The sequence below is a fragment of the Streptomyces sp. NPDC102259 genome (genome assembly GCF_044766465.1).
GTDB lineage: Bacteria > Actinomycetota > Actinomycetes > Streptomycetales > Streptomycetaceae > Streptomyces.
The window spans coordinates 114,725-170,710 of sequence record NZ_JBIWMA010000005.1 but is presented as its reverse complement, the minus strand read 5'-3'; the positions used below and the strand labels follow the sequence as shown (position 1 = coordinate 170,710).

The window sequence follows — 55,986 nt, the reverse complement described above, 5'->3', positions numbered from 1 at the left end:
TCCGCCGGGCCAAGGACGCCGGGTACGAGATGCGCTCCATGCTGCTCTCCGCCAAGTGGGTCGACGTCATGCGCGACGTCATCGACGAACTCCCGGCGCCGGTCTACGCCGTCAGCCCGGAGCTCGCGGAACGGGTCACCGGCTATCACGTCCACCGCGGCGCGCTGGCCTCCATGCAGCGCAAGCCCATGCCGGACGCCGCCGAACTCCTCGTGTCCGCCCGCCGGGGTGTCGTCACCGGTGATCGGCGGGACGGCGCGGGCGAGCGCGTCGCGATCTTCGAGGGATTCGTCGATCACGCGAACCTCGGGGCGGCCTTCCGAAGTGCCGCCGCGCTCGGCATCAAGGCGATCCTGCTGTCGCCGGACTGCGCGGACCCCCTCTACCGGCGGGCGATCAAGGTGTCGATGGGCGCCGTCTTCTCCGTCCCCTACGCACGCTTCGACGCCTGGCCGGCCGGCCTCGACGTCGTGCGCGACGCCGGGTACGCCATCCTGGCCATGACCCCGGACGAGAAGGCGACCCCCCTCGACGAGCTGAACCCGGAACGCTTCGAGAAGAGCGCCATCATGCTGGGCTCGGAGGGGCACGGTCTCTCCACGTACGCCCTGCGCGCGGCGGACGAGTGGGTGCGCATCCCCATGTCCGCGGGCGTCGACTCCCTCAACGTGGCGGCCGCCTCCGCCGTCGCGTTCTACGCGACCCGGCCGAGGCCCGCCTGACAGCCGGACGGCGCGCGCGACGAGGGCCGGAGGACGAATTGCGTCCGGCCCTCATGCCGCGCGTTGCCGCGGTCAGCGGTGGTGGCACTCCCAGTGCCCCTTGACCCACTGGTGGTCCCAGTGGCCGGGGACATAGACCCACTTGTAGGTGTAGTGGTCCTCCCAGTGGCCGTGGTGCCAGGTCCTGTGGTTGACCCGCTTCTTCTCCCAGTGGCCCTTCACCCACTTCTTCTCCCAGTGGCCCTTCACCCAGTGGCAGTTACCGTCGTGGTCGGTGGTCACCACGGTCGGGGCGGAAGTGGGAGCGGGGGCCGCGGTCGCCGCGCCGGACATGCCGAGCACGGCCCCTCCGGCCAGTAGGCCCGTCGCGGCGGCTCCGGCCACCAGGCGGCGGGCTCGCAGGAAAGCGGTCATCGGACACATCTCCCTAGAACGTTCAGCGAAGAGCACGTCGACGGGGCCGGGCCGTTCTCGCGCCACCCGCCGTGCCGGTGGCGTGGGGTGGATCCGTGAGGAACGCCGTTCCCGTCCTGCTGTGCCGGACGCGGGGGATTCGGACCCGAAAGCCGGACGGATGATGGCAAAGCGGAAAAATGTAGCGGCAGAGTAAAGGCCAGGGGCGTCCGGCCGGCGGGCGTCCACGCGGGATCCGTGGATCCGCGAGCTCGCCCGGCCGGGTGAGAACCTGCGGCTTTCGTGTACAACACGGCGGCATCCGCGTGCTGTGCGGCTACGAATCCCCTGCGAACAAAAGCCGTCCCCGACGAGTCGTTCCAGGGGAGCCCCCCATGTCCATGACCACGTCACCGCCGACGACACCGCCCACGACGGTGTGTTGCGCCGTCGCCCTGCCGCACTCCAGGCGGGCCCCGGCCCTGGCTCGTCGGGTCAGTGAGAGATGGCTGAAGGCGACCGACCCGGTCGACCGCGTGCCGGACGCGGTCCTCGTCGTCTCCGAACTGGTGACCAACGCGGTCCGCCACACCTGCGGTCCCTGCACGCTCACGCTGACGGTACGCGACGGCCGGCTGGACATCGCCGTCGCCGACGACAGCGAGGAGCTTCCCGAGCTCCGCAGCCGGTCGGAGGCCGACGAGCGCGGCGGCCTCGGCATGGGGGTCATCCGCGGGCTGGGCGGACAGATCAGGCTGGTCCCCGCCCTCGGCGGCAAGACCGTACACGTCCTGCTCGACCTGAGATCCGCGCGCGGCCCGTCCCCGGAGCGGTGAGGAGCTTCCCGGTGCAGGTCCCCTCCCTCCGCACACGCCGCGGGCGGGCCGTCCGAACCCAGCACGAGGCACGAGGGGAGCAGGGCTTTGCCGCACAGCTTCGATCCGGACACCCGAGTGGAGGACCTGCTGGCCCGGGTGGCGGGTGGTGACCAGGACGCGTTCACCGGCGTCTACGACGCGCTGTCCGGCAGCGTCATGGGACTGGCCTGCCGGATCCTGCGGGACGTCGCTCAGGCCGAGGAGGTGACCCAGGAGGTCATGATCGAGGTCTGGCGCACCGCGGACCGCTACAGCCCCGAGCGGGGAACGGCGAAGGCCTGGGTGCTCACCGTGGCCCACCGCCGGGCGGTGGACCGGGTACGGTCCGCGCAGGCCGGCGCGGACCGCGAACAGCGCACGGGCATCCTCGCGCCGGAGCGCCCCTTCGACGAAGTGGCCGAGATCGTCCAGGACCATGACGAACATCGACGGCTCCACCGCTGTCTCACCGCGCTGGCCCGCCAGGAGCGAGTGCCGCTGATGCTCGCCTACTACCAGGGCCTGACCTACCTCGAGGTCGCCGACGCCCTCTCCACCCCCGAAGGAACGGTGAAGTCCCGAATGCGCGCGGGGCTCCGGCGACTGCGCGCCTGTCTGGAGGCGGACGCATGACACCTGAGGAGGATCGCCACCTGGCCATCGGCGCATACGTGCTGTACGCCCTGCCGCCCGCCGAGGAAACCGCGTTCGAGAACCATATCGCCGGCTGCGAACAGTGCCAGCGGGAGGCCGTCGGTCTCCTGGAGACCACCGCCCGGCTCGGCGCCTCGGTACCGAGCGTGCCGGTGACTCCGCAGGCACGCGCCCGCACGCTGCACGCCGTCACCCACACCCGCCAGGACCGCGTCCCGCACCGCCCGCGGGCCCCCGGCCACCGGGTGCTGCGCCTCGCGCTCGCCGCGAGCGTCGCGGCGGCTGCCGTGCTCGGCGGAATCGCCGTCCGGCAGCACGTCGAGGCGGACGACGCGCGTACCCGGGCGGTGCGGGCCGAGCAGCAGGCCCGCACCGCGGGCGCCGCGATCACCGAGGTCCTCACCGCACCCGACGCCACCGTCCACACCGGCCACCTGACCGGCGGGACCACCGCCGCCGTCGTGGTCTCCCGCGACCAGGCGCGGGCGGTCTTCGCCGCATACGACCTTCCCGCCCTGACCGGGGGCAAGGTCTACGAGCTCTGGTACGCGGCCGAGGCGGGCGACGTCCGCTCGGCGGGCCTGGTGACCGGCAGCGCGCCGAACGGCTCCCACGTCCTGAAGGGCTCGCCCGCCGGCGCCGTCGCCGTCGGGATCACCGTCGAACCGGCCGGCGGCTCACCGCAGCCCACCACCGAGCCCCTCGGCGTCATCCCCATCGCCACCTGACGCGGTCCGGCCCGGCTTCCCGGCCGCCCACGGGCCCCGGCCCGGTCAGTCTCCGAGCGGACCGCCCGGCTGCGGCCTCAGGTGCTGCTGCTCCTGCCGTACGACGCCGTCGCCGCCGCCGAGCCCGCGCGCCGGACCCTGGCAGCCCTGGACGACCGCGATGCCGAGCGCGACCAGCAGGGTCACCACGACGAACACGAACAGCCGCTGGCGCAGCAGCCGCGGATTGGCGGGCCGCCGCCCGGTTCCCGTGGTTCTCGGCCCCGGGCGCCGGACCCCGCCGCGGGATGCCGGCCGGTTGCCGCTGCCGGGGCGGGTGTTGCGCGAGGGGGCCGGCCGGGCTCCCGACCGCGACGACGAGGCGGTGCCGCCCCGTGCGGCGTTGCCCCCGCGAGCCGGCGCTCCGCCCCGCGAAGGAACCGCACCGCGCGAGGGCGCCCCGTTCCGCGGCGGCGTACCGGGCCCGGCCGGCTGGCGCAGCGTGCGCTCCGGGTAACCGGGTTCGGAGAGCCGCCCCGTGGGCCGGTCCGCCTCGGCCGCCCTGGGCGACGGAGGACGCGCGTCCGCCAGACCCTGGGCCTCCCGGGTCGCGATCTCCTTCAGGCGCAGCGAGAGATCGAGGGTGCTGGGCCGCTCCTCGGGGTCCTTCGCCAGACAGGCCCGCACCAACGGGGCCAGCGCGTCCGGTACGCCGTGCAGATGCGGCTCCTCGTGCACCACGCGGTACAGCATCACCTCGGAACTGCCGTGCCCGAAGGGAGAGTCGGCCGTCGAGGCGTAGGCGAGCGTGGCGCCGAGCGAGAACACGTCGGTGGCCGGGGTGACCAGCGCCCCGCGCACCTGCTCCGGCGCGAGGAAGCCGGGGGAGCCGACCGCCGTGCCGACATGCGTCAGCGTGGACGCGCCCGTCGCCCAGGCGATGCCGAAGTCGATGATCCGCGGGCCCTTGGGGGAGAGCAGGATGTTGGAGGGCTTCAGGTCCCGGTGCACGACCCCGGCCTCATGGACGGCGACGAGGCCCTCCGACAGAGCGGCTCCGATCGAGGCCAGCTCGGCGGCCCCGAGCGGCCCCTCGTCGTTGACCTTGTCGTGGAGGGAGGGCCCGGGCACGTACTGGGTGGCGAACCACGGCCGGTCGGCGTCCAGGTCCGCCGCGACCAGCCGCGCGGTGCAGCCGCCCCGGATCCGGCGAGCGGCCGAGACCTCGCGCGCGAACCGCGACCGGAACTCCTGGTCCTCCGCCAGATCGGGCCGGATCACCTTCAGCGCGACCCGCTGCCCCTTCTTGTCGGAACCCAGATAGACGACGCCCATCCCGCCCGCGCCGAGCCGTCGGTGAAGCCTGAACGAGCCGACGACGCGCGGGTCCTCGCGCCTCAGGCGCATCATCGCCATGTTCATCCCCGCTGCCCGGTCCGTGTGACGTGGCACAGCTTACGTTTCCACGGCCGTTCGCGCGCAGAGGCCGCGCCCTCTCGTACCGATCGATTGTCAGTGCCTGGTGAGGGACTTGAAGGGTGATCAGCAACCCTGCGAACAGGCAGGCTTTGGCCGTCCGGCGACCCCAACCGCCTTTCGGGCAAGGCGGATTGAACCCCTGGCAGGTGACCGTGCGCGGACCGGCGCCGACACCGGCGACGGGAGGCGGACCCGGGGGGTGACGGCCCGCCGGGCGGCCCGGCGAGGGGTGGCGGCGGGGCGGCAGGGGGCGGCTGAAGTGAGCGATGTCACGGCAGGGCGTCCTGCCCACGTCCTGAGGCGGTACGGGAATCCGCCCGGGACCGGAGAGCCCCTCCGGGAAGACCCCGAGACCTAGGACCTTTTCTCCACCCAGGGGAGTACTCCGCAGGTCATGGCTCATCCTCCGGGAGGCCCGGCAATCGGTACGAGGGCATGACGCCCGGCGGCCGCCCCACGCCTAGATTTGAGGTCAAGCGGCGGGTGCAGCACTCGTCCCCCGAGGTCAGACACCCGCCGCTGCCAACGACAACTGATCAGGTCAGGAGAGGGACCATGGCCCTTACGGCACCGCGGACGATGATCCGCACACAGGGACGCGGTACGCGTCCTCGTCGCACGGGCCGCCGCCACCCCCTGGTGGCGACGCTGATGGCCCTTCCCCTGGCGGTCCTGCTCCTCGTCGTCTTCGACGGCTGGGAGACAGTGGCCACACAGGCGTCGTCCGTGGGAGTGATGCTGGGGCGCTGAGCGGCGACCCCAGGCCCGAAAGAGCGGTTCGGGCGGGGACATCCACCCATGAAACCCCGTGGGGACGGGGGTGCGGCGGACGGCAAAAAATGCAGGCGCAGCTGGGGAGCTGCGCCTGCATTGTTTTTCCCGCCGACCCGCGACTGCGCCGACCCGCGACTGCGCCGACCCGCGACTGCGCCGGCCCGCGACGCGTTCCCCGGCCCCCGCGACTGCGCCGGCCCCGCGACTCCCGTGACCCCGCCGACTCCGGTGGCCCCGCCTGCGTACCCTCACGGGAAGACCCGCAGACCCGCAGACCCGCAGACCCGCACGCCGCCGCCCAGGGAGCCCCGTGACCGCGCACCCCCTGCTCACCGAGCTCGCCCGCCGAGCCGGAGCCAAGGCGCACGAGGTCACGCCGGCCTGTCCCTGCGGCGAGGCCACCCTCGCGGACCGCCCCGACGCCACCGTCGTCCGGCATGCCGACACCGTCGCGAAGGCGCACGCCCCCGACACCGATCCGGCCGGGCTCACCCCGCGTCTCGTCCTGGCGGCCCGCATCCCCGACCTCCTCCTGCCGCCGCTCACACCGGCTCCGGCCGCCCTGCACGGCCGTCTCGTGACCTTCTGGCCGTACGGCACTCCGGTGGACCCGGACGATCCCGACCTGGCCCCCTGGGAGGCCGCGGGCGCCCTGCTCGCCCGTCTGCACCGCACCCCGGCGCCGCCCGCGCTCCCGCAGATGCGCGGTCCCGCCAAGGCCGCCCACGCCGTGGCCCGCCTGCGCGCGGCCGGACCGCACCCCGCGGTCGCCCCCGTCCTGAGCGCCTGGCGCGCGCTTCCCGCCTGGGCCCGGGCCGAGGCCCCCATGCCCGACACCGCCACCCTCTGCCACGGCGACCTCCACCTCGGCCAGCTCGTACGCCATCCGGCGCCCGACGGGCCCTGGCGCCTGATCGACGTCGACGATCTCGGCGTCGGTGTCCCTGCCTGGGACCTCGCCCGCCCGGCCGCCTGGTACGCCTGCGGGCTGCTCCCGCCCGAGGAGTGGGCCCGCTTCCTCGCCGCCTACCGTGCCGAGGGCGGCCCCGCCGTCCCGGAGGACGGGGACCCCTGGACCGCCCTCGACGTCCCCGCCCGCGCACTCACCGTACAGACCGCGGCACGCTCCGTCACGAAGTCCCTCGCGGAGGGCCGGGCGTTGGACGAGGTCGAGCAGTGCCTGGTCGACGCCTGTGCCCGAATGGGTTCCGTCCCCCCGCAGTTGACGGCGAGCCGCGCGAAGTAAGGTGCAACCGACCGCAGCCGGACAGTGTCTGTCCAGGCGGTACGCGAAACAGCACCGACCGGCGAGGAGTTGAGCCGAACCATGCAGTGCCCGAAGTGTCACGCTCAGATGCACACGTACAACCGCAACGGCGTCCAGATCGAACAGTGCAGCAACTGCCGCGGGATCTTCCTCGACTACGGCGAGCTGGAGGCGCTCACCCGCGTCGAGTCCCAGTGGTCCCAGCCGGCACCGCCGCCCCCGGGCGCCCCGCAGGCGTACCCCGCCGCCCCGGCCGCTCCCGCCTGGGGAGCCCAGCACGGCGGCGGTCACCACGGGGGCCACTACGGCGGTCACCACCGTCAGAAGGGCTTCGGCCACATGCTGTTCTCCAGCTGAGTCGACGCAGACAAGAAGCCCCCGACCGCGAAGGCGGCCGGGGGCTCTCGGTGTGTGGACGATACTGGGATTGAACCAGTGACCTCTTCCGTGTCAGGGAAGCGCTCTCCCGCTGAGCTAATCGTCCTCGGGATCACGACGCGAAGGCCGTGTGCACTGCGTGCGCGATACTGGGATTGAACCAGTGACCTCTTCCGTGTCAGGGAAGCGCTCTCCCGCTGAGCTAATCGCGCGGGTTCGGATCTTCGAACAGATCCAGTGGACGATACTGGGATTGAACCAGTGACCTCTTCCGTGTCAGGGAAGCGCTCTCCCGCTGAGCTAATCGTCCTTGGAGGTGGAGACGGGATTTGAACCCGTGTAGACGGCTTTGCAGGCCGTTGCCTCGCCTCTCGGCCACTCCACCAGGAGTGCAGGGGACCCGGAGGACCCCTTATTCCTTCGAGCGGACGACGAGGCTCGAACTCGCGACCTCAACCTTGGCAAGGTTGCGCTCTACCAACTGAGCTACGTCCGCCTGTCGGTTCGGTCGGCTCTCGCGTCCCGGCGACGTGTTGAACTCTAGCGGATTCCCGGGCCAGCACAAAAACGCGTTTGTGCAGCGTGCTGCGCTGTGCCTGCTCGCGGACCTGGTCAGGGCCCCCGGCCGGGGCGTGCGGGACATGCCCGGACCACCACTCGAGCGACCCGCCATACACTCGACCACGTGCTCGACCTCCCTCCTCTCGCCCGTTTCGGCACCCGTGTAGCCACCGGCCTCCTCGACGTGACCAGCGATCCGGCGGCCCTCGACGGCGCCGGTTTCTGGGCCGTCTGCGTCGACTTCGAGGGCCGTCCGGTCTGCGCGCGCTTCGCCGACGTACGCGAGGAACCGGTGCCCGCTCCGGTGCCCGGTGCGTGGCGCGGGCCCGCGGCGGGCGACTGGACGTCCTCGCTCGACCGCGCCGCGTACACGGCGGGCGTGCGCCGCATCCGGGAGCACATCGCGGCCGGCCAGGTGTACCAGGCCAACCTCTGCCGAGTCCTGACCGCGCCGGTCGCGTCCGACGCCGACGTGGACGCACTGACCGCCCTGCTGGCCCGGGGCAACCCCGCGCCGTACGCAGGAACGATTCGTCTCCCGGCGCACGGCATAGAGACGGCCACCGCGTCGCCCGAGCTCTTCCTGCGCCGTGCCGGCCGGGTCGTCGAGTCCGGGCCCATCAAGGGCACCGGGCGCACCGAGGCGGACCTCCTGGAGAAGGACTACGCCGAGAACGTGATGATCGTCGACCTCGTCCGCAACGACCTGGGTCAGGTCTGCGCCACCGGCAGCGTGACCGTCCCCGACCTGTGCGCCGTCGAGAAGCACCCAGGTCTGGTCCACCTCGTGTCCACGGTCCGCGGCGAACTGCGCGACGGCGCCGGCTGGCCGGAGCTGCTCGACGCCGCCTTCCCGCCCGGCTCGGTCACCGGCGCCCCCAAGTCCAGCGCCCTGCGGATCATCGACGCGCTGGAGACGGCACCGCGCGGCCCCTACTGCGGCGGCATCGGCTGGGTCGACGCAGACCGGGGGACCGGCGAGCTGGCCGTCGGCATCCGCACCTTCTGGATCGATCGCGCCATCGATCGCGCCCCCGGGGGTCCGGCCGTGCTGCGCTTCGGCACCGGCGCGGGCATCACCTGGGGCTCGGACCCCGAGGCCGAGTGGGCGGAGACCGAGCTGAAGGCCTCCCGACTGCTCGCGATAGCGTCGGGAACGTACGAGGCCAAGGGAGAGGTACTGACGTGAAGATCTGGCTCGACGGCGGGCTGCAGGACGCCGACTCCGCCCGTGTCTCCGTCTTCGACCACGGACTGACCGTGGGCGACGGCATCTTCGAGACGGTGAAGGCGGTCGACGGCGTGGCGTTCGCGCTGACCCGCCATCTCGACCGGCTGACCCGCTCCGCGCGCGGTCTCGGCCTGCCGGACCCCGACCACGACGAGGTCCGCCGCGCCTGCGCCGCCGTCCTCGAGGCCGACCCGATGCCGCTCGGTCGGCTGCGCATCACCTACACCGGCGGTTATGGCCCCCTCGGCTCCGACCGCGGCGAACACGGCCCCACCCTCGTCGTCGCCCTCGGGGAGACCACCCGGCGCGCCGACTCCACGACCGTCGTCACGGTCCCCTGGACCCGCAACGAACGCGGCGCGCTCACCGGCCTGAAGACGACCTCGTACGCCGAGAACGTCGTCGCCCTGGCCCGCGCCCACCAACACGGTGCCACCGAGGCGCTGTTCGCCAACACGGTCGGCCAGCTCTGCGAGGGCACCGGGTCCAACGTGTTCGTCGTCCTGGACGGCGAGATCCACACCCCGCCGCTCGCCTCCGGCTGCCTCGCGGGCATCACACGCGAGCTGACCGTCGAGTGGACCGGCGCCAAGGAGACCGACCTGCCGCTGGACGTGCTGGAACGGGCCGAGGAGGTCTTCCTCACCTCCACCCTGCGGGACGTCCAGGCCGTTCACCGCGTCGACGAGCGCGAACTGCCGGGCACGCCGGGGCCGGTGACCGCCAAGGCGATGCGGATCTTCGCCGAGCGCGCCGCCGACGACCTCGACCCGTAAAGTCCCGGACCGGGCCCGGAAGGACCCGGGAAATCAGGCTGACGGCGCGCGCCGCGGTGGGTAGAAAAGCCCTGATGACCACGACCCTGCGGCCGACCGAGCCGCTTCAGCGCACCGCCGACGGGGCGCTCTCGCGCCACTATCAGGTCTGTGTGAACAGCCGTCCCGTCGGAGCGGTCCACCTCTCGACCTCTACGGCCTACGGCGCCGGCGTGGCCCAGATCGCCGACCTGCGCATCGAGGAACCGGACCGCGGGCGCGGCCGGGGCACGGTGGCCGCGCTGGCCGCCGAGGAGGTGGCCCGCGGCTGGGGCTGCAGGCGGATCGAGATCAGGGTGCCCGCCGACGCGGACACCGCCCTGCGGCTGGCGGTGGCGCTCGGCTACGTCCACCGCAATCGCGGCATGGAGAAGCCCCTGGGCGCCACCGCTCCCCGACTGCCCGAGGGCAGCCGGGGCAGGCCCATGACGGAGGCCGAGTACCTGCCCTGGCTCGAACACGGCGTCGCGGCCTACGCCCAGGACTGGGCGGATCGCGGGGTGCCCGAGGACGAGGCGTGGGCCAGGTCGCGGCGGGACCACGAACGCCTGCTGCCGCAGGGCCGGGCGACGGAGAACATGCTGTTCAGCGTCCTGGAGCAGGACGGCGCACGGGTCGGCACGCTCTGGGTCGCGATCATCGGCGACAAGGCGTTCGTGTACGACGTCGAGACCGACGAGGCCTTCCGCGGCCGAGGCCACGGACGTTCCCTGATGCTGCTGGCCGAGGCCGGGGCGATCGCGGCCGGCAAGCGCGTTCTCGGCCTCAACGTCTTCGCCGGCAACACCCCGGCCGAGCGGCTCTACGAGTCGCTCGGCTATCTGCCCGTGGACTACTCGATGTACAAGAACCTGCTCTGAACCGGCCCGCGCGGAGCCCGCCTCACGCCTGCTCGGCCAGCAGTCGGTCGGCGATAACCTCGACGCGCTCGCGCAGCCCCTCCTGGCTCTTGCCGCCGTCGAGTCGTTCGCCGCCGATGACGTACGTCGGGGTGCCGGTGACGCCGATCGCCTTGCCCTCGGCCTGGTCGGCGTCCACGATCAGGATGTGCCGTCCGTCGATCAGGGCGGTGTCGAACTCCTCGGCGTCAAGCCCGAGTTCACCGGCGACCTCGACCAGGAAGGATTCTCCCGCCCGGGCCAGCTCCTCGACCCGGCCCAGCACGGCCTCGATGTACGGCCATCCCCGGCCCTGCTCGAAGGCCTCCTCGGCGGCCTGCGCGGCGGCGAAGGCGTGCCGGTGCTTCTCCAGCGGGAAGTGCCGCAGCCGCAGCTCGAGCCGGTCGCCGTACCGCTCGCGCAGGGCGCGCAGGTCGTCGAGAGCGCCGCGGCAGTCCGGGCACTGGAGCTCGCACCAGACGTCGAGGACGACGGCGGGACGGGCGGCCGCAGTGCCGGGCGCGGCGGCGGAGGTCGGGGGCGAGTCGTTCATGAAGCCAGTCTTCCAGCCCGGACCCCGGCGCCCCAATCCGGACCACCGGCCGCCCGGGCACGGCGCTCCCGGCCGGGCCGGAGGGACGCCGCGGGCGGCACCTGCGGAGGAGCCGACCCGGAGATGTCCCTGATGTCCGGCCGGAGCATGGCCCGCGAGCGGTGCGCAGGTGCAGGATGGAAGGGACGAGGCGCGGGCCGGTCGGCCGCGGTGCCGAGTCGACGTGATCTCTGCCCGAGTGACCCCACGCCTGGAGGACCGGATGATTGCCGAGACCGTCTGTTCCGCCGCCGCCGTGGCCGGCCTGGGCATCGCGGTGGTCACCGCCTACCGCAAGCGCTTCCTGGCGGCGGCCCGCATCGCCGCCTACGCCCTGGTGCCGCTGGGCCTCGTGATGACCGGCGTCGTCGAATGGGTCGCCGACACCGCCTTCAGCCCGACGGCGTGGGCGGGCTTCGCCGTGCTCGGCGGGGCCTGGGCCTTGTTCGCCACCACCCGCGTCGTGGAGCGCCGCCGCGGCGGCACCCGCAAGGAGCGCAGAGCGGCGGCCCGCGCCGCGCGGGCCGAGACGGTGGCCCCCGCGGCCTCCGCGCCCTCCCTGGGCCAGGCCTCCCGCCCGGCGCCCCGCCCCACGGCCGCGCCCCGCGCGACCGGCGGCTCCGAGGACTTCAGCGACATCGAAGCCATCCTGAAGAAGCACGGCATCTGAACCAGGTCTCTTCACCTGCGCCCATGGGGTGGCCCGGCGATTGAAACGACACAGTCGGCCTGCCCGTGCGCGGAAGTGATCACGGCCCGACAGCGACGTCGCGCAATGCGGCATACTCCCGCTCAATCCGGGCGCGTGATCGCGCGAGGGGCGTCACCTGCGTCATCATCGCCCGCGAGATGCTGGACACGACACAGAGCGACGCCGCGCCGAAGCAGGACGAGCCGCGCGGGTGCCTCTTCGCCCTTTCCCAGCCACCGCTGATGATCTTTCTGGCGGTGATCGGGTGTCTGCTGCTCATGGCTTCGCTGCATGACCTGCTGCTGCTCTGAGCCGTACCCGCGGTCCCCGGCGTCACCCGCCGGGGCCGCGTCGGCATCGACGGACGTCAAGGGACGTCATGGGACGTCGGACGTCATGGTCCGCAAGGAACTCCGAGAGGGAACTCCTCGCGGCGCAGCCGGCCTCAGCCCGCCGCCTCCTTGCGGCGCGCCCGGTAGGCGGCCACGTGCAGACGGTTGCCGCAGGTGCGGCTGTCGCAGTACCGACGGGACCGGTTGCGGGAGAGGTCGACGAAGGCACGTCGGCAGTCCGGAGCCTCGCAGCGCCGAAGCCGCTCCTGCTCCCCGGCCACCACGAAGAACGCCAGTGCCATCCCGCAGTCGGCCGCCAGATGGTCGGCGACCGAGGCGCCCGGCGCGAAGTAGTGCACATGCCAGTCGTAGCCGTCGTGATCCGTGAGGCGTGGCGTGGTGCCCGCGGCGGCGACCAGCTCGTTGATCAGTCCGGCGGCGGCCCGCGGGTCCGACGCCGCGAAGATCCCGGCGAACCGTCCACGGATCTTGCGCACCGCGGACAGGTCGAACTCGGACAGCACGCCGACGTCACTGATCTCGTGCTTTCGTACGAAATCCGCGAGTGCGGAGACATCCGGCAGCGCGTCCGGAGTCGTGTCGTCCTCCGGTGCGGTGTTCACCAGTTCCACCACGGCATCGAGCGCACACCGGGTGTCGTGGGTGATCAGCACATTTCGCTCCCTGGCCTGGGGTCGGGCGAGCGCCCGCCGATGCTGGCCGATGGTAGCCGCACCGGGCGGTCGGGCAACGGCCACTCGTGGACCGGATCCCCGGGCGTCCGACGCCGGGAGGCCGGGGGAGTGCCGCCCGCGCCTGCCGCGCGCACGCCGACGCCGTCCCACGGGAAACCCGTGGCACGGCGTCGGCGCATGCCCTATTCGGTTGTCCTGGCCCGAGCCGTCTCCCCGAGTGGACGGCGCCGGGCAGCTCGGTGTGAGCCTCGCCCTAGCTCTCCGCCAGGATGTGCGAGAGCTCCTGATCGAGATCGAAGTGCCGGTGTTCCGTGCCAGGGGGCACGGCGGCGTCCGTCCGCTTCAGGAAGGACTCCAGGGCCCGCGCAGGGGCCTCGAGCAGGGCTTCGCCCTCGGGAGAGCTCAGGGCGATGCAGACGACGCCCTGACCGTGACTGCGCGACGGCCAGACACGGACGTCGCCGGTGCCCGTGGGCCGGTGCAGGCCCTCGGCGAGCAGGTCGCGGGCGAACACCCACTCGACGGTCTCCTCAGCACCGGTGTGGAAGGTGGCGTGCACGGCGTAGGGGTCGGCCGTGTCGTACCGCAGGCCTGCGGGGACAGGCAGGGACGACTCGCTCGACACAACGAGGCGCAGGTGCAGCTCGCAGCTGACCGTGGTGTTCATAAGCGCCAGGGCCTTTCGCTCAGTGTGCGCTCGGGGATTCGCACGTCGGCGAAATCGACATGCCACCTACGGTGCCGTTGTAAACCCCTCTGAGTGTTTTGCGTGCCTTTACGTAACTCTTCCGGCCGACAGTGCGTTCGCCCAGTACCACCATTCCGGTGACCGGATTCTCTCGGGTAGGGTCAGGCTGTATGAACACGGGGAGTGACGAGTCGGGCGAGGCGGTCATGGCGGCGGAGAGGTCGAAGCCGGGCGGAGCGTCGGAGGAGCAGCAGGACCAGGGGCTCGGCTCCAGGGCGCCCGAATTCGTCAAGGCGCGCCGCATGCTGCACCTGAGCTGGCAGGTCGGGGTCTTCGTGATCGGCCTCGCCGTGGTGGCCGCCGGCATCGTCATGCTGCCGCTGCCCGGTCCCGGCTGGGTGGTGATCTTCGGCGGCATGGCGATCTGGGCGACCGAGTTCGTCTGGGCGCAGCTGGTGCTCCGCTGGACCAAGCGCAAGGTCACCGAGGCGGCCCAGCGCGCGCTCGACCCGAAGGTGCGCCGCCGCAACATCACCCTGACCGCGATCGGCCTCGTGATCATCGCCGTCCTGACGGGCGTCTACCTGTGGAAGTTCGGCTTCGAGATGCCCTGGAAGATCAAGGACCAGTGATCCGCCGCGGAGGCGCGGGGGCGGGTCGGCCGTGGTCAGGGCCACCCGCTGACATGGGGTAATGTTCTTCCTGCGTCCGGGCGATTAGCTCAGTGGGAGAGCGCTTCGTTCACACCGAAGAGGTCACTGGTTCGAACCCAGTATCGCCCACCCGGAACGTCGGCCCGTCTGCGAGAACGCAGACGGGCCGACGTCGTTGGTACGGCGGTCGGCACAAGAACGACGCCCGCGCCCACGGAGACCTCCGGGCCCGTGGAGCCCGCCCGCGCCGCCTCTCCGGCCCGCGCCGCGCCTCTCCGGCCCGTGGGGCCCGCCCGCGCCGCTTCTCCCGCCCGCGCCGTCCCTCCCGTCCGTCGAGTCCCGCCGCGTCGCATCCTCGGTTCGGGGAGTCCGGCCGTGCCCCCTCTCCGGGCCCGTCGAGACCCCCGCGTCGTCTATTCGGTCCGTCGAGCCCGGCCCGCGTCGCCTCTCGGTCCGTCGAGCCCGGCCCGCGTCGCCTCTCGGTCCGTCGGGCCCGGCCCGCGTCGCCTCTCGGCCCGTCGGGCCCGGCCGTGCCGCCTCTCGGCCCGTCGGGCCCGGCCATGCCGCCTCCTCGGTCACCCGTTGTCGACGCGCACCCGCCCTCGTGTTCCTGTGCCATCACACGCCCGCTCACCACGCCCGCTCCTCCCGCCGGAGGGCCGCCCCCCTCGACGGAGGACCGCCCCCCGCCGGAGGGCCGCCCCCCGGCCGGAAGACCGCTCCTTCCGCCGGCCCGCGCCGCATCTCCCGAGCGGCCGAGTCGCCGCATGTCGCCACTCGTCTCTCTCGTCCCGGCAAGCTCACACTCCTCGGTCGACTCCCTTACCCGTAGGCGGATTTCAGCCCCTCGACATGATCTTCCGATGGCCAGCCAGGGGTTCGGGGTACCGAACAGACGCCCGCCACCTGCAAGTTCGTCCCCGTCACGCGACCACGTGACCCAGGCGAACGCGGTTCACCGGAGAGCGGGCGCACAAGAAATTCCTGTCCGAATCATTGACGCTCTCTCAACCCCCTCGTACCTTGTGCCAGCAAGCGCTTTCTTGAAACGATTCATGCAAGCGGCAACGACGCTGCGGGGAGGGCCCGACTGTGGGAACCAGCAGGAATGTTGAGAGGCGAACGATCCTGAAGGCCGCGGGGGCGACGGCGGCCACACTGGGCCTGGCCGCGACCACGGGGTGCGGGGGAGACGACGGCGCGTCGGCGGACGGGACGGTCACGATCCGTTACGCGTGGTGGGGTGGCGAGCCGCGCACCATCGCCATCAAGAAGACGATCGCGCTCTTCGAGAAGAAGTACCCGAAGATCAAGATCAAGCCCGAATTCACCGACTACGAGGCGTTCTGGGAGAAGTTCCAGACCCAGGCCTCCGGCGGGAATCCGCCGGACGTTTTCCAGAATGCCGTCGGCTTTCTGCGCAAGTACGACAAGCGCGGTGTTCTGATGGATCTCAAGGCGCAGGCGGACGCGGGGAACCTGAGCCTGGAGAACTTCCGCAACGGGGTTCTGGCGAACGGTCAGGTCGACGGCAAGCAGATCGGCATACCCGTCGGGGCCAACACCATGTCGCTCGTCGTCGACCTCAAGGCCTTCAAGAAGGCCGGCGTCGAGCCGAAGTTCGGCTGGACCTGGGACGAGTACTTCGCCGCGCTGCAGACGATCCAGGACAAGCTGAAGATCGCCGGTGACACCGGCTACTTCAACATCATGTACCTCTACGACCTGTACCTGCGTCAGAACGGCAAGGCCTTCTTCACCGACAGCGATCTCGGCTTCACCGAGGACGATGTGACGCAGTGGTGGGCGGACGGCTACAAGCGCGTGAAGTCCGGGCTGGTCGCCGACCCGAAGAAGATCGAGCAGGTCAAGCCGAAGTCCGGACTCTCGGCGGGCCTCGCCGCGTCCGAGTTCACCTGGGACAACTTCTCCATCCGCTACCAGGGCGAGGGCGAGTCGGACTACGGGCTCGCGCCGATCCCCACCACGGACGGCAAGGACACCGGCCAGTACCTCGGTTCGCTGATGCTGAGCGCCTTCTCCGGGACGAAGCACCCGAAGGAAGTGGCCCAGTTCATCGACTTCATGGTCCACGACCCCGAGGTCGGCAAGATCATGGGCTACGACCGAGGCATCCTCGCCACCACCGAGCAGTACGACGCCTTCAAGCCGACCGACCCCAACAACAAGGGCGTCTCGGCCTACGAGGACGAGGTCGCCAAGGCCGGCGTCCTCGGGAAGATCACCCCGCACCCGTCCGGCGCGGACGTCATCGAGGCGGCCTTCCTGCGGATCGGCGGTGAGGTCGCCCAGGGCAAGACCAAGCCCGCCGACGCGGCGAAGGCGCTGTTCAGCGAGGCCAAGGCCGCGTTCGCGGGCTGAGGGGACGTACCACCATGACGCTCGTCAAGGAAGCGCCCGCGCGCCCGGCGAAGAAGCGGTCCGCCGCTCCTGTCGCCGGGCGGCGCGGGCGGCGCCGCGAGAACCTCGCCGGCTATCTCTTCATGTCGCCGTGGATCGCGGGTTTCCTGCTGCTCACGGCGGGGCCGATGATCGCGTCGCTCTACTACGCGTTCACCAGCTACAACCTGTTCACGCCGCCCCGGTGGGTGGGGCTGGACAACTTCACGACGATGTTCCAGGATCCGCGCTGGCAGAAGTCGGTTCAGGTCACGCTGAAGTACGTCGTCGTGGCCACGCCGCTGAAGCTGCTCCTCGCGCTGGGAGTGGCGCTGCTGCTCGCCCAGAAGCGGCGCGGACAGGCCCTGTACCGGGCCGCCTTCTACATGCCGTCGCTGATCGGCGCCAGCGTCTCCGTGGGCTTCGTGTGGCGGGCGCTGTTCTCCGACGACGCCGCCGTGGACCGTACGCAGAAGATCTTCGGCCTCGACGTCGGGGGCTGGATCGGCAACCCGGACTACGTCCTGTACTCCCTGGTGGCGCTGAGCATCTGGCAGTTCGGCGCGCCCATGGTCATCTTCCTGGCGGGGCTCAAACAGGTGCCGCAGGAGCTGTACGAGGCCGCCGAGATGGACGGAGCCGGCCCCTTGCGGCGGTTCTGGAACATCACGCTGCCGATGATTTCCCCGGTGCTCTTCTTCAACGTGCTGCTGGAGTCCATCCACGCGTTCCAGGTGTTCGGCTCGGCGTACGTCGTCTCCGACACCCGGTGCGGACCGGCCGACGCCACCCTCGTCTACACCTGTTACCTGTATCAGAAGGGCTTCAAGGAGGCTCAGATGGGCTTCGCCTCCGCGATGGCCTGGACGCTCGTGGTCGCGGTGGCGCTCGTCACGGCGGTCCTGTTCTGGTCGCAGAAGAAGTGGGTGCACTACGAGGAGGCCGCCAAGTGACCAGTGCCACCGGCCCCGCCGTGCGCCCCGCGAACGAGCGGCGGCGCATCGGATCCCTCGCCTGGCACGTGGGCGCGATCCTCGTGCTCGCGGTCGTCCTCTACCCGGTGATCTGGGTGCTCGGCGCGTCGTTCAAGCCGAGCAAGGACATCATCGCCAGCCTCGACCTGCTGCCCACCGAGCCGGTCTGGGCCAACTTCTCCGGGCTCGCCGACGGCATCTCCGGCATCTCCATCACCAGCTTCTTCAGCAACTCGCTGATGTACGCGGGTCTGGCCGTGGTCGGGGTGGTGCTCTCCAGCTCGCTGACGGCGTACGCCTTCGCCAAGATCCGGTTCGCCGGGCGGAACCTGCTGTTCACCCTGATGATCGGCACCCTGCTGCTGCCGTACCACGTGCTGCTCATCCCGCAGTACGTGCTGTTCCGCAACCTCGGGTACATCGACACGCTCGTGCCGCTCGTCGCGGGCAAGTTCCTGGCCACGGAGGCGTTCTTCGTCTTCCTGATGGTGCAGTTCATGCGCGGGCTGCCGCGCGAGCTGGACGAGGCCGCCAAGCTCGACGGCTGCGGGCACCTGAGGACCTACTGGTCCATCGTGCTGCCGCTGAGCCGCCCGGCCCTCATCACCAGCGCCATCTTCACGTTCATCAACGCGTGGAACGACTTCATGGGGCCGTTGATCTATCTCAACACCCCTTCCAAGTACACCGTCTCGCTCGGCCTGATGATGTTCCGTGACCAGGAGGGCATCTCCAACTACGGCAGCATGATCGCGATGTCGCTGGTGGCGCTGGTGCCGGTCATCGCCTTCTTCATGGCCTTCCAGCGCTATCTCATCGACGGCATGGCGACCTCCGGACTGAAGGGCTGAGGCGGTCACCATGGCGCATGCTGGCGTGAAGGCCCGCTCCCGGCGCAGGGAGTCCGTGTTCGGCGAGCGTTTCGCGGTGTTCGCCGAGTGTCTGCTCACCGGAGTGTGGATCGCCGTGGCCTGTCTCGGGGTCGTCACCTACCCCGCGGCCTTCGCCGCCGGCGCACGGCATCTGCGCCGTCGGACGACTCACGAGGACGGTGGCCTGCGGGAGTTCGTCGCGGACTTCCGGGCGGCCGTACGCGGCGGGTGGCTCGTCGGGCTGGCCGGGTGGGCGGCGGCCGTCGCGGTCTGGGTGGACGTCCTGGCCGCGCGGGCCGGGATTCCCGGTGGCCCGTTCGTCGGGGCCGTCGGCGTCCTCGCGCTGATCGGGCTTGCCGTGGCCCTGCTGCGGGCGGCGGCCGTCTGGACTCCGGGCCGTGCCTGGCGGGCGCTGCTCGCGGATGCCGGGCGGCGGACCGTGCTCGATCCCGCCGGGTCCTTCCTGGTCGTCTGCGGGCTGGCCGTCGTCACCCTGTCCGCCTGGTTCGTCGCGCCGCTGGCGGTCCCCGTCCTCGGGGCCGTCGCGGCGGCGGCCGTCGCCGTCGAGGAGCGGTACCGGCACCGCTGACGGCCGCTCCCCCGTACAAGGTCGGCGCCCCGTGCGCCGCGCCTCTCTCTGTCATGCCCCTGACCACACCTGCACCCGCACGGAAAGGAAAGGCTGCATCTCATGTCTCCCATCCCCCGTAGGTCCCTCCTCAAGGCGGCCGCCGTCGCCGGCGCCGCCGCGCAGTTCAGCTGGGCCCTGGGCGCCAAGGACGCGCAGGCCGAGCCCAGAGCCGCCGCGGCCGACGCCGATCCGGTGACCCTGGACTGGCTGGAGGACGGCGGCCTCGGCGCCGCCCCCGGCTCCACGCTCGGCGTGCCCTGGCCCGTGGGCACGTACCAGGAGGACCAGACCTTCGCGCTGACGGACGCCGACGGCAAGGACGTCCCCGTACAGTCCTGGCCGCTCGCCTACTGGCCGGACGGGTCGCTGAAGTGGACGGCGCACGCCGTCGGTTCGGGCTCCGGCAAGCTCACCCTCACCGCCGGCACCCCGGCCGAGCCCGCGAAGAAGGTGACCGTCGACAAGCGCGGCGGCACCATCGACGTGTCGACGGGCGTCATCACCGCGAAGATCGGCACGTCGGGCGCGACCCTCATCAAATCCGTCACCCGCGGCTCCACCGAGATCGCCAAGAACGGCCGACTGGTGCTGATCCGGCAGCCCGAGATCGAGGACGAGGACCAGGGCGCCGTCAAGACCGAACGCTTCGAGGGCGCCATCGACGGCGTCACCGTCGAGCAGAGCGGCCCGGTCCGCGCGGTCGTCCGCATCGACGGCAAGCACCGCAAGGGCAGCCGCAGTTGGCTGCCGTTCTCCATCCGCCTCTACTTCTACGCGGGCGCCGACTCCTTCCGCATGGTGCACACCATCACCTACGACGGGAAGCAGGAGCCGGGCAAGGCGAGCGGCGACTTCATCCGCGGGCTGGGCGTGCGCTTCACCGTCCCGATGCGCGACGAGTCCTACGACCGCCACATCCGTATCGGCGGCGAGGGCACCGGTCTGCTGCGCGAGGCGGTCAAGGGCATCACCGGTCTGCGCCGTGACCCCGGCGCGGCGGTGCAGGCGGCCCAGTACGCGGGCCAGAAGCTCCCCGACCCCGCCACCTGGGACCAGCGGGTCACCACCCGCCTCCAGTACATCCCCGAGTGGGGCGACTACACCCTCTCCCAGCTGTCGGCGGACGGCTTCACGCTCCGCAAGCGCACCAAGAAGGGCTACGGCTGGATCGGCGCCGGCGGCGGCAAGCGGGCCTCCGGCTTCGGATACGTCGGCGGGGCGAGCGGCGGCTTCTCCTTCGGCCTCAGGGACTTCTGGGAGAAGCACCCCGCCCAGCTGGACGTCCGTGACGCGCACACCGACGAGGCCGAGGTCACCCTCTGGCTCTGGTCACCCGAGGCCCAGCCCATGGACCTGCGCTTCTACCACGACGGCATGGGCCAGGACACCTTCCCCGAACAGCTCGAAGGCCTCAACATCACCTACGAGGACTACGAGCCCGGCTTCGGCACCCCCTACGGCATCGCCCGTACGTCCGAACTCCTCTTCTGGGCCAACGAGTCGACGCCCGCCCCCGAGAAGCTCGCCGAACAGGTCGAGGCCGTACGGGTGCTGCCCCAGCTCGCCGCCCCGCCCCGGCAGCTCATCAAGGCCAAGGTGTTCGGGCCGGGCCTCTACGCCGAGCCGGACCGCTCCACCCCCGCCAAGGCGAAGATCGAGGACCATCTCGACTTCCTCTTCACCTACTACAAGGACCAGGTGGAGCAGCGCCGCTGGTACGGCTTCTGGGACTACGGCGACATCATGCACACCTATGACACCGTCAGGCACCAGTGGCGGTACGACATCGGCGGCTACGCCTGGGACAACTCCGAGCTCTCGCCCGACCTCTGGCTCTGGTTCACCTATCTGCGCAGCGGCCGCGCGGACATCTTCCGCTTCGCGGAGGCGATGACCCGGCACACCGGCGAGGTCGACGTCTACCACCTCGGCCAGTGGGCGGGGCTGGGCACCCGGCACGGCGTGCAGCACTACGCCGACAGCGCCAAGCAGCAGCGCATCGCCAACACCACCTACCGCCGGTACTACTACTTCCTCACCGCGGACGAACGCGTCGGCGACCTCATGCACGCCAACGTCGACTCCGACGAGACGTTCCTCGCCCTGGACCCGCTGCGCAAGATCCGCACCGAGCCGTACACCCCCGACCGGCACGCCCTGTCGATCGGCTTCGGCACCGACTGGAGCGGCCTGGTTTCGGCGTGGCTTACCGAGTGGGAACGCAGGGGCCCGAAGTGGGAGAAGGCGAAGGCCCGCGTCCTGTCCACCATGGAGACCATCGGAGCCCAGCCCAACGGCTTCGTGCAGGGCAGTGGCCTGTACGACCTCGACACCGGCAGGTTCGCGGTGGCCACGACCCCGGTCGTCGGCGTCTCGCACCTGTCGGCCGTCTTCGGCCTCAACGAACTGTGCGCCGAGCTCATCCACCTGGTCGACATCCCGAAGTTCAAGGAGGCGTACCTCGACTACTGCCGCTACTTCAACGCCACCAAGGCGGAACAGGCGGCGCGCTACGGCAGCAACTTCGGCACCCTGCTGCTCTTCCAGGGCCACTCACGTCTCGACGCGTACGCCGCCGTCCAGACCGGGGACGAGACGCTCGCCAAGCGGGCCTGGTCGAAGTTCTACAGCTCCGACGGCTACACCGAGTCTTCGCCGTGGAAGACGGAGCCGGTGAGCGGCCCCGCCGCCCTGGTCGCGGGCAGCGAGGCCGCCTGGGTGGCCACCAACGACACCGCCCTCTACGGTCTCGCCGCCATCGAGAACCTGGCACTGCTCGGCGACAAGATGCCGTAGCGGGCGGCTAGTTCATCCGCCCCAGGACCTCCCGCACCCGCCGGACATCGCGCAGCCGCCGCTCGTACGTCGCACCGAGTGCGAGCAGCAGCAGCCCGGCGAGGGCGGGAGGTACCCAGCGGGGGAGCGCGTCGGTCACCTGGACGAGATACGGGGCCAGCTCGTGCAGCGTGACCAGGGCGAGCACCGAGCCGCCCAGCACGAGCGGGGCCCGCAGCCGGTGCCGGGCGCCGAGCAGGGTCAGCAGCAGCCCGGCCGCGCCCAGCAGCAGCGGCCGTGTCCACTCGGGGTCGCTCCAGGCCATGGTGAGGCTCGGCAGCAGCGTGACGGTGAGACCGGGACCGTACGCCGTCCAGGACGACGCGGCCGGGTCGCGGCGCCTGCGCAGGACTCCGGCGAGCAGCGCGGGGACCGTGACCGGCAGCGTGTACGCCTCCGGGAGCCCCACCCGCCAGGCCGCCAGCCGGACCCAGGTGGCCAGCACGAAGAGGGCGACGGCCGCGTAGCCGACGTCACGGCGGTCCGGGCGTACGGCCGTGCCCGCCGCGATCACCCCGCACAGGGACAGCACCAGGGCGAGCAGGGGCGGGTCGGCCACCGCGAGGCCGATGGCGACGAGCCCGGCGACGGCCCCCGTCACCTCGACCGCCACCGTCGTCACGGGGTCGGCGAGCCGTGCCGCGAGCAGGGCCGCGGCCACCGGGACGACGAGCACCAGCAGCGCGACGTGCTCCGGCCGCCAGTCGGCGGACGCGCCCACGGCGCAGGCCAGGGCCGTGGCCCAGCCCAGGGAGGCGGCCGCGGACACCGGCGCCTGCCGACCGCGCCACGCGGCTGCCGCGAACACCACGGTCAGCGACGCGAGTACGGCGAGGGTGGCCGGCTCGGTGGCCAGGGACAGGAAGGCCAGGCCGAGGGCGGTCAGCGGGGCGAGCCCGGCGGCCGTCCGTGCCGCCGACCCCTGAAGCACCGGTGCCAGGAGCGCCGGCACCATGAGCCCCTGGATCAACAGAGCGGCGAGATAGGGGAGTTCCAGCGCCGAGGGCGTGACGAGCACCGCGGCCCAGGTCAGCGTCAGCGCGGCGGTCAGCGCCCGCGGGCGCCACTTCTCGCCGCGGACCGCCGTGGCCAGGACCGCGGCGACCGCGACGAGGATCAGCGGCACCGTGACGGCGTACGGCGGCCAGAAGGCGTCGACCGTCACCGCGGCACGGGCGTCGGCCGGAGCCCCGGACCAGACGTGGCCCAGCCACGCCGTCGGTCCCAGCAGCGTGACGGCCACGGCCGGCACCGCCCACAGCACCGCGCCCGCCTGGACAATGCCGGACGCCAGAGCGACACCCCGGCGCACCGCCACCGGGCCCCGCGCGGCGGCCGGCAGCGCGATCCCGCAGGCCAGGACGGCCGGCACCACCCAGTCACCGGGCACCGACACCCGTAGGACACCGCCCAGGCCGGCCACCACGCACAGGGCGCCGGTCGCCGCCATGCCCGTGGCGAGCCCTGTCCGCGGCGCGAACCGGGCCACGCCCAGGGCGATCACCGCCGCCAGGAAGAGGAGCGCCGCCGCACGGGCGGCGGCGCTCGGACCGGCCGCTCCCAGGCAGAGCACACCGGCCGCCAGGACGCCCCAGCCGCCCGTGCCGAACGCGCACACCAGGGCGACGAGACGCACCGGCCGCTCGGCCGCCCGGAGCGCGACCAGCGCGTCGAACGCCGTCGTCAGCAGCACCGCGGCCGTGACCGTGAGCGGCCCGCCGCCGAGCGCGATCGTCCAGAGCGCCAGGGGGAGTTGCGCGGCCGCGAGGGCGGCGGGGTGGGGCAGGCGCAGCGCGGACGAGCCCGGCAGTGCGGCGAGCGCCGTGCCGTAGGCCGCCCACAGAGCCGCCACCGCCGTCGAAGCGGTCGCCGCGTACGTCGTCGCGTCCGCCGCCGTGAACACCACCTCGTGCAGGGCGTAGGCGTCCAGCACCGTCAGCGCGAGGCCGAGGCCCGCCACCGACTCGGCGGTCGAGCGCAGCCCCCGCCGCAGCAGCGCCACGGGCGCGCCGAGCACCGCCAGCGTGACCGCGCCCAGCACCAGGGAGCGGCCGGCGATCCCCAGATGCCCCCAGCTGACCAGCGTGAACACCATCGCAGCGATGGTGAGCAGGATGCCGCCGAGCAGGAGGAGGACGTTCTGCACGCCCGGGGCGGTCGCCTCGGGTCGGTCGGCAGGGCCGGACCGCGCCGGGGGGCTCGGCCACACCGGCGGGGCCGGCTGCGCCACCTGCTGAAGCGTCGTGATCAACCAGGCGCGGCGGGCCAGCAACTGGGCCCGACGGGCGTCCAGTCGCCGGAGCTCGCTGTCGAGGAAGCGCAGCTCCTCGGCCGGGGGCGGAAAATACGTCATGTCCCGGAGTGTGGTCCGCGTCACGCCCCACGGCATGAGCGCACGTACTCAGGACGTACTCAAATGCCGTGGGCCCGACCCGCGCGGGCACACTCGGACCATGGACTGGACCCGGTACCGCTTCCGCAGCCTGTGGGCCCTGCCCGCGCCGCCCGCCCGCGTGTACGACGCGCTGGGACGGGTCGAGGACTACCCGCGCTGGTGGCGCCAGGTGCGCGAGGTGAACCGGGTCGACAGCGCGACCGGCGTCCTGCGCATCCGCTCCCTCCTCCCGTACGACATCACCTTCACCGCTCGTGAGGTGCGGCGCGACGCGGCGGCCGGCGTTCTGGAGGTCGCGATGACGGGCGACCTCGACGGCTGGGCGCGCTGGACGATCACCGCCGACGGCGCCGGCACCCTCGCCCGCTACGACCAGGTGGTCCAGGTCGACAAGCCGCTGCTGCGGCGGCTCGCGGTCCCCGGCCGTCCGGTGTTCCGCCTCAACCACCGGCTGATGATGCGGGCCGGACGGCGCGGCCTGGCCGCGTACCTGGAAGCGGTTTGAAGGAAGCCCGCGAAGACCTGTATTGTTCGGTGCGTTCCCGGGCGATTAGCTCAGTGGGAGAGCGCTTCGTTCACACCGAAGAGGTCACTGGTTCGAACCCAGTATCGCCCACCGGGAAAGGCCGGTCCGCAACACGCGGACCGGCTTTTTTGTGTGCCCGACGCCCTGGCTAGGCCGCCGCGGGCAGCTCCGGGCGCAACGGCCAGGAGGTGTCCACGATCTCCGGCGTGCCGCTGCGCGCGAACCACGCCTGGAGCCCCCGCGCCTGAGCCGCGTGCCAGGTCGCCTGGAGCGAGTGCAGTTCGGCGGGGGACAGACGCTCCAGACGGGCCGCGAACCGCCGGCCCAGCGCCCGGACGACCTCCAGCGCGGCCAGTGCGTCCGCCGCCGCGTCGTGCGCGTCGGCCAGCGTCACGTCGTAGTGCGCGCACAGGTCGGTGAGTGTGCGCCGGCCCTTGCGGTAGCGGTCCAGATGCTTGTCGAGGACCCGCGGGTCCAGTACCCGCAGCGGTGTCGCGTCCACCCAGTTGCCCAGCGCGGAGGCGCGGTGCCTGCGCAGCTCACGGTCGAGCAGCGTCAGGTCGAACGGTGCGTTCATCACCACCAACGGACGTCCCGCGGCGGCCTGTTCGGCGAGCAGCTCGGCTATCTCGAACATCACCGGCGACGGCCAGCGGCCGTTGCGCTGGAGGTGATCGTCCGTCAGCCCGTGCACCTCCGTCGCCCCGGCCGGCACCGGCACGCCCGGGTTCACCAGCCAGCGGCTCACCCTGGGCCGGACCCCCGGCGCGTCCTGGACGACGAGGGCGGCCGACACGATCCGGTCGGTCTCCACGTCGACGCCCGTCGTCTCCGTGTCAAAGGCGGCCAGAGGCCCCTCGTACCAGTACGTCATACCCTCACAACCCCTCGTTCACCCACGGCAGCTGACGCCCCGTCTTCTGCCTGTTTGGTGATACCCGGGCTGTTTGCGCCGTACGCCGGAAGGACACAACACGAGTACGGGTCATCGCAGTTCAGCGGCCCGTCACGGGGACTGGCTTTGCGTGGAAGGCTGTTGGTCATGGCGATAGCGCAGCCCGAGCGGGGCGGGCTGCTGCCCGAACGCGAGGGGCTTCATCGCGGCACGCTCGCCACCACCGCCTGCATGGAGACACTCCAGGTGGGCTATCTGCACGCCGTCGCGGCGGCGGCGGGGTGCTCGCTGTCCCAGCCGTTCCCGGACAACGGCATCGACTGGCACGTCAGCCACAGCGCGCCCGGGCACACCGTCGACGACGAGGTGACCATCAAGGTGCAGCTCAAAGCGACCTACCAGATCCGGCCCAACCCGCCCGGCCGTTTCTTCTCCTTCACGCTCGACAACGACCACCTGCGCAAACTCGCCCGCACCCCGGTGTCGGTGCACAAGATCCTCGTCGTGATGCTCGTCCCGCGGTCCCAGGACCAGTGGCTGCGCGCCGGCCACGACTGCCTCGAACTGCGGCACTGCTGCTACTGGGTCAATCTCGCCGGCCACCCGATCACCGGCCGGACCCGGACCACCGTGCGGATACCGACCACACGCATCTTCGACGACCGGGCGCTGTGCGAGATCATGACGCGGGCCGGGACGGGAGGCAGACCATGACCCACCGCCCCCTCGACGAGCCACTGCGGCCGGTACGGCCGCACCCCGAGGCCCACTGGAACCAGGCCCCCGAGCCCGGCGAGGTCGACCCGGCCGTCCTCGCCGCGCTGCTGCGCCGGCACGGCTGGCAGCGGCGCGGCGGCGCCGCCGGCCGCTACGGCCGCTGGACCCCGCCCGGACCGGGCGGCGGCGGGACCAGCCTGCTGGTGCCGGAGAGCCGGGCCTTTCCCGACAGCGACGACCTGCTGGGCGAGGCGCTCCTCGCCCTGGCCCGCAGCGGCATGCCCGCCGCTCGCGAGGTGCTCGTCGGGCTCGCCGTCCCGAGCGACGAGATCCGCTGGTGGCGGGACACGCCGACCGGACCCGCCGGGGCCGCGTCGTGGCCCGTGGAGGAACGGCTGCGCGCCGCCGCCCGGCAGATGCTGCTGGCCGGCGCGCTCGCCACGCGCGCCCGTGCCGGCTACTACGGCGCCCGGCACCGGCGCGCGGCCTTCGCGACGCTGGACAGCGTCCTCGTCGGCTCCGCGGCCGGTGGACGCCGTCTGACGGCCTTCGTGCCCGTGGCGGCCGCCCGCCCGCTCGCCGTCCGCCTCCACCAGGCCCTGTACGCGGTCCGTGAGGCCATCGACTACCAACGGGCCACCGGGGGCATGGACGCCTTCGACGGCGCCGTGGAGGCCGGCGTCAGCCGCGAGCTCACCGCGGCGCTGATCACCCTGGTCCGGGGCACCGAGGGCACCCGGATCGCCGTCGAGTGGGCGCCGGCCGCCGGAGTCCCGGAGGCGTGCGCCGCGGGCGGTGAACCGGTCGAGTTCTCGCCCGGCGACCTGTCCGTGCTGCGCGAGGCGGGCGCCCGCTATCTCCGTGCGGAGCCCTCCGTGCCCGTGCGGATCACCGGCACGGTCGTCCGGATGCGCAGGTCGGGGCCGCGCGGCGAGGGCAGCGTACGGCTGCGGGTGCTGGCCGGCGCCGAGATCCCGCACGTCCGGCTCACCCTCGACGAGGAGGACTACCGCATCGCCGGCCAGGCCCACCTGGTCGGACTGCCGGTACGGGTGCAGGGCCGGCTGGAGAGCAGGGGCGGGTTCCGCAGGCTCACCGGCGCCTGCGGCGTCGTGCCCGTGCAGGTCGACGAGGCCGAGCGGGACCGGCTGATGAAGTCGCTGCAGGAGAATCTCGACTACTTCGAGGAAGCGTGCGGAGGGGAGGAGCCGGGAAACTGATTTCGCGGTCGGAGGGGGTGGGTCGGTACGATCGCCTCTTGCGCGCGCTCAGGGTATGGCGCCGCACCCACCTTCAGTCAGGAGAGACCGGTGTCAGACGTCCGTGTGATCATCCAACGCGATTCCGAGCGGGAAGAGCGCACGGTGACGACGGGCACCACGGCCGCCGACCTCTTCGCCGGCGAGCGCTCGATCATCGCCGCCCGCGTGGCCGGCGAGCTCAGGGACCTGTCGTACGTGCTCGGCGACGGCGAAGAGGTCGAGGCCGTCGAGATCTCCTCCCCGGACGGCCTGAACATCCTGCGCCACTCCACCGCGCACGTGATGGCCCAGGCCGTGCAGGAGCTCTTCCCCGAGGCCAAGCTGGGCATCGGCCCGCCGGTCAAGGACGGCTTCTACTACGACTTCGACGTCGAGAAGCCGTTCACGCCCGAGGACCTCAAGGCCGTCGAGAAGAAGATGCAGGAGATCCAGAAGCGGGGGCAGAGGTTCGCCCGTCGCGTCGTCACCGACGAGGCCGCCCGCGAGGAGCTCGCCGACGAGCCCTACAAGCTCGAGCTGATCGGCATCAAGGGCTCGGCCTCCACCGACGACGGCGCGGACGTCGAGGTCGGCGCCGGCGAGCTGACGATCTACGACAACCTGGACGCCAAGACCGGTGACCTGTGCTGGAAGGACCTCTGCCGGGGTCCCCACCTGCCCACCACCCGCAACATCCCGGCGTTCAAGCTGATGCGCAACGCGGCCGCCTACTGGCGCGGCAGCGAGAAGAACCCCATGCTCCAGCGCATCTACGGCACCGCCTGGCCCTCCAAGGAGGAGCTGAAGGCCCACCTCGACTTCCTCGCCGAGGCCGAGAAGCGCGACCACCGCAAGCTCGGCAGCGAGCTCGACCTGTTCTCCGTCCCGGAGCAGATCGGCTCAGGCCTCGCCGTCTTCCATCCCAAGGGCGGCGTCATCCGCCGGGTCATGGAGGACTACTCGCGCCGCCGGCACGAGGAGGAGGGCTACGAGTTCGTCTACACCCCGCACGCGACGAAGGGGAAGCTCTTCGAGACCTCGGGCCACCTGGACTGGTACGCCGACGGCATGTACCCGCCCATGCAGCTCGACGAGGGCGTGGACTACTACCTCAAGCCCATGAACTGCCCGATGCACAACCTGATCTTCGACGCGCGCGGCCGCTCCTACCGTGAACTGCCGCTGCGCCTCTTCGAGTTCGGCACCGTGTACCGGTACGAGAAGTCGGGCGTCGTGCACGGCCTGACCCGCGCCCGCGGCTTCACCCAGGACGACGCGCACATCTACTGCACCCGCGAGCAGATGGCCGACGAGCTCGACAAGACGCTCACCTTCGTCCTGAACCTGCTGCGCGACTACGGTCTGACCGACTTCTACCTGGAGCTGTCGACCAAGGACCCGGAGAAGTTCGTCGGCTCCGACGAGGTGTGGGAGGAGGCCACCGAGACGCTGCGGCAGGTGGCCGAGAAGCAGGGCCTCCCGCTGGTCCCGGACCCGGGCGGCGCCGCCTTCTACGGACCGAAGATCTCCGTCCAGACCAAGGACGCGATCGGCCGCACCTGGCAGATGTCGACCGTGCAGCTCGACTTCAACCTGCCGGAGCGCTTCGACCTCGAGTACACCGGCCCCGACGGCTCGAAGCAGCGCCCGGTGATGATCCACCGTGCCCTCTTCGGCTCGATCGAGCGCTTCTTCGCGGTCCTCCTGGAGCACTACGCGGGCGCCTTCCCGGCGTGGCTGGCCCCGGTCCAGGCGATCGGCATCCCGATCGGCGACGGACACGTGGAGTACCTGGAGAAGTTCGCCGCCGCCGCGAAGAAGAAGGGCCTGCGGGTGGAGGTGGACTCCTCCTCCGACCGTATGCAGAAGAAGATCCGCAACGCCCAGAAGCAGAAGGTGCCCTTCATGGTCATCGCGGGCGACGAGGACATGTCGGGCGACTCGGTCTCCTTCCGCTACCGCGACGGCTCGCAGGAGAACGGCATCCCGTTCGACGAGGCCATCGCGAAGATCGCGAAGGTCGTCGAGGAGCGGACGCAGGTCTGATCCGGTCCTACGGCCCCGCAGGCCCCCGGAAGGCTCAGCCTTCCGGGGGCCTGCGGTCGCTCTCGCGCGAGAAGATCTGCAACAGCCACGACGAGAACGACCCCGTCACCGCGCCGAGCAGGGCCAGCCCGCCGGCCATCATGCCCATCGCGATCGCCCGGCCGCCCGGGGTCACCGGTGTGATGTCCCCGTAGCCGACCGTGCTGAGTGTCGCGGCGGCCCACCAGACCGCGTCCCCGAACGTCCGCATGGAGGCGTCGGGCGCCCCCCGCTCCTGCTGGTAGACCGCGAGGGCGCCGGCGAAGCCGAGGAGCAGCGTCGACAGACCGGCGTACGCGATCACGCGCGCGTGCAGGGACAGCCGCGGCTCCCCCTGCCGGTTCTGGATCGCGTCGTACAGCGGGACGATCCGCAGCGGCCGCAGCAGCGGCAGCAGCACCACCACCGTGTGCAGGAAGTGCGTCCTGACGAAGCGCGTGAAGCGCAGCCCGCTGAGGTGCCGGCGCACGGCGTAGTCCGCCGCGAACACCAGCCAGAGTGCGAGCATCGTGAACCCGCACAGGCTCTTCCAGACGGACGGCATCCCTTCGGCGAGCACGCGGGCGGCGTAGGTGGCCAGGAACAGCAGCGAGGCCAGGAACAGGGGGATCTCCGTGCGCTGCTCCCAGCGGGCGTAGCGGCTGTCTTGGTCCATCGGCCCAGCTTGGCCCGCGAGGCTTTTCCCGCAGCCCCGCCGACACGCCGCGAATGGGCGAAGCAATATGCTGCCTTGCATGACGAGTGAGCCGGAACAGCAGATCGGAGTGGGTACGCAGGACGCGTTCCAGCGTCTGTGGACCCCCCATCGGATGGCCTACATCCAGGGTGAGAACAAGCCGACCGGCCCGGGTGCCGACGACGGCTGTCCCTTCTGCTCGATCCCGGCCAAATCGGACGAGGACGGGCTGGTCGTCCGACGCGGTGAGCACGTGTACGCGGTGCTGAACCTGTACCCGTACAACGGCGGCCACCTGATGACCGTCCCCTACCGGCACGTCGCCGACTACACCGACCTGACGGTGCCGGAGACGGCCGAGCTCGCCGAGCTGACCAAGCAGGCGATGACGGCCCTGCGCACCGCGTCAGGAGCGCAGGGCTTCAACATCGGCATGAACCAGGGGTCCGTCGCGGGCGCCGGCATCGCGGCCCACCTGCACCAGCACATCGTGCCCCGCTGGGGCGGGGACACGAACTTCATGCCGGTGGTGGGCCACACCCGCGTACTGCCGCAACTCCTGGCGGACACCAGGAAAATGCTTGCAGAGGCCTGGCCGACGACCTGACACAGGTGATGGTCAGCCCGTCCGGCGCTTGAGGACGAGGTCCCTTCGGGGCCGAAAGCGGGGTCCGGGGGCGCAGCCCCCGGGGAAAGGCACCCCGGGGGACACCCGCACGGTCCTGGCCGACCGCCGGAGGCCTACGCGTCGTACGTGTCCGCCTTGCGCGGTGACAGGTCCTGGACCGCACCGCTGAGGACCGACGAGCGCGAGCTGAACTTGTCGGTGTCCACGTCGTGTTCCTTGAGCACCTTGATCGCGGCCGTGTGGACCACGCGCAGCACCGGCGTGGCCGCGCGCAGCGCGTCGTCGGCCATGAAGCGGTGCCGCCAGGGCTGGTCGGCCCAGGCGTGCCGCAGACCGAAGGGCTCGGGCAGGCCGATGGAACCGCCGAGCCACTTCAGCAGCGGCGGGTACCAGCTGATCGTCGCCCGCGCGGCCAGCCGGACCACCTCGTCGGGGGTGACCAGCGGGAGCTTGACCGTCCGCGTCTCCCAGAACCGGACGCTCTTGGCGACCTCCTTGGTGGGAGCCTCGGACTTCGTGGTGAACAGGCCGTTCACCGGGCCCAGGGCGTGCCCGGTGACCTCGATGCGCAGCGTCTCGTGCAGCACCGTCACCGTGATCAGCATGGTGATGATCAACTGGCCGTCCCAGAGCGGCCACTGGACGCCCAGGTAGTGCCGGTCGCCGCCGCCGAACTGCTGGTTGTTGCAGATGTCCTCTATGGCTCGCGGCTTGACCTGGTACGCCTCGACGTCGGTGCCCTCCGGCCGGGCGACCGCCTTGGCGTTCTCACCGACCGGGGTGACGATCCAGTGCCGGACCGTGGGCGGCGGGAAGCCACCGGTCTTCAGGCTCTGCCGGGGGAGCAGGTTCAGCTGGTCGTGGATGGCCCGCACGACCGTCCAGCTGCGGAACTCGTGGACGCCCTTCACGGGGTCGAGCGGGGTCAGCTCCTCGGCGAGGTGCCAGGCGCCCCAGCGGGTGCCCATGCCGAGTATGCCCTTGGGGCCGGCGTAGAAGACCGAGTTGGACTGCTGTTCGGCGCTCAGCCGGGCCAGGGACTGGCGCAGCTGCTCGGCCGCCGTCTGGTTGGGGCTGGTCGGCACCGCCTCGGGGACCTTCGCGCCGACGCTGCTGCCGGACAGCAGGCTGTCCCAGCGCCCGCGCAGATCCGTCGCGGTGGCCTCGCAGAACCGCTTGGCCAGGAACCAGCCGACCACCGGCGCCACGACGCACCCGCGCGCGTACCACCCCACGAGGCCGGTGAACGGCATCTTGATCAGGAAGAGCACGGCGAGGGCGCCCACGGCGACGAGCAGGCCGGTGCCGATGCCGGAGACCCGCCTGTTGTCCAGCTTCCCCATGGTCGCGCGCAGCTGGAAGACCAACAGCCACACCAGCAGGCCGGGCAGGAAGAGCACACCGCACAGCAGCATCACGCCGGTGAGCTTCTGGTCGCGCTCGCGGCGGATGCGGTTGGCCGCGAGGCAGTGCTCCACGACGGCCTGCGGCTCACTGCCGAAGGACTGGATGAGCGGCTTGCGGCCGACGCCCAGCATGCGGTCGATCACCGCCTGGGAGAACGCCTCGCCGAGGTTGGGCCGGAAGATCCTGGCCCAGCTGCGGCCGGGATTGACCGCGGTCTGGTGCCACTCGTTGTCGGCCTTCTTGATGTCCTCGACCGGGTTGTCCCGGTAGGCCGCCGAGGCCAGCGCGAAGGTGGGTGTCTGCCCGCCGTCGCCCGTCTGCGGCACCTGTGGTCCGAAGATGTCCGCGTAACCGCTGCCAACGGTCATTCCCGCCCCCGATCGCCGCCCCTGCCTTCTGCGGCTTTCCCGACTTCCGTACTTCGCACACCTGTTGATCAGGTCATCAGCGTATCCGCAGGCGGTGACATCCGTCGGCGGACGACCGAAGCCGCCCGCCGGATCGGAGGGAAACGTTCCACTACGGTGCCCCACGGGCCACTTGAGGCCCGTGGGGCACCAACCGTCAGGCGCTCTGCGCCTGTTGGCGGACCTTCTCGGCGACCTGTGCCGGCATCGGCTCGTGCCGGGCGTACACGCGCTGGAAGCGCGCCGTGCCGTGGGAGAGGGAGCGCAGGTCGACCGCGTACCGGCCGATCTCGATCTCCGGCACCTCGGCCCTGACGAGGGTGCGGCCGCCGCCGGTCTGCTCGGTGCCCAGCACCCGCCCGCGCCGCCCCGACAGATCGCTCATCACGGCGCCCACGTACGCGTCGCCGACCAGGACGGTCACCTCGGCCACCGGCTCCAGCAGATGGATCCGCGCCTCGGCCGCCGCCTCCCGCAGCGCCAGCGCGCCCGCCGTCTGGAACGCGGCGTCGGAGGAGTCCACCGAGTGCGCCTTGCCGTCGAGCAGGGTGACCCGGATGTCGACCAGCGGATGCCCGGCCTCCACCCCCTTGGCCGCCTGCGCGCGGACGCCCTTCTCGACGGACGGGATGAACTGCCGGGGCACCGCGCCGCCGACGACCTTGTCCACGAACTCGATGCCGGCGCCGCCCGGCAGCGGTTCCACCTCGATCTCGCAGATGGCGTACTGCCCGTGTCCGCCGGACTGCTTGACGTGCCGTCCGCGCCCGCCGGACCGCGCCGCGAACGTCTCCCGGAGGGGGACCTTGTGCGGGACGACGTCGACCTGGACGCCGTAGCGTGAGCGCAGCCGCTCCAGGGCGACGTCCGAGTGGGCCTCGCCCAGACACCACAGGACCACCTGGTGGGTGTGCTGGTTCTGTTCCAGGCGCATCGTCGGGTCCTCGGCGACCAGCCGGGCCAGCCCCTGCGAGAGCTTGTCCTCGTCGGCCTTGCTGTGCGCCTGGATGGCGAGCGGCAGCAGCGGGTCGGGCATCTGCCAGGGCTCCATGAGGAGCGGGTCGCCCTTGGCGGACAGGGTGTCGCCGGTCTCCGCGCGGCCGAGTTTCGCCACACACGCCAGGTCGCCCGCGATGCAGTGCGTCAGGTTCCGCTGCTGTTTCCCGAACGGCGCGGACAGGGCGCCGATGCGTTCGTCGACGTCGTGGTCCTCGTGGCCGCGGTCGGCGAGGCCGTGCCCCGAGACATGGACGGTCTCGTCGGGGTGCAAGGTGCCGGAGAAGACCCGGACCAGCGACACACGGCCCACGTAGGGGTCGGACGAGGTCTTCACGACCTCCGCGACCAGTGGCCCGTCCGGATCGCACGCCGTCAGCTCGCGCGGCTCGCCGTCGATCGTCGTCACACGGGGCGCCGGGCGCTCCAGGGGCGTCGGGAAGCCCCTCGTGACCAGTTCCAGCAGCTCGACCGTGCCGAGGCCCTGCCGGGCGCCCTCGGCGGCCGGGGCGGCCGCGAGGACGGGGAAGAAGGCGCCCCGGGCGACGGCCCGCTCCAGATCCTCGATCAGCGTCTTGACGTCGATCTGCTCGCCGCCGAGATAGCGGTCCATGAGGGTCTCGTCCTCGCTCTCGGCGATGATCCCCTCGATCAGCCGGTTGCGGGCCGCCTCGAGGTCGGGCAGCTGGTCCTCGCCCGGCTCGGACACCTTGCGTTCGCCGGTGGAGTAGTCGAACAGCTTCCGGGACAGCAGCCCGGTCAGTCCGGTCACCGGCGCGTGCCCGTCGGGGCCCTCGGGCCCGTGCAGCGGCAGGTACAGCGGGAGGACCGCGTCCGGGTCGTCGCCGCCGAAGGCCTCCGCGCAGATCCGCGTCATCTCCTCGAAGTCCGCGCGGGCGGCCTCCAGGTGGGTGACGACGATCGCGCGGGGCATGCCGACGGCCGCGCACTCCTCCCACACCATCCGGGTCGAGCCGTCCACGCCGTCCGCCGCCGAGACGACGAAGAGGGCCGCGTCCGCTGCGCGCAGACCGGCCCTGAGTTCTCCGACGAAGTCGGCGTATCCGGGGGTGTCGAGGACGTTGACCTTGATGCCGTCCCATTCCACGGGCACCAGGGAGAGCTGTACCGAGCGCTGCTGCCGGTGCTCGATCTCGTCGTAGTCGGATACGGTGCCGCCGTCCTCCACGCGGCCCGCCCGGTTCACCGCTCCCGCTGTCAACGCGAGAGCTTCCACCAAGGTCGTCTTGCCCGATCCGCAGTGGCCGACCAGCACCACATTCCGTACGGACGCGGGGTGGTCGGCCGCTGTAGCCCTGCCGGCGGCTCCGGGATGTGCCTTGTCGCCCATTTTCCTTGCCTCCCGAACACGGTGAGGTCACTGGGGGCGCGGGCACGGCGGCCCCGCGTGCGATGGCGGCTCCGGCGACGCCCGCGGTCCTTCGAGCTTTCCACTCCCGTCACGGCGCGTCCATACGGCGGACGCGACCCGGCCGTGACCCGGATTCGGTCAGGCCGTGACACGGGGGTCCGGGTGCCCGACCGTCGCACACACGCGCGCGTGGCTACGATGGGCCAGCCGGCGGCCAGCAGGGGCCGCGCGGCGACACCGACCCTCGGGAAGGCCATGCTGAACAAGTACGCGCGTGCATTCTTCACGCGTGTCCTCACACCGTTCGCCGCGTTTCTCATCCGCCGGGGTGTGAGCCCCGACACGGTCACGCTCCTCGGCACCGCCGGAGTGATCGCGGGCGCGCTGGTCTTCTATCCCAGGGGCGAGTTCTTCTGGGGCACGATCGTGATCACGCTCTTCGTCTTCTCCGACCTGGTCGACGGCAACATGGCCCGCCAGCTCGGCCGGACCAGCCGCTGGGGCGCCTTCCTCGACTCCACGCTCGACCGGGTCGCCGACGGCGCGATCTTCGGCGGCTTCGCGCTCTGGTACGCCGGCAACGGCGACGACAACGTCCTGTGCGCCGTCTCGATCTTCTGCCTGGCCAGCGGCCAGGTGGTGTCGTACACGAAGGCCCGGGGCGAGTCGATCGGCCTGCCGGTCGCCGTCAACGGGCTCGTGGAGCGCGCCGAGCGCCTGGTGATCTCCCTCGTCGCGGCCGGTCTGGCGGGTCTGCACACGTTCGGCGTGCCCGGCATCCAGGTGCTGCTGCCGATCGCGCTGTGGATCGTCGCCGTCGGCAGCCTCGTCACCCTGATCCAGCGGGTCGTCACCGTCCGGCGCGAGTCGGCCGAGGCGGAGGCCGCCGCGGCCCAGGAGGACCCGGACTCCCGGGGACACGAGGCGCAGGGGAGCGAGGCCGCGAAGTGAGCGCCCAGGAGCGCCTGACCGACGCGCTGTACGGCCTCGGCTGGAGCACCGTCAAGAAGCTGCCCGAGCCCGTCGCCGTCCGCCTCGGCCGCACCGTCGCCGACCTCGCCTGGAAGCGGCGCGGCAAAGGCGTGCGACGGCTGGAGAGCAACTACGCGCGCGTGCTGCCGGACGCGAGCCCCGAGCGCCTGGCCGAGCTCTCGCGCGCGGGGATGCGCTCCTATCTGCGCTACTGGATGGAGTCCTTCCGGCTGCCGACCTGGAGCGCCGAGCGCGTCGGCAAGGGCTTCGAGCCCAAGGACCTGCACCACCTGACCGACGGCATCGCCTCCGGCCGGGGCGTCATCCTGGCGCTGCCGCACATGGCCAACTGGGACCTGGCCGGCGCCTGGGTCACCACCGAACTGCGGACGCCCTTCACCACCGTCGCCGAGCGCCTCAAGCCGGAGACGCTGTACGACCGGTTCGTCGCCTACCGGGAGGGCCTCGGCATGGAGGTGCTGCCGCACAGCGGCGGTACCGCCTTCGGCACCCTGGCGAGGCGGCTGCGCGACGGCGGGCTGGTCTGCCTGGTCGCCGAGCGCGACCTGTCCGCCTCCGGGGTCGAGGTCAACTTCTTCGGGGACACCGCCACGATGCCCGCCGGACCCGCCCTGCTCGCCCAGCAGACCGGCGCGCTGCTGCTCCCCGTCACCCTCTGGTACGACGACTCGCCCGTCATGCGGGGCCAGGTGCATCCCCCGGTCGAGGTACCCCGGTCAGGTACGCGGGCCGAGAAGACGTCTGTCATGACACAGTCGCTGGCAGACGCCTTCGCCACCGGCATCGCCGACCATCCGGAGGACTGGCACATGTTGCAGCGGTTGTGGCTCGCGGACCTGGAACCCCGCCCGTCGGACGGGGACCCCGCGTGAGGATCGGCATCGTCTGCCCGTACTCCTGGGACGTGCCGGGCGGCGTCCAGTTCCACATCCGCGACCTCGCCGAGTACTTCATCCGCCTCGGCCACGAGGTGTCCGTCCTGGCCCCGGCCGACGACGACACCCCGCTGCCGCCGTACGTCGTCTCGGCCGGCCGCGCCGTCCCGGTGCCGTACAACGGCTCGGTGGCGCGCCTCAACTTCGGCTTCCTGTCCGCCGCGCGGGTGCGCCGCTGGCTGCACGACGGCGCGTTCGACGTCGTCCACATCCACGAGCCGACCTCGCCGTCGCTCGGACTGCTGACCTGCTGGGCGGCCTCGGGCCCGATCGTGGCCACCTTCCACACGTCCAACCCGCGCTCGCGCGCCATGATCGCCGCGTACTCCATCCTCCAGGCCGCCCTGGAGAAGATCAGCGCGCGGATCGCGGTGAGCGAGTACGCCCGGCGCACGCTGGTGGAGCACCTCGGCGGGGACGCGGTGGTCATCCCCAACGGCGTCGACGTCGACTTCTTCGCCAGGGCCGAGCCCAACCCCGACTGGCAGGGCGGCACGATCGGCTTCGTCGGGCGCATCGACGAGCCCCGCAAGGGCCTGCCCGTGCTGATGCGGGCCCTGCCGAAGATCTTCGCCGAGCGCCCGGACGCCCGGCTGCTGGTCGCCGGCCGCGGCGACGAGAAGGAGGCCGTGGAGGACCTGCCGAAGGAACTGCACGCGCGCGTGGAGTTCCTCGGCATGATCAGCGACGAGGACAAGGCGCGTTTCCTGCGCAGTGTCGACCTGTACGTCGCGCCCAACACCGGCGGCGAGAGCTTCGGCATCATCCTCGTCGAGGCCATGTCGGCCGGGGCCCCGGTGCTCGCCGCCGACCTGGACGCCTTCGCCCAGGTCCTCGACCAGGGAGCGGCCGGCGAACTGTTCGCCAACGAGAACGCGGACGCGCTGGCCGAGGCGGCGGTACGGCTCCTGGGCGACCCCGAGCGCAGAGCCGAGCTGCGGGATCGGGGCAGCGCGCACGTACGGCGCTTCGACTGGTCGACCGTCGGCGCGGACATCCTGTCGGTGTACGAGACGGTGACGGCCGGCGCGGCGGCGGTGGCGCCCGCCGACGACCGGGGATCGCCGGGCCTGCGAGCACGGCTCGGACTGGCGCGGGACTGACCCGCCCGCCGCCCTGAGGGTCACGGGTAGCCTTGCCGCCCGTGACCGCAACCCTGATCTGGACCCTTGTCGTCCTCGTCGCCATCGGCCTGTACCTGAGCTGGACGGCGGGACGCCTGGACCGGCTGCACGCCCGCATCGACGCCGCCCGCGCCGCGCTGGACGCCCAGTTGCTGCGCCGGGCGTCGGTGGCCCAGGAACTGGCCACCTCCAAGGTGCTCGACCCCGCCGCCTCGATCGTCCTGTACGAGGCCGCGCACGCGGCGCGGCAGGCCGAGGAGGAGCAGCGGGAGGTCGCCGAGAGCGACCTCAGCCAGGCCCTGCGGGCCGTCTTCGCGGACGCGCGGCAACTGGACGTCGTACGCGAGGCGCCCGGGGGAGACTCCGCGGCCCATGAGCTCACCGAGGCCGTCCGCCGGGTCCCCATGGCCCGCCGCTTCCACAACGACGCCGTGGGCGCGGTCCGCAGACTGCGCCAGCACCGCAAGGTCCGCTGGTTCCGGCTGGCCGGCCACGCCCCGTTCCCGATGGCGTTCGAGATGGACGACGAACCGCCGCCCGCCCTCGCGGACCGCGCGGCCTGACCCGATGTCCGACGGCGCGGAGCCGAGGGAGCTCTCCGCCGTAGCTGAAGGGCAGGCGCACCGGAGCGCTGGACCGGTCCCCGGGGCCGCCCGACCCCTCGGCCCGGCCCGGCGCGGTCCGCGTGATCGACCAAAAGGATCCACGGGCTTTCCATTGGCCCTTGCTGTGGACTGGTCCACTCGCGTTTCCTCGTTGCTGCCGAAGCCCCTTTTTTCCGACGAGTGAGGTCACCCCGTGTCCAGCACGATCTCCGAAAACCAGACCCCCGAGACCGGCACCGCGCGCGTGAAGCGCGGTATGGCCGAGCAGCTCAAGGGCGGCGTGATCATGGACGTGGTCAACGCCGAGCAGGCGAAGATCGCCGAGGACGCGGGCGCCGTGGCCGTCATGGCGCTGGAGCGGGTCCCGGCCGACATCCGCAAGGACGGCGGCGTGGCCCGGATGTCCGACCCGACCATGATCGAGGAGATCATCGAGGCGGTCTCCATCCCGGTCATGGCCAAGTCGCGTATCGGCCACTTCGTCGAGGCCCAGGTCCTTCAGTCCCTCGGCGTCGACTACATCGACGAGTCCGAGGTCCTCACTCCGGCCGACGAGGTCAACCACTCCGACAAGTGGGCGTTCACCACGCCCTTCGTCTGTGGCGCCACCAACCTGGGCGAGGCCCTGCGCCGCATCGCCGAGGGCGCCGCGATGATCCGCTCCAAGGGCGAGGCCGGCACCGGCAACGTCGTCGAGGCGGTCCGCCACCTGCGTCAGATCAAGAACGAGATCGCCCGGCTGCGCGGCTTCGACAACAACGAGCTGTACGCCGCCGCCAAGGACCTGCGTGCCCCGTACGAGCTGGTCAAGGAGGTCGCCGAGCTCGGCAAGCTCCCCGTCGTGCTGTTCTCCGCCGGTGGTGTCGCGACCCCGGCCGACGCCGCGCTGATGCGCCAGCTCGGCGCCGAGGGCGTCTTCGTCGGCTCCGGCATCTTCAAGTCCGGCGACCCGGCCAAGCGCGCCGCCGCCATCGTGAAGGCCACCACCTTCTACGACGACCCGAAGATCATCGCGGACGCCTCCCGCAACCTGGGCGAGGCCATGGTCGGCATCAACTGCGACACCCTGCCCGAGGCCGAGCGCTACGCCAACCGCGGCTGGTAATCACCGCCATGAGTCACGAAGCCCCCGTCATAGGCGTCCTGGCACTCCAGGGCGACGTCCGGGAACACCTCATCGCCCTGGCCGCGGCCGACGCCGTGGCCAGGCCGGTGCGGCGCCCCGAGGAGCTCGCCGAGGTCGACGGTCTCGTCATCCCCGGCGGTGAGTCGACCACCATCTCCAAGCTGGCAGTCCTCTTCGGCGTGATGGAGCCCCTCCGCGCGCGCGTGCGGGCCGGAATGCCCGTCTACGGAACCTGCGCGGGCATGATCCTGCTCGCCGACAAGATCCTCGACCCGCGCTCGGGCCAGGAGACCGTCGGCGGCATCGACATGATCGTGCGCCGTAACGCGTTCGGGCGGCAGAACGAGTCCTTCGAGGCCGCCCTCGCCGTGCACGGCATCGCGGGCGATCCGGTGGAGGGCGTGTTCATCCGCGCTCCCTGGGTCGAGTCCGTCGGCGCCGAGACCGAGGTGCTCGCCGAGCACGAGGGCCACATCGTCGCCGTCCGCCAGGGCAACGCGCTCGCCACGTCGTTCCACCCGGAACTGACCGGCGACCACCGTATGCACGCCCTGTTCGTCGACATGGTGCGCGCGAACCGGGTGACGGACTCCTTGTAGGATCTGGGGGGTCCCCAGATCCCCAAGGTCTGCGGGAGTTCGGATCAGGTGGGTTACGCGAAGGAGACAGGCAGATGTCCGGCCACTCTAAATGGGCTACGACGAAGCACAAGAAGGCCGTGATCGACGCCAAGCGCGGCAAGCTCTTCGCGAAGCTGATCAAGAACATCGAGGTGGCGGCCCGGATGGGCGGCGTCGACATCGAGGGCAACCCGACCCTCTACGACGCCATCCAGAAGGCCAAGAAGAGCTCGGTTCCCAACAAGAACATCGACTCCGCGGTCAAGCGCGGCGGCGGCCTCGAGGCCGGCGGCGCCGACTACGAGACGATCATGTACGAGGGCTACGGCCCGAACGGCGTCGCGGTCCTCATCGAGTGCCTCACCGACAACCGCAACCGCGCCGCCTCCGACGTCCGCGTCGCCATGACCCGCAACGGCGGCTCCATGGCCGACCCGGGCTCGGTGTCGTACCTCTTCAACCGCAAGGGCGTCGTCATCGTCCCCAAGGGTGAGCTGGCCGAGGACGACGTGCTCGGCGCGGTCCTGGACGCGGGCGCCGAGGAGGTCAACGACCTCGGTGAGTCCTACGAGGTCCTGTCCGAGGCCACCGACATGGTCGCGGTCCGCACCGCCCTCCAGGACGCCGGCATCGACTACGACTCCGCCGAGGCCAACTTCGTCCCGACCATGCAGGTCGAGCTGGACGAGGAAGGCGCGAGGAAGATCTTCCGGCTGATCGACGCGCTCGAGGACAGCGACGACGTGCAGAACGTCTTCGCGAACTTCGACGTCAGCGACGAGGTCATGGAGAAGGTCGACGCGTAGCGTCGCCGCGAGCTGAGCGGATCCGTCGGGCCGGTGGGACACGTCCTACCGGCCCGACGTCGTTGTCGGTGGCAGCGGATAGCCTGGCGAACGTCAGAGATCACCGTCCACGGACCGCAGCGGCGGTTCAGCCGCGAAGAGGGGAAGAGGGGGAGACGCGTGCGGGTATTGGGGGTGGACCCCGGACTGACCCGATGCGGTGTCGGCGTCGTCGAGGGAGTCGCTGGCCGACCGCTCACCATGCTCGGCGTGGGTGTCGTACGGACGCCCGCGGACGCCGAGTTGGGGCAGCGCCTCGTCGGCATCGAACAGGGCATCGAGCGGTGGCTCGACGAGTACCGCCCCGAATACGTGGCCGTGGAGCGGGTGTTCAGCCAGCACAACGTCAGCACCGTCATGGGCACCGCACAGGCCAGCGCCGTCGCCATGCTGTGCGCCGCCCGCCGCGGCATCCCCGTCGCCCTGCACACCCCGAGCGAGGTCAAGGCCGCCGTCACCGGCAGCGGACGGGCGGACAAGGCCCAGATCGGCGCGATGGTCACCCGCCTGCTGCGGCTCGACGCGCCGCCCAAGCCCGCCGACGCGGCCGACGCCCTCGCGCTCGCCATCTGCCACGTCTGGCGCGGCCCCGCGCAGAACCGACTCCAGCGGGCCGTCGCCCAGCACGCGGCCACAGCACAGACGACACCGAAAGGCCGTACGGCATGATCGCCTTCGTCAGCGGCACCGTCGCCGCACTCGCTCCCGACACCGCCGTGGTCGAGGTGGGTGGCGTGGGCATGGCCATCCAGTGCTCGCCGAACACGCTGTCCACGCTCCGGCTCGGCCGGCCGGCCAAGCTCGCCACCTCCCTCGTCGTACGCGAGGACTCGCTGACCCTGTACGGCTTCGTGGACGACGACGAGCGCCAGGTCTTCGAGCTGCTCCAGACGGCGAGCGGGGTGGGCCCCCGGCTCGCCCAGGCCATGCTGGCGGTGCACCCGCCGGACACCCTGCGCCGCGCGGTGGCCACGGGCGACGAGAAGGCCCTCATCGCGGTGCCGGGCATCGGCAAGAAGGGCGCCCAGAAGCTGTTGCTGGAACTGAAGGACCGCCTGGGCGAGCCGCTCGGCGCCCCCGTGGTCGGCGCACCGGTCACCAGCGGCTGGCGCGACCAGCTGCACGCCGCCCTGATCGGGCTCGGCTACGCGACCCGCGAGGCCGACGAGGCGGTCGCCGCCGTCACCCCGCAGGCCGAGGCCGCGGACGGCGCGCCCCAGGTGGGGCACCTCCTGAAGGCCGCCCTTCAGACCCTGAACCGCGCCCGCTAGGAGACGTCAGTGAACTGGGACGACACGACCGAGGACACCGCCCCTGAGCGGCTGGTCGGCTCTGTCGCCGACCGTGAGGACCAGGCGGTCGAGGCCGCGCTGCGCCCCAAGGACCTGGGCGAGTTCATCGGTCAGGAGAAGGTCCGCGAACAGCTCGACCTCGTCCTGCGCGCCGCACGCGCGCGGGGCGCCACCGCCGACCATGTGCTGCTCTCCGGCGCCCCCGGCCTCGGCAAGACCACCCTGTCGATGATCATCGCCGCCGAGATGGGCGCGCCGATCCGCATCACCAGCGGCCCCGCCATCCAGCACGCGGGCGACCTCGCGGCGATCCTCTCCTCCCTCCAGGAGGGCGAGGTCCTCTTCCTCGACGAGATCCACCGCATGTCGCGGCCCGCCGAGGAGATGCTCTACATGGCGATGGAGGACTTCCGCGTCGACGTCATCGTCGGCAAGGGCCCCGGCGCCACCGCCATCCCGCTCGAGCTGCCCCCGTTCACGCTGGTCGGCGCCACCACGCGCGCGGGCCTGCTGCCGCCCCCGCTGCGCGACCGCTTCGGCTTCACCGCGCACATGGAGTTCTACGAGCCCGCCGAGCTCCAGCGCGTCATCCACCGTTCCGCGGACCTCCTCGACGTGGAGATCGACACCGCCGGCGCCGCGGAGATCGCCGGCCGCTCCCGCGGCACCCCCCGGATCGCGAACCGTCTGCTGCGCCGCGTACGCGACTATGCGCAGGTCAAGGCCGACGGAAGGATCAACCGCGAGATCGCGGAAGCCGCGCTGAAGGTCTACGAGGTGGACGGCCGTGGCCTGGACCGCCTCGACCGCGGGGTCCTGGAGGCCCTGCTGAAGCTGTTCGGCGGCGGCCCGGTGGGTCTGTCCACGCTCGCCGTGGCGGTGGGCGAGGAGCGTGAGACCGTGGAGGAGGTGGCCGAACCCTTCCTGGTGAGGGAGGGACTGCTCGCCCGCACCCCGCGAGGGCGGGTGGCGACGCCGGCCGCCTGGGCGCACCTCGGCCTCACCCCGGCTCAGGGAAGTGGACAACAGGACCTGTTCGGGGCGTGACGCCGAGGGCCGCGGCGGAGGTGTTGGCCGGGTCAGGAACCCAGGTGCCATGCTGAGCGTTGTTCCATGCGCGCGGACTCGCTTAGACTCCGCCGATGCCGCCGTTGTCGGCAGCACACAACCCCCATCCAACAGGCCGCTCCACCATCGCGGTCGTCCGAAGGAAGTCCGTCCCGTGAGTCCTGTGACCCTCCTCCCGTTCATCGTGCTCATCGGGGCCATGTTCCTGATGACCCGGTCGGCCAAGAAGAAGCAGCAGCAGGCCGCCAGCATGCGTAACGACATGCAGCCCGGCAGTGGTGTCCGCACCATCGGGGGCATGTACGCGACGGTGAAGGAGGTCAACGAGGACACGGTCCTCCTCGACGCCGGTCCCGGCGTCGACCTGCTCTTCGCGAAGAACTCCATCGGTGCCGTCCTGACCGACGACGAGTACAACCGCATCGTCCACGGCATCGAGCACGACCTGAAGTCCGACTCCGACGTCGTCCCGGACGACGCCTCCTCCCTCACCGGGTCCGCCGAGGCCGCCGAGACCGACGACTCCGTCGACGAAGCTGCCGCCGCCTCCGACGACAAGGCCGTCGACCTCGGCAAGAAGGACGCGACCGACGAGGTCCAGGAGAAGGCCGCCGACGCCGAGCAGGCCGAAGCCGCCGAAGAGCCGAAGAAGACGACCGACGGCGACTCCGACGCGAAGAAGTAGCCACGTCCCCGGCGTGCACGGGTCCCACCCGTCCGCGCCGGGGCACGCGCATCTCGCCAGGGGATCCCGACACCATGTCATGGCCGCGGCCGCGCTGACCCGGCGCGAGGCGGCCCGAGAGGGAGTACGAGAAGGTGGCAGCACCTAAGAAGGGCCGGAGCGCGAGTGCCCAGAGCAAGCCAGTGCGCTCGCTGGTCCTGATCCTGATCGCCATCGTGGGGCTCACCGCAGGCATGTTCGCCTCCGGTCACACCACTCCGCGTCTCGGCATCGACCTTGCCGGCGGTACCAGCATCACGCTGAAGGCGAAGTCGGACCAGGGATCCGCGATCAACAAGGCCAACATGGACACCGCGGTCGACATCATGAACCGCCGTGTCAACGGGCTGGGCGTCTCCGAGGCGGAGGTGCAGACCCAGGGCAGCGACAACATCATCGTCAACATCCCCAAGGGCACCAACTCGGAGAAGGCCCGGGAGCAGGTCGGCACCACCGCCAAGCTGTACTTCCGTCCGGTCCTGGCCCAGGAGGCCACCGGCTCCGCCGCCGCCTCGCCGAGCGCGTCCCCGAGCGGTTCCTCCAGCGCCTCTCCGAGCCCTTCGGCGAGTGCCTCCGGCACCGGTGAGAAGGCGACCTCCTCGTCCTCCCCGTCGGCCTCCGCCACCTCGCAGGGCCGTGCCGTCACCGACGCGCTGAAGGCCGACTCCACCCCGTCGGCCTCCGCCAGCGCCAAGGCGAGCGCGTCCGCCAGCCCGTCGGCCTCCGCGAGCAGCGGCGCCGCCGTCTCCGCGGAGGACGCCGCGCTCCAGGCCAAGTACGCCGCCCTGGACTGCTCCAAGGAGTCGGTCCGCGCCAAGGCCGGCGAGGGCGTCAAGCCCGAGGACACGACCGTGGCCTGCGGTGAGATCGACAAGGTCTGGTACAAGTACGTGCTCGGCCCGGCCGCCGTCGACGGCACCGACGTCGACAAGGCCCAGGCCGTCTACGACACGCAGACCGCCGCCGGCTGGCAGGTCACGATGGACTTCACCAAGAGCGGCGGCAAGAAGTTCGCCGCCATCACCGCCCAGCTCGCGCAGAACACCCAGCCGCAGAACGAGTTCGGCATCGTGCTCGACGGCAACGTCGTCTCCAGCCCGTACGTGAGCTCCTCCATCACCGGCGGCCAGGCCCAGATCTCGGGCAGCTTCACGCAGGAGGAGGCCCAGGGCCTCGCCAACATGCTCTCCTACGGTGCGCTCCCGCTCTCCTTCCAGGAGCAGAGCGTGACCACGGTGACGGCGGCGCTCGGCGGCGACCAGCTGCACGCCGGTCTGCTGGCCGGCGCCATCGGCCTCCTGCTGGTCGTGATCTACCTGGTGGCCTACTACCGCGGCCTCGCGATGATCGCCCTGGCGTCGCTGCTGGTCTCCGCGGCCCTCACCTACGTGCTCATGGCGCTGCTCGGCCCGGCCATCGGCTTCGCGCTGAACCTGCCGGCCGTCTGTGGCGCCATCGTCGCCATCGGCATCACGGCGGACTCGTTCATCGTGTACTTCGAACGCGTCCGGGACGAGATCCGCGAGGGCCGTACCCTGCGCCCCGCCGTCGAGCGCGCCTGGCCGCGTGCCCGGCGCACCATCCTGGTCTCCGACTTCGTGTCGTTCCTCGCCGCCGCGGTGCTCTTCATCGTCACGGTCGGCAAGGTCCAGGGCTTCGCGTTCACACTGGGCCTGACCACCGTCCTGGACGTGGTCGTGGTCTTCTTCTTCACCAAGCCGCTGATGACGCTCATCGCTCGGCGGAAGTTCTTCGCGAGCGGCCACAAGTGGTCCGGCCTCGACCCGAAGAGCCTGGGTGCCCAGCCGCCGCTGCGCCGCACCCGCCGTCCCGGCGGTCCTGCCGCCGGCCCCGTCGAGACGAAGGAGGCCTGAGCGATGTCGAAACTCGGTAACCTCGGCGCCCGGCTGCACCGTGGCGAGATCAGCTACGACTTCATCGGCCACCGCAAGCTCTGGTACAGCATCTCGATCCTGATCACCATCACGGCCATCGTCGGCCTGGCGGTGCGCGGCCTGAACATGGGCATCGACTTCCAGGGCGGAGCCGTCTTCAACACGGAGAAGACCAGCGTCTCCGTCTCCCAGGCCGAGGAGTACGCCAAGGACGCGTCCGGCCATGACGCGGTCGTCCAGAAGCTCGGCAACGGCACGCTGCGCATCCAGATCGCCGGCATGGACATCAAGGAGTCCACCGGGATCAAGAACGAGCTCGCCAAGGACCTGAAGGCCGACCCGGAGACGATCACCGCCGAACTGGTCGGTCCCAGCTGGGGCGACCAGATCGCCAGCAAGGCCTGGCAGGGTCTGGCGATCTTCATGGTGCTGGTCGTGATCTACCTGGCGATCGCCTTCGAGTGGCGTATGGCCATCGCGGCCCTCGTCGCCCTGATCCACGACATCACCATCACGGTCGGCATCTACGCCCTCGTCGGCTTCGAGGTCACGCCCGGCACGGTGATCGGTCTGCTGACGATCCTCGGTTACTCGTTGTACGACACGGTCGTCGTCTTCGACTCCCTCAAGGAACAGACGAAGGACCTCACCAAGCAGACCCGCTTCACCTACAGCGAGATCGCCAACCGCTCGATCAACGGCACCCTGGTCCGCTCCATCAACACCACGGTCGTCGCGCTGCTGCCGGTGGCGGGCCTGCTGTTCATCGGCGGCGGCTTCCTCGGCGCGGGCACGCTCAACGACATCTCGCTGTCGCTGTTCGTCGGCCTCGCGGCCGGCGCGTACTCGTCGATCTTCATCGCCACGCCGCTCGTCGCCGACCTCAAGGAGCGCGAGCCGCAGATCAAGGCGCTGAAGAAGCGTGTCCTGGCCAAGCGCGCCCAGTCGTCGGCCGAGGAGGCGCCCGCGCAGACCCGTGGCGACGACTCCTACGGCGACGGGCCCGAGGACGCCGAAGCCGCGGTCGTCGGGCCGCGCAACCAGACCGCGTCCCGGGGCCGGGGCCGCGGCCGTCCGTCGGGCAAGCGCCGATGACCGAGCTCACCGACATCTCGGCGCTGCTGCACAGCCGCATCCGTGACGTGGCCGACTACCCGGAGCCGGGGGTGATGTTCAAGGACATCACCCCGCTCCTGGCGGACCCGGTGGCGTTCACCGCGCTCACCGACGCGTTCGCCGGGATCGCCGAACGCACCGGCGCCACCAAGGTCGTCGGCCTGGAGGCCCGGGGCTTCATCCTGGGCGCCCCGGTCGCCGTCCGGGCGGGCCTCGGCTTCATCCCCGTGCGCAAGGCGGGCAAGCTCCCCGGAGCCACCCTCGGCCAGGCCTACGACCTGGAGTACGGCTCGGCCGAGATCGAGGTGCACGCCGAGGACCTGTCCGCCGACGACCGGGTGCTGATCGTCGACGACGTCCTCGCCACCGGCGGCACCGCCGAGGCGTCGATCCAGCTCATCCACCGGGCGGGCGCCCAGGTCGCGGGCGTCGCCGTCCTGATGGAGCTGGGCTTCCTCGGCGGCCGTCCCCGTCTGGAGGCGGCCCTCGGCGGAGCGCCGCTGGAGGCGCTGCTCACGATCTGAGAGCGGTCCCACAACCGTCGTACGCCAAGTGGGCGGGCCCGGAGGAATCCGGAGCCCGCCCCTTGTGTTTCTCCGGTAGACGGCCCTCACATCGGCCTGAAGGCGATCCTGGAGCTCAGGATCGCTACGATGGGTGCTCCGGAGCCTGACCGGGGGACCCGGATCGCGCACGAGGAGTCCTCTTGCCAGACGAGGCCCAACACCTGACCGCCGCCAAGCCCGAGCCCGCCTCGGGTCCCGCGGCCACGCCCGCGTCGCCCGCGTCGCACGCGAAGGACGACAGCCGTGGGGCGGTCGAGCACGACCGGTCCGCGCCCGTCGACAAGCCCGCCGAGCAGCCCCGGCCCAAGCCGGCCCAGCCCGAGGGCTCCTCGGCCGCGCCCGCCGGCCGCCCGGCCGCCGCGCAGCCCCCGGCCCGCTCCGGCTCCTCCAACCGCGTCCGCGCCCGCCTCGCCCGGCTCGGCGTCCAGCGCCAGAACCCGTACAACCCGGTCCTGGAACCGCTGCTGCGGATAGTGCGCAGCAACGATCCCAAGATCGAGACGGCGACGCTGCGCCAGATCGAGAAGTCCTACCAGGTCGCCGAGCGCTGGCACCGGGGTCAGAAGCGCAAGAGCGGCGACCCGTACATCACGCACCCGCTCGCGGTGACCACGATCCTTGCCGAGCTGGGCATGGATCCGGCCACGCTCATGGCGGGCCTGCTGCACGACACCGTCGAGGACACCGAGTACGGCCTGGAGGACCTGCGCCGCGACTTCGGCGACCAGGTCGCCCTGCTGGTCGACGGCGTCACCAAGCTGGACAAGGTCAAGTTCGGCGAGGCCGCGCAGGCCGAGACCGTGCGCAAGATGGTCGTCGCCATGGCCAAGGACCCGCGCGTCCTGGTCATCAAGCTCGCCGACCGGCTGCACAACATGCGCACCATGCGTTACCTCAAGCGCGAGAAGCAGGAGAAGAAGGCGCGCGAGACCCTCGAGATCTACGCGCCGCTCGCCCACCGTCTCGGCATGAACACCATCAAGTGGGAACTGGAGGACCTCGCCTTCGCGATCCTCTACCCCAAGATGTACGACGAGATCGTACGGCTGGTGGCCGAGCGGGCACCGAAGCGTGACGAGTATCTGGCCATAGTGACCGACGAGGTCCAGGCCGACCTGCGCGCCGCCCGTATCAAGGCGACCGTGACCGGTCGCCCGAAGCACTACTACAGCGTCTACCAGAAGATGATCGTCCGCGGCCGTGACTTCGCGGAGATCTACGACCTGGTGGGCATCCGCGTCCTCGTGGACACGGTCAGGGACTGCTACGCGGCCCTCGGCACGGTGCACGCGCGCTGGAACCCGGTCCCCGGCCGGTTCAAGGACTACATCGCGATGCCCAAGTTCAACATGTACCAGTCGCTGCACACGACGGTCATCGGCCCCAACGGCAAGCCGGTCGAACTCCAGATCCGCACGTTCGACATGCACCGCCGTGCCGAGTACGGCATCGCCGCGCACTGGAAGTACAAGCAGGAGGCCGTCGCCGGCGCCTCCAAGGTGCGCTCGGACCAGCCGAGGACCACCGGCAAGGACGATCACCTCAACGACATGGCGTGGCTGCGCCAGCTCCTCGACTGGCAGAAGGAGACCGAGGACCCCGGCGAGTTCCTGGAATCCCTGCGCTTCGACCTGTCGCGCAACGAGGTCTTCGTCTTCACGCCGAAGGGCGACGTGATAGCGCTGCCGGCCGGCGCCACGCCCGTGGACTTCTCGTACGCGGTGCACACCGAGGTGGGCCACCGCACCATAGGAGCCCGCGTCAACGGACGCCTCGTCCCGCTGGAATCGACCCTGGACAACGGCGACCTGGTGGAGGTCTTCACCTCCAAGGCGGCCGGGGCCGGGCCGTCCCGGGACTGGCTGAACTTCGTGAAGTCGCCGCGCGCCCGCAACAAGATCCGGGCCTGGTTCTCCAAGGAGCGCCGCGACGAGGCCATCGAGCAGGGCAAGGACGCCATCGCACGCGCGATGCGCAAGCAGAACCTGCCGATCCAGCGGATCCTCACCGGTGACTCGCTGGTCACGCTGGCGCACGAGATGCGCTATCCGGACATCTCCTCGCTGTACGCGGCGATCGGCGAGGGCCATGTGGCCGCGCAGAACGTCGTGCAGAAGCTGGTGCAGGCCCTCGGTGGCGAGGAGGCGGCCACCGAGGAGATCGACGAGACGGTCCCGTCCCGCAGCCGTGGCCGCAAGCGGCGCAGCAACCAGGACCCCGGTGTCGTCGTCAAGGGCGTCGACGACGTCTGGGTCAAGCTGGCCCGCTGTTGTACGCCCGTCCCCGGCGACGGGATCATCGGCTTCGTCACGCGCGGTAGTGGTGTATCGGTTCACCGCAGCGACTGCGTCAACGTGGAGTCACTGTCCCGCGAGCCGGAGCGCATCCTCGAGGTCGAGTGGGCGCCCACCCAGTCCTCGGTCTTCCTGGTGGCCATCCAGGTCGAGGCCCTGGACCGGTCCCGACTCCTCTCGGACGTCACACGGGTGCTGTCCGACCAGCACGTCAACATCCTGTCCGCGGCGGTCCAGACCTCCCGTGACCGGGTGGCCACCTCCCGCTTCACCTTCGAGATGGGCGACCCCAAGCACCTGGGGCACGTCCTGAAGGCCGTACGCGGCGTGGAGGGCGTCTACGACGTGTACCGGGTGACCTCGGCGCGCAGGCCGTAGCCGAGCACAGGAGAGGCCCCCGTACGCGATGTACGGGGGCCTCTCCTATGACGGGGGCCGGCGGCCGGTCGCGGATGCCGGTCGGATGATCAGCCGCCGAACTCCTCGAGGCCCTTCAGGGCCTGGTCCAGCAGCGCCTGACGGCCTTCCAGCTCACGCTCGAGCTTGTCGGCCCTCGCGGAGTTGCCCTGGGCGCGGGCCTGGTCGATCTGCGTCCGCAGCTTGTCCACGGCGGCCTGGAGCTGACCGGTCAGACCCGCGGCACGCGCGCGTGCCTCCGGGTTCGTCCGGCGCCACTCGGTCTCCTCGGACTCCTGCATCGCCCGCTCCACGGCGTGCATCCGGCCCTCGACCTTCGGGCGGGCGTCGCGCGGGACGTGGCCGATGGCCTCCCAGCGCTCGTTGATCGACCGGAACGCGGCACGCGCCGACTTCAGGTCACCGATCGGCAGGAGCTTCTCGGCCTCCTCGGCCAGCTCCTCCTTGAGCTTCAGGTTCTCCGTCTGCTCCGCGTCCCGCTCGGCGAACACCGAGCTGCGGGCGGCGAAGAAGACGTCCTGGGCGCCGCGGAAGCGGTTCCACAGGTCGTCCTCGTGCTCGCGCTGGGCACGGCCGGCGGCCTTCCACTCCGCCATCAGCTCGCGGTAGCGAGCCGCCGTCGGACCCCAGTCCGCGGAACCGGACAGCGCCTCGGCCTCGGAGACCAGCCGCTCCTTGGTCCGACGGGCCTCCTCGCGCTGCGCGTCCAGCTGCGCGAAGTGCGCCTTGCGGCGCTTGGAGAATGCCGAGCGCGCGTGCGAGAAGCGGTGCCACAGCTCGTCGTCCGACTTGCGGTCGAGACGCGGCAGGCCCTTCCAGATGTCGACCAGCGCCCGCAGCCGCTCACCGGCGGCCCGCCACTGGTCGGACTGGGCGAGCTGCTCCGCCTCGGCGACCAGGTCCTCCTTGGACTTGCGGGCCTCGTCGGACTGCTTGGCCCGCTGCTGCTTGCGCTCCTCGCGCCGCGACTCGACGGTCGCCACCAGCTTGTCCAGCCGGTCGCGCAGCGCCTGAAGATCACCGACCGCGTGGTGCGCGTCGACCTGTTCACGGATGTGGTCGATCGCGACCTGGGCGTCCTTCGTCGACAGATCGGTGGTCTTCACGCGCTTCTCGAGGAGGCCGATCTCGACAACCAGGCCCTCGTACTTGCGTTCGAAATAGGCCAGCGCCTCCTCGGGGGAGCCCGCCTGCCAGGAACCGACCACCTGCTCGCCGTCGGCCGTACGCACGTACACGGTCCCCGTCTCGTCGACGCGGCCCCACGGGTCGCTGCTCACAGCGCCTCCTCCACATGATGCCTCCGAGGGGCTTCAGTGCCCCTGGGCATCGTCCACAGTTTCGTCACGGCCAACATAGGCGACCGGCGGGCCGCCTGTCCGCATCCAGCGCGACCGAAATTGCGCAGTTGACCGCCCCTTGGTCGGCAGTCGGCCGTCAGGATTTCGTGACCGTCGCCTTGTCGATCACGACCGTCGCGTTCGGGGCTCCGTCACCGGCGCCCGTGTTCTCGCCCGCGGCGGCGATCTTCGCCAGAACCTTCATGCCGTCGGCCGACACGGTGCCGAAGGGCGTGTAGCTGGGCGGCAGCTGACTGTCCTGGTAGACGAGGAAGAACTGGCTCCCGCCGGTGTGCGCCTGACCGGTGTTGGCCATCGCGATCGTGCCCGCCGGGTAGATGTTGTTCTTGAGGGTGGCGTCCTTCAGGTTCTCGTCCGGAATGGTGTAACCGGGACCGCCACTGCCGCTGCCCGTCGGGTCGCCGCACTGCAACACGTAGATGCCGCTGGTGGTGAGGCGGTGGCACTTGGTGTGGTCGAAGTAGCCCTTGCCGGCGAGGAAGCTGAACGAGTTCACCGTGTGCGGCGCGGCCTTCGCCTTGAGTGCTATGTCGATGTCCCCGCACGTCGTCGCGAGCGTCATCGTGTACTTCGCCGACTTGTCGATCGTGACCGCCGGCTCCTTCTTCCAGGTCTGCGTCTTGACCGAGCCCGCGGCCGCCTTCTCGCACGGGTCCTTGGCGGCGCTCGGCGTCGCGGACGGCGTCGTCTCCGAGCTCGCGTTCGCCTTGTCGTCGTCCTTCATGACGCCGGTCGCGTACAGCGCCACACTGCCGATGATGATCACGCCGAGGACCGACGCGATCACCGAGTTGCGCGCACGCGCCTTGCGTCGCGCGGAGGTGCGCCTCTGCTGCTGCCGCAAGAACTTCTCCCGGGCGAGCTGACGCTTCCGCTGTTCCTGGGTGACCACCGGGTTCTCTCCTCGTGCGTCTCGTACGTCGACTGGGACGCGTGCGTCTTGTGAGCCGACCGCCTGCGTGTGCCCCGTACCGTATATGGGTTCGCTGAGGAATCGGCAGCGCCGGTAGGCTCTGACCACTGGCGCAGCCGCCCAGAAGCCCACGCGTATCGACACAAACGAAGGACGATCGTGCTCATTGCCGGGTTCCCCGCCGGGGCCTGGGGGACGAACTGTTATCTCGTCGCCCCCGCCGCCGGTGAGGAGTGCGTGATCATCGACCCGGGCCACCAGGCTGCCCCGGGAGTCGAGGAAGCGATCAGGAAGCATCGGCTCAAGCCCGTCGCCGTCGTCCTCACCCACGGCCACATCGACCACGTGGCCTCGGTCGTCCCGGTGTGCGGAGCGCACGACGTACCGGCCTGGATCCACCCCGAGGACCGCTACATGATGAGCGACCCCGAGAAGGCGCTCGGCCGGTCCATCGGGATGCCGCTGATGGGCGAGTTGACCGTGGGGGAGCCGGACGACGTCCGTGAACTGAGCGACGGCGTCGGGCTGGACCTGGCGGGTCTGGAGTTCTCCGTCGCCCATGCGCCGGGCCATACCAAGGGGTCGGTGACCTTCCGGATGCCCGAGACGGCCGACGTCCCGTCGGTCTTCTTCTCCGGGGATCTGCTGTTCGCCGGCTCCATCGGACGCACCGACCTGCCCGGCGGCGACATGGCCGAGATGCTCGACTCGCTGGCCCGCGTGTGCCTGCCGCTCGAGGACTCGACCGTGGTGCTGTCCGGCCACGGCCCCCAGACGACCATCGGCCAGGAGCGCGCCACCAACCCGTATCTGCGGCAGGTGGCGCCCGGCGGCCAGGGAGCGGGTTCGCACACCCCTCCCCGACGAGGAATGTGACGAGAGACCTTCCGTGAGTACCTTTCAGGCCCCCAAGGGCACGTACGACCTGATTCCGCCGCGCTCCGCGAAGTTCCTCGCGGTACGCGAGGCGATCGCCGCCCCGCTGCGCAACTCCGGCTACGGCTACGTCGAGACGCCCGGCTTCGAGGACGTCAACCTGTTCGCGCGCGGTGTGGGCGAGTCCACCGACATCGTCAGCAAGGAGATGTACGCCTTCGAGACCAAGGGAGGCGACCGGCTGGCCCTGCGCCCGGAGGGCACGGCGTCCGTGCTGCGCGCCGCCCTGGAGGCGAACCTGCACAAGCAGGGCAACCTGCCGGTCAAGCTCTGGTATTCGGGCTCGTACTACCGGTACGAGAAGCCGCAGGCGGGCCGGTACCGGCACTTCTCCCAGGTCGGCGCCGAGGCGATCGGCGCGGAGGACCCGGCGCTGGACGCCGAGCTGATCATCCTCGCCGACCAGGCGTACCGGTCGCTGGGGCTGCGCGACTTCCGCATCCTCCTCAACAGCCTCGGCGACAAGGAGTGCCGCCCGGTGTACCGGGAGGCGCTCCAGAACTTCCTGCGGGGCCTGGACCTCGACGAGGACACGCTGCGCCGCGCGGACATCAACCCGCTGCGGGTTCTGGACGACAAGCGCGAGGCGGTCCAGAAGCAGCTCGGGGGCGCGCCGCTCCTGCGCGACTACCTCTGCGACGCGTGCAAGGCGTACCACGAGGAGGTCCGTGAGCTGATCACGGCGGCGGGCGTGGTCTTCGAGGACGACCCGAAGCTGGTCCGCGGCCTCGACTACTACACCCGCACGACCTTCGAGTTCGTCCACGACGGACTGGGCTCCCAGTCCGCGGTGGGCGGCGGCGGCCGCTACGACGGTCTCTCCGAGATGATCGGCGGCCCCGCGCTGCCGTCGGTGGGCTGGGCGCTGGGCGTCGACCGTACGGTGCTGGCGCTGGAGGCCGAGGGCGTGGAGCTGGAACTGCCCGCCGCCACCTCCGTGTTCGCCGTCCCGCTCGGCGAGGAGGCCCGCCGGGTCCTCTTCGCGAAGGTCACCGAACTGCGCAAGCTCGGCGTCGCGGCCGACTTCTCCTACGGCGCCAGGGGGCTCAAGGGCGCCATGAAGAGCGCCAACCGCAGCGGGGCCCGCTACACGATCGTCGCCGGCGAACGCGACCTCGCCGAGGGCGTCGTCCAGCTCAAGGACATGGAGTCCGGCGAGCAGACGGCGATCGGCGTCAACGAGATCGTGGCGGAACTGGAGTCGAAGCTGGGCTAGCGGGCGCGCGGGCCCGAGGAAGGCGCCGGTCGCCCGACCGGCGCCTTCGTCATGCGCGGGATCGTCAACCCGGCGGGCGCCCGTTCGTCCTTCGGAGGGCGGCGAGGTCCGAGCGCCCCGTGTGCGTGCCGGTCATGCGTCCGGCCTTGGCCGGAACCGAACGCCGGGGGGCCCGCTTACGTACTTCCTTATGCGCACCGAACGGTGCGCACCGGGTCCGGTGCGGCACAATGGCCCCTGCCCGAAGATGGTCCAACTCTCAAGTGACGGATCGGCGAGATGAGCAAGACGACAGTCAAAGACGTCTCCACGGAGTCCGAGCCCGAGCGCGTCGCCGCGATCGAGCCCCGGACTGTGGGCGGCAGCCGTGCGTTCGCGATCCTGCTGCTGATCACCGGTGCCGCCGGTCTGCTGGCCGCCTGGGTCATCACGCTCGACAAGTTCAAGATCCTCGAGGCCAAGGTCGCCGGCGAGACCTTCACGCCCAGTTGCAGCATCAGCCCGATCATCAGCTGC

53 protein-coding genes and 7 tRNA genes (2 of these 60 only partly in view) are annotated in these 55,986 nt (G+C 71.2%); 43 read left to right on the top strand and 17 right to left on the bottom strand.

From position 1 onward, the window contains the following. Positions 1–722, top strand: the 3' portion of a protein-coding gene (locus tag ACIRPU_RS14970) for a TrmH family RNA methyltransferase (RefSeq protein WP_384118589.1). Its footprint begins 133 nt before the window's first position; the window shows 722 of its 855 coding nt (coding positions 134–855); the start codon falls outside the window, past its left edge; its stop codon occupies positions 720–722. 72 nt (positions 723–794) lie between these two features. Here the strand turns inward: ACIRPU_RS14970 and ACIRPU_RS14965 are convergent, their stop codons facing one another. Next, a complete protein-coding gene (locus ACIRPU_RS14965; RefSeq protein ID WP_403866596.1) occupies positions 795–1,136 on the bottom strand; it encodes a hypothetical protein in 342 nt (113 codons plus the stop codon). Between the two features lie 374 nt (positions 1,137–1,510). On the opposite strand from ACIRPU_RS14965, the gene ACIRPU_RS14960 reads away from it, so the two are divergent. The 3 genes from ACIRPU_RS14960 to ACIRPU_RS14950 all read left to right on the top strand — a co-directional run bounded on the left by ACIRPU_RS14960 (position 1,511) and on the right by ACIRPU_RS14950 (position 3,354). Continuing rightward, on the top strand, positions 1,511–1,951 hold the full coding sequence (locus ACIRPU_RS14960) for an ATP-binding protein (protein WP_403866593.1): 441 nt from the start codon (positions 1,511–1,513) through the stop codon (positions 1,949–1,951). Between the two features lie 87 nt (positions 1,952–2,038). Further along, on the top strand, positions 2,039–2,605 hold the full coding sequence (gene sigK / locus ACIRPU_RS14955) for an ECF RNA polymerase sigma factor SigK (RefSeq protein ID WP_384118593.1): 567 nt from the start codon (positions 2,039–2,041) through the stop codon (positions 2,603–2,605). Continuing rightward, positions 2,602–3,354 (top strand): anti-sigma factor domain-containing protein, encoded by a 753-nt coding sequence (locus ACIRPU_RS14950; RefSeq protein ID WP_403866590.1) that lies wholly within the window; start codon positions 2,602–2,604, stop codon positions 3,352–3,354. Before sigK ends, ACIRPU_RS14950 begins: the two co-directional genes overlap by 4 nt. Positions 3,355–3,399: 45 nt before the next feature. On the opposite strand, the gene ACIRPU_RS14945 is transcribed toward ACIRPU_RS14950, so the two are convergent. Continuing rightward, positions 3,400–4,755 carry a protein kinase gene (locus ACIRPU_RS14945; RefSeq protein ID WP_403867204.1) on the bottom strand — a complete coding sequence of 452 codons (1,356 nt, stop codon included), beginning with the start codon at positions 4,753–4,755 and terminating at the stop codon, positions 3,400–3,402. A 612-nt stretch (positions 4,756–5,367) separates the two neighbouring features. Between ACIRPU_RS14945 and ACIRPU_RS14940 the strand changes: the two genes are divergently transcribed. From ACIRPU_RS14940 to ACIRPU_RS14930, 3 genes are all read left to right on the top strand, one after another. After that, on the top strand, positions 5,368–5,562 hold the full coding sequence (locus tag ACIRPU_RS14940) for a hypothetical protein (RefSeq protein ID WP_351762250.1): 195 nt from the start codon (positions 5,368–5,370) through the stop codon (positions 5,560–5,562). Between the two features lie 334 nt (positions 5,563–5,896). Next, the gene (locus ACIRPU_RS14935; protein WP_403866586.1) at positions 5,897–6,832 is read left to right on the top strand and encodes a phosphotransferase enzyme family protein; all 936 of its coding nucleotides are present in this window, start codon (positions 5,897–5,899) and stop codon (positions 6,830–6,832) included. A gap of 81 nt (positions 6,833–6,913) precedes the next feature. Continuing rightward, entirely contained in the window at positions 6,914–7,210 is a 297-nt protein-coding gene (locus tag ACIRPU_RS14930) for a zf-TFIIB domain-containing protein (RefSeq protein ID WP_355710555.1), read from the top strand. A gap of 55 nt (positions 7,211–7,265) precedes the next feature. Here ACIRPU_RS14930 and ACIRPU_RS14925 read toward each other — a convergent pair. From ACIRPU_RS14925 to ACIRPU_RS14905, 5 genes are all read right to left on the bottom strand, one after another. Continuing rightward, positions 7,266–7,337 (bottom strand) — tRNA-Val (locus ACIRPU_RS14925). Positions 7,338–7,371: 34 nt separating this feature from the next. Beyond that, positions 7,372–7,443 (bottom strand) — tRNA-Val (locus ACIRPU_RS14920). A 26-nt stretch (positions 7,444–7,469) separates the two neighbouring features. Further along, positions 7,470–7,541, bottom strand: a tRNA-Val gene (locus ACIRPU_RS14915). A 1-nt stretch (position 7,542) separates the two neighbouring features. After that, a tRNA-Cys gene (locus tag ACIRPU_RS14910) sits at positions 7,543–7,616 on the bottom strand. Positions 7,617–7,654: 38 nt separating this feature from the next. Next, a tRNA-Gly gene (locus ACIRPU_RS14905) sits at positions 7,655–7,727 on the bottom strand. A gap of 189 nt (positions 7,728–7,916) precedes the next feature. Here ACIRPU_RS14905 and ACIRPU_RS14900 point away from each other — a divergent pair. The 3 genes from ACIRPU_RS14900 (at position 7,917) to ACIRPU_RS14890 (ending at position 10,698) form a co-directional block, all read left to right on the top strand. Further along, positions 7,917–8,981, top strand: a complete 1,065-nt coding sequence (locus tag ACIRPU_RS14900) for a chorismate-binding protein (protein ID WP_403866583.1) — start codon at positions 7,917–7,919, stop codon at positions 8,979–8,981. Then, complete coding sequence (locus tag ACIRPU_RS14895; protein ID WP_403866580.1) at positions 8,978–9,799, top strand: aminotransferase class IV; 822 nt, start codon at positions 8,978–8,980, stop codon at positions 9,797–9,799. The genes ACIRPU_RS14900 and ACIRPU_RS14895 overlap by 4 nt, the downstream gene beginning before the upstream one ends. Positions 9,800–9,873: 74 nt before the next feature. Further along, positions 9,874–10,698: a GNAT family N-acetyltransferase gene (locus ACIRPU_RS14890; protein ID WP_403866577.1), complete on the top strand. Its 825-nt coding sequence runs from the start codon at positions 9,874–9,876 to the stop codon at positions 10,696–10,698. Positions 10,699–10,720: 22 nt separating this feature from the next. On the opposite strand, the gene ACIRPU_RS14885 is transcribed toward ACIRPU_RS14890, so the two are convergent. Then, positions 10,721–11,269 (bottom strand): DsbA family protein, encoded by a 549-nt coding sequence (locus tag ACIRPU_RS14885; RefSeq protein WP_403866574.1) that lies wholly within the window; start codon positions 11,267–11,269, stop codon positions 10,721–10,723. Positions 11,270–11,531: 262 nt separating this feature from the next. On the opposite strand from ACIRPU_RS14885, the gene ACIRPU_RS14880 reads away from it, so the two are divergent. After that, on the top strand, positions 11,532–11,978 hold the full coding sequence (locus ACIRPU_RS14880; protein ID WP_403866571.1) for a hypothetical protein: 447 nt from the start codon (positions 11,532–11,534) through the stop codon (positions 11,976–11,978). 179 nt (positions 11,979–12,157) lie between these two features. After that, positions 12,158–12,310: a hypothetical protein gene (locus ACIRPU_RS14875; protein WP_199825075.1), complete on the top strand. Its 153-nt coding sequence runs from the start codon at positions 12,158–12,160 to the stop codon at positions 12,308–12,310. A 134-nt stretch (positions 12,311–12,444) separates the two neighbouring features. On the opposite strand, the gene ACIRPU_RS14870 is transcribed toward ACIRPU_RS14875, so the two are convergent. Both ACIRPU_RS14870 and ACIRPU_RS14865 read right to left on the bottom strand, forming a co-directional pair. Continuing rightward, entirely contained in the window at positions 12,445–13,005 is a 561-nt protein-coding gene (locus tag ACIRPU_RS14870; RefSeq protein ID WP_385562556.1) for a CGNR zinc finger domain-containing protein, read from the bottom strand. Positions 13,006–13,279: 274 nt separating this feature from the next. Continuing rightward, on the bottom strand, positions 13,280–13,693 hold the full coding sequence (locus ACIRPU_RS14865; RefSeq protein ID WP_004002642.1) for an SsgA family sporulation/cell division regulator: 414 nt from the start codon (positions 13,691–13,693) through the stop codon (positions 13,280–13,282). A 191-nt stretch (positions 13,694–13,884) separates the two neighbouring features. On the opposite strand from ACIRPU_RS14865, the gene ACIRPU_RS14860 reads away from it, so the two are divergent. From ACIRPU_RS14860 to ACIRPU_RS14830, 7 genes are all read left to right on the top strand, one after another. Next, entirely contained in the window at positions 13,885–14,346 is a 462-nt protein-coding gene (locus ACIRPU_RS14860; RefSeq protein WP_403866567.1) for a TIGR02611 family protein, read from the top strand. Positions 14,347–14,424: 78 nt separating this feature from the next. After that, positions 14,425–14,496: transfer RNA gene (locus tag ACIRPU_RS14855), tRNA-Val, on the top strand. 963 nt (positions 14,497–15,459) lie between these two features. Further along, positions 15,460–16,749: an ABC transporter substrate-binding protein gene (locus tag ACIRPU_RS14850; protein ID WP_403866564.1), complete on the top strand. Its 1,290-nt coding sequence runs from the start codon at positions 15,460–15,462 to the stop codon at positions 16,747–16,749. A 14-nt stretch (positions 16,750–16,763) separates the two neighbouring features. Beyond that, positions 16,764–17,720: a carbohydrate ABC transporter permease gene (locus tag ACIRPU_RS14845; RefSeq protein ID WP_403866561.1), complete on the top strand. Its 957-nt coding sequence runs from the start codon at positions 16,764–16,766 to the stop codon at positions 17,718–17,720. Then, positions 17,717–18,592, top strand: a complete 876-nt coding sequence (locus ACIRPU_RS14840; protein WP_403866558.1) for a carbohydrate ABC transporter permease — start codon at positions 17,717–17,719, stop codon at positions 18,590–18,592. Before ACIRPU_RS14845 ends, ACIRPU_RS14840 begins: the two co-directional genes overlap by 4 nt. Before the next feature lie 10 nt (positions 18,593–18,602). Next, complete coding sequence (locus ACIRPU_RS14835; RefSeq protein WP_403866555.1) at positions 18,603–19,202, top strand: hypothetical protein; 600 nt, start codon at positions 18,603–18,605, stop codon at positions 19,200–19,202. Positions 19,203–19,304: 102 nt separating this feature from the next. Further along, positions 19,305–22,040, top strand: a complete 2,736-nt coding sequence (locus ACIRPU_RS14830; protein ID WP_403866552.1) for a Tat pathway signal sequence domain protein — start codon at positions 19,305–19,307, stop codon at positions 22,038–22,040. 7 nt (positions 22,041–22,047) lie between these two features. Here ACIRPU_RS14830 and ACIRPU_RS14825 read toward each other — a convergent pair whose 3' ends face one another. Next, on the bottom strand, positions 22,048–24,468 hold the full coding sequence (locus ACIRPU_RS14825; RefSeq protein WP_403866549.1) for an SCO7613 C-terminal domain-containing membrane protein: 2,421 nt from the start codon (positions 24,466–24,468) through the stop codon (positions 22,048–22,050). Between the two features lie 64 nt (positions 24,469–24,532). Between ACIRPU_RS14825 and ACIRPU_RS14820 the strand changes: the two genes are divergently transcribed. Then, positions 24,533–24,979, top strand: a complete 447-nt coding sequence (locus tag ACIRPU_RS14820) for an SRPBCC family protein (protein ID WP_403866546.1) — start codon at positions 24,533–24,535, stop codon at positions 24,977–24,979. A 39-nt stretch (positions 24,980–25,018) separates the two neighbouring features. Beyond that, positions 25,019–25,090 (top strand) — tRNA-Val (locus tag ACIRPU_RS14815). Positions 25,091–25,148: 58 nt separating this feature from the next. On the opposite strand, the gene ACIRPU_RS14810 is transcribed toward ACIRPU_RS14815, so the two are convergent. Beyond that, complete coding sequence (locus ACIRPU_RS14810; RefSeq protein ID WP_403866543.1) at positions 25,149–25,874, bottom strand: 3'-5' exonuclease; 726 nt, start codon at positions 25,872–25,874, stop codon at positions 25,149–25,151. A 168-nt stretch (positions 25,875–26,042) separates the two neighbouring features. Here ACIRPU_RS14810 and ACIRPU_RS14805 point away from each other — a divergent pair, with 168 nt between their 5' ends. The 3 genes from ACIRPU_RS14805 to thrS all read left to right on the top strand — a co-directional run bounded on the left by ACIRPU_RS14805 (position 26,043) and on the right by thrS (position 29,899). Then, positions 26,043–26,609 carry a DUF4365 domain-containing protein gene (locus ACIRPU_RS14805; RefSeq protein WP_057606934.1) on the top strand — a complete coding sequence of 189 codons (567 nt, stop codon included), beginning with the start codon at positions 26,043–26,045 and terminating at the stop codon, positions 26,607–26,609. After that, positions 26,606–27,832 (top strand): hypothetical protein, encoded by a 1,227-nt coding sequence (locus ACIRPU_RS14800; protein ID WP_403866541.1) that lies wholly within the window; start codon positions 26,606–26,608, stop codon positions 27,830–27,832. Before ACIRPU_RS14805 ends, ACIRPU_RS14800 begins: the two co-directional genes overlap by 4 nt. A gap of 90 nt (positions 27,833–27,922) precedes the next feature. Next, positions 27,923–29,899: a threonine--tRNA ligase gene (thrS, locus tag ACIRPU_RS14795; protein ID WP_403866538.1), complete on the top strand. Its 1,977-nt coding sequence runs from the start codon at positions 27,923–27,925 to the stop codon at positions 29,897–29,899. Positions 29,900–29,933: 34 nt separating this feature from the next. On the opposite strand, the gene ACIRPU_RS14790 is transcribed toward thrS, so the two are convergent. After that, a complete protein-coding gene (locus ACIRPU_RS14790) occupies positions 29,934–30,593 on the bottom strand; it encodes a potassium channel family protein (protein ID WP_403866535.1) in 660 nt (219 codons plus the stop codon). A gap of 67 nt (positions 30,594–30,660) precedes the next feature. On the opposite strand from ACIRPU_RS14790, the gene ACIRPU_RS14785 reads away from it, so the two are divergent. Next, the gene (locus tag ACIRPU_RS14785; protein WP_403866532.1) at positions 30,661–31,221 is read left to right on the top strand and encodes an HIT family protein; all 561 of its coding nucleotides are present in this window, start codon (positions 30,661–30,663) and stop codon (positions 31,219–31,221) included. A 134-nt stretch (positions 31,222–31,355) separates the two neighbouring features. Here ACIRPU_RS14785 and ACIRPU_RS14780 read toward each other — a convergent pair whose 3' ends face one another. Next, positions 31,356–33,017 carry a hypothetical protein gene (locus tag ACIRPU_RS14780; protein WP_403866529.1) on the bottom strand — a complete coding sequence of 554 codons (1,662 nt, stop codon included), beginning with the start codon at positions 33,015–33,017 and terminating at the stop codon, positions 31,356–31,358. Positions 33,018–33,213: 196 nt separating this feature from the next. Further along, the gene (locus ACIRPU_RS14775; RefSeq protein WP_403866526.1) at positions 33,214–35,403 is read right to left on the bottom strand and encodes an elongation factor G-like protein EF-G2; all 2,190 of its coding nucleotides are present in this window, start codon (positions 35,401–35,403) and stop codon (positions 33,214–33,216) included. A gap of 219 nt (positions 35,404–35,622) precedes the next feature. On the opposite strand from ACIRPU_RS14775, the gene pgsA reads away from it, so the two are divergent. The 15 genes from pgsA (at position 35,623) to ACIRPU_RS14700 (ending at position 51,005) form a co-directional block, all read left to right on the top strand. Beyond that, positions 35,623–36,375, top strand: a complete 753-nt coding sequence (gene pgsA, locus ACIRPU_RS14770) for a phosphatidylinositol phosphate synthase (RefSeq protein WP_355705507.1) — start codon at positions 35,623–35,625, stop codon at positions 36,373–36,375. Then, positions 36,372–37,289: a phosphatidylinositol mannoside acyltransferase gene (locus ACIRPU_RS14765; RefSeq protein WP_403866523.1), complete on the top strand. Its 918-nt coding sequence runs from the start codon at positions 36,372–36,374 to the stop codon at positions 37,287–37,289. Before pgsA ends, ACIRPU_RS14765 begins: the two co-directional genes overlap by 4 nt. Then, positions 37,286–38,455, top strand: a complete 1,170-nt coding sequence (locus ACIRPU_RS14760) for a glycosyltransferase family 4 protein (RefSeq protein ID WP_403866520.1) — start codon at positions 37,286–37,288, stop codon at positions 38,453–38,455. The genes ACIRPU_RS14765 and ACIRPU_RS14760 overlap by 4 nt, the downstream gene beginning before the upstream one ends. A 32-nt stretch (positions 38,456–38,487) precedes the next feature. Then, positions 38,488–39,039, top strand: a complete 552-nt coding sequence (locus ACIRPU_RS14755; RefSeq protein WP_403866517.1) for a hypothetical protein — start codon at positions 38,488–38,490, stop codon at positions 39,037–39,039. Positions 39,040–39,274: 235 nt separating this feature from the next. Then, positions 39,275–40,186, top strand: a complete 912-nt coding sequence (gene pdxS / locus ACIRPU_RS14750) for a pyridoxal 5'-phosphate synthase lyase subunit PdxS (RefSeq protein WP_355705482.1) — start codon at positions 39,275–39,277, stop codon at positions 40,184–40,186. 8 nt (positions 40,187–40,194) lie between these two features. Beyond that, the gene (gene pdxT, locus ACIRPU_RS14745) at positions 40,195–40,806 is read left to right on the top strand and encodes a pyridoxal 5'-phosphate synthase glutaminase subunit PdxT (RefSeq protein ID WP_403866514.1); all 612 of its coding nucleotides are present in this window, start codon (positions 40,195–40,197) and stop codon (positions 40,804–40,806) included. A gap of 74 nt (positions 40,807–40,880) precedes the next feature. Continuing rightward, entirely contained in the window at positions 40,881–41,633 is a 753-nt protein-coding gene (locus tag ACIRPU_RS14740; RefSeq protein WP_384119737.1) for a YebC/PmpR family DNA-binding transcriptional regulator, read from the top strand. A gap of 159 nt (positions 41,634–41,792) precedes the next feature. Beyond that, on the top strand, positions 41,793–42,341 hold the full coding sequence (ruvC, locus tag ACIRPU_RS14735) for a crossover junction endodeoxyribonuclease RuvC (protein ID WP_403866511.1): 549 nt from the start codon (positions 41,793–41,795) through the stop codon (positions 42,339–42,341). Further along, positions 42,338–42,943 (top strand): Holliday junction branch migration protein RuvA, encoded by a 606-nt coding sequence (ruvA, locus tag ACIRPU_RS14730; RefSeq protein WP_403866508.1) that lies wholly within the window; start codon positions 42,338–42,340, stop codon positions 42,941–42,943. The genes ruvC and ruvA overlap by 4 nt, the downstream gene beginning before the upstream one ends. A 9-nt stretch (positions 42,944–42,952) precedes the next feature. Next, complete coding sequence (gene ruvB / locus ACIRPU_RS14725; protein ID WP_384119743.1) at positions 42,953–44,011, top strand: Holliday junction branch migration DNA helicase RuvB; 1,059 nt, start codon at positions 42,953–42,955, stop codon at positions 44,009–44,011. Positions 44,012–44,186: 175 nt separating this feature from the next. Next, positions 44,187–44,717 carry a preprotein translocase subunit YajC gene (gene yajC, locus ACIRPU_RS14720; RefSeq protein WP_355705477.1) on the top strand — a complete coding sequence of 177 codons (531 nt, stop codon included), beginning with the start codon at positions 44,187–44,189 and terminating at the stop codon, positions 44,715–44,717. 134 nt (positions 44,718–44,851) lie between these two features. Further along, complete coding sequence (gene secD, locus ACIRPU_RS14715; protein WP_384119748.1) at positions 44,852–46,630, top strand: protein translocase subunit SecD; 1,779 nt, start codon at positions 44,852–44,854, stop codon at positions 46,628–46,630. Positions 46,631–46,633: 3 nt separating this feature from the next. After that, positions 46,634–47,746, top strand: a complete 1,113-nt coding sequence (gene secF / locus ACIRPU_RS14710; RefSeq protein WP_403866503.1) for a protein translocase subunit SecF — start codon at positions 46,634–46,636, stop codon at positions 47,744–47,746. Further along, positions 47,743–48,291 carry an adenine phosphoribosyltransferase gene (locus ACIRPU_RS14705; protein ID WP_403866500.1) on the top strand — a complete coding sequence of 183 codons (549 nt, stop codon included), beginning with the start codon at positions 47,743–47,745 and terminating at the stop codon, positions 48,289–48,291. The genes secF and ACIRPU_RS14705 overlap by 4 nt, the downstream gene beginning before the upstream one ends. 182 nt (positions 48,292–48,473) lie before the next feature. Then, positions 48,474–51,005 (top strand): RelA/SpoT family protein, encoded by a 2,532-nt coding sequence (locus tag ACIRPU_RS14700; protein ID WP_384119755.1) that lies wholly within the window; start codon positions 48,474–48,476, stop codon positions 51,003–51,005. Positions 51,006–51,094: 89 nt separating this feature from the next. Here the strand turns inward: ACIRPU_RS14700 and ACIRPU_RS14695 are convergent, their stop codons facing one another. Both ACIRPU_RS14695 and ACIRPU_RS14690 read right to left on the bottom strand, forming a co-directional pair. After that, positions 51,095–52,324, bottom strand: a complete 1,230-nt coding sequence (locus tag ACIRPU_RS14695; protein WP_403866497.1) for a DUF349 domain-containing protein — start codon at positions 52,322–52,324, stop codon at positions 51,095–51,097. A 157-nt stretch (positions 52,325–52,481) separates the two neighbouring features. Continuing rightward, positions 52,482–53,297 (bottom strand): peptidylprolyl isomerase, encoded by an 816-nt coding sequence (locus ACIRPU_RS14690; protein WP_403866494.1) that lies wholly within the window; start codon positions 53,295–53,297, stop codon positions 52,482–52,484. Between the two features lie 180 nt (positions 53,298–53,477). On the opposite strand from ACIRPU_RS14690, the gene ACIRPU_RS14685 reads away from it, so the two are divergent. The 3 genes from ACIRPU_RS14685 to ACIRPU_RS14675 form a co-directional block, all read left to right on the top strand. After that, entirely contained in the window at positions 53,478–54,194 is a 717-nt protein-coding gene (locus ACIRPU_RS14685; RefSeq protein ID WP_403866491.1) for an MBL fold metallo-hydrolase, read from the top strand. 13 nt (positions 54,195–54,207) lie between these two features. Beyond that, positions 54,208–55,470, top strand: coding sequence for a histidine--tRNA ligase (hisS, locus tag ACIRPU_RS14680; protein WP_355705470.1), 1,263 nt, complete (start codon positions 54,208–54,210; stop codon positions 55,468–55,470). Positions 55,471–55,749: 279 nt separating this feature from the next. Further along, positions 55,750–55,986, top strand: the 5' portion of a protein-coding gene (locus ACIRPU_RS14675; RefSeq protein ID WP_384119764.1) for a vitamin K epoxide reductase family protein. 423 nt of this gene lie beyond the right edge of the window; only the first 237 of its 660 coding nucleotides appear in the window; its start codon is at positions 55,750–55,752; its stop codon lies beyond the right edge, outside the window.

Coding starts and splice junctions, on each gene's coding strand:
- pgsA (WP_355705507.1), top strand. CDS start 35,623: ATGGGCCAGCCGGCGGCCAGCAGGGGCCGCGCGGCGACACCGACCCTC.
- ACIRPU_RS14705 (WP_403866500.1), top strand. CDS start 47,743: ATGACCGAGCTCACCGACATCTCGGCGCTGCTGCACAGCCGCATCCGT.
- ACIRPU_RS14740 (WP_384119737.1), top strand. CDS start 40,881: ATGTCCGGCCACTCTAAATGGGCTACGACGAAGCACAAGAAGGCCGTG.
- ACIRPU_RS14810 (WP_403866543.1), bottom strand. CDS start 25,874: ATGACGTACTGGTACGAGGGGCCTCTGGCCGCCTTTGACACGGAGACG.
- ACIRPU_RS14830 (WP_403866552.1), top strand. CDS start 19,305: ATGTCTCCCATCCCCCGTAGGTCCCTCCTCAAGGCGGCCGCCGTCGCC.
- ACIRPU_RS14940 (WP_351762250.1), top strand. CDS start 5,368: ATGGCCCTTACGGCACCGCGGACGATGATCCGCACACAGGGACGCGGT.
- ACIRPU_RS14775 (WP_403866526.1), bottom strand. CDS start 35,403: ATGGGCGACAAGGCACATCCCGGAGCCGCCGGCAGGGCTACAGCGGCC.
- ACIRPU_RS14845 (WP_403866561.1), top strand. CDS start 16,764: ATGACGCTCGTCAAGGAAGCGCCCGCGCGCCCGGCGAAGAAGCGGTCC.
- ACIRPU_RS14820 (WP_403866546.1), top strand. CDS start 24,533: ATGGACTGGACCCGGTACCGCTTCCGCAGCCTGTGGGCCCTGCCCGCG.
- ACIRPU_RS14835 (WP_403866555.1), top strand. CDS start 18,603: ATGGCGCATGCTGGCGTGAAGGCCCGCTCCCGGCGCAGGGAGTCCGTG.
- ACIRPU_RS14890 (WP_403866577.1), top strand. CDS start 9,874: ATGACCACGACCCTGCGGCCGACCGAGCCGCTTCAGCGCACCGCCGAC.
- ACIRPU_RS14800 (WP_403866541.1), top strand. CDS start 26,606: ATGACCCACCGCCCCCTCGACGAGCCACTGCGGCCGGTACGGCCGCAC.
- ACIRPU_RS14785 (WP_403866532.1), top strand. CDS start 30,661: ATGCTGCCTTGCATGACGAGTGAGCCGGAACAGCAGATCGGAGTGGGT.
- ACIRPU_RS14965 (WP_403866596.1), bottom strand. CDS start 1,136: ATGACCGCTTTCCTGCGAGCCCGCCGCCTGGTGGCCGGAGCCGCCGCG.
- ACIRPU_RS14945 (WP_403867204.1), bottom strand. CDS start 4,755: ATGAACATGGCGATGATGCGCCTGAGGCGCGAGGACCCGCGCGTCGTC.
- ACIRPU_RS14880 (WP_403866571.1), top strand. CDS start 11,532: ATGATTGCCGAGACCGTCTGTTCCGCCGCCGCCGTGGCCGGCCTGGGC.
- ACIRPU_RS14865 (WP_004002642.1), bottom strand. CDS start 13,693: ATGAACACCACGGTCAGCTGCGAGCTGCACCTGCGCCTCGTTGTGTCG.
- ACIRPU_RS14860 (WP_403866567.1), top strand. CDS start 13,885: ATGAACACGGGGAGTGACGAGTCGGGCGAGGCGGTCATGGCGGCGGAG.
- ACIRPU_RS14790 (WP_403866535.1), bottom strand. CDS start 30,593: ATGGACCAAGACAGCCGCTACGCCCGCTGGGAGCAGCGCACGGAGATC.
- ACIRPU_RS14805 (WP_057606934.1), top strand. CDS start 26,043: ATGGCGATAGCGCAGCCCGAGCGGGGCGGGCTGCTGCCCGAACGCGAG.
- ACIRPU_RS14885 (WP_403866574.1), bottom strand. CDS start 11,269: ATGAACGACTCGCCCCCGACCTCCGCCGCCGCGCCCGGCACTGCGGCC.
- ACIRPU_RS14875 (WP_199825075.1), top strand. CDS start 12,158: ATGCTGGACACGACACAGAGCGACGCCGCGCCGAAGCAGGACGAGCCG.
- ruvA (WP_403866508.1), top strand. CDS start 42,338: ATGATCGCCTTCGTCAGCGGCACCGTCGCCGCACTCGCTCCCGACACC.
- pdxT (WP_403866514.1), top strand. CDS start 40,195: ATGAGTCACGAAGCCCCCGTCATAGGCGTCCTGGCACTCCAGGGCGAC.
- ACIRPU_RS14780 (WP_403866529.1), bottom strand. CDS start 33,017: ATGACCGTTGGCAGCGGTTACGCGGACATCTTCGGACCACAGGTGCCG.
- ACIRPU_RS14825 (WP_403866549.1), bottom strand. CDS start 24,468: ATGCCGTGGGGCGTGACGCGGACCACACTCCGGGACATGACGTATTTT.
- ACIRPU_RS14930 (WP_355710555.1), top strand. CDS start 6,914: ATGCAGTGCCCGAAGTGTCACGCTCAGATGCACACGTACAACCGCAAC.
- ACIRPU_RS14950 (WP_403866590.1), top strand. CDS start 2,602: ATGACACCTGAGGAGGATCGCCACCTGGCCATCGGCGCATACGTGCTG.
- secF (WP_403866503.1), top strand. CDS start 46,634: ATGTCGAAACTCGGTAACCTCGGCGCCCGGCTGCACCGTGGCGAGATC.
- ACIRPU_RS14960 (WP_403866593.1), top strand. CDS start 1,511: ATGTCCATGACCACGTCACCGCCGACGACACCGCCCACGACGGTGTGT.